This is a genomic window from Jiangella ureilytica (assembly GCF_004348545.1).
Taxonomy (GTDB): Bacteria; Actinomycetota; Actinomycetes; order Jiangellales; family Jiangellaceae; genus Jiangella; species Jiangella ureilytica.
Map to the genome: position 1 here is coordinate 56,164 of NZ_SMKL01000008.1, position 55,947 is coordinate 112,110.

Here is a 55,947-nt window from a genome sequence, read left to right on the forward strand (position 1 = left end):
GCCAGGAGCCGGTGACGAGCACGGCGGGCTGCCGCTCCAGCAGGTCGTCGCCGGACCGGTGGACCCGGCCGGCCAGCAGCGCGCCGTTGCTCTCGAACACGACGGGGAACGTGGTCATGGGCCGACGGTGGCACGCCGGCCCACGACCACGGAGGGTCGAAACCTGCTGACCTACGAGTCGGCTACGGGCGGGCCCGGTGGAACTCGCGGCGGCACTCCTTGAGGTCGACGGTCGCGGTCTCGCCGAGGTCCACATCGACCGGGACGGTCTGCAGCACGGTGCCGTCGGGCAGCTCGCAGGTGAGGATCCACGGCTCCTCGTAGAACCCGGTCTGGAACCCGCGGACGCCGTCCTCCTGATACGCGGGGATCGGCCGGTACGACGGGTTCACGGCCCACTCGAACTTGCCGTTGCGGTTGTCGATCGTCAGGTCCGACTCGAGCGTGGTGGTGAACGACGTCGGCCGCGTGCCGCCGTCGGGCTGGAGGTGGGGACTGGTGTACATGTCGAACGACTTGGTGATGCGCAGGACGGCGCCCTTGGGCCCCTTGCCGTCGATGACGGCGTACTGCTCCGGATCGGCGGCCGTCTCGAGTGCGGTGAACATCGCCTCGCGGTGCTCGTCGTACACGTCCAGTACCTGGGTCTGGTAGGTCCGCGCGACGCCGGAGTCGGGGCAGGTCTCCGTCGTGATCGACAGGCCGCGGGTCGCGTAGTACGCCCAGTCGATCGCCTCGCCGGTGGTCTCGTAGTCCTCGGCCGACGGCAGGGCGTCGTAGCCGGGCCCGTAGATCGCCGCGATCTCCGACGCCAGCGTGTGCAGCCGCGCGACGTCCTGGGCGGGGCCGGCCTCGAGCTGCAGCGGCGGGTACAGCACCACTTGGATGCAGGTGTGCTGGGTGTTGAACACGACCGCCTGGCGGGTCGACAGCAGCCACTCCATGTTGCGGGTCTCCGGCTCCGACCACGGGGCCGCGCCGCCGGTCGGGATGGGCAGCCAGCCGAGGCCGTAGTTGCGGTTCATGTCGGTGTTGGTGTCGGTCTGACGGCGGCCGCGCACGAACCCGTCGACGTTGACGACCGGCACGACGACGACGCGCGCGCGGTCGAGCAGGTTCGTGACGTACGGGTCGCCGGCGGCCGCGCGCTCGACCAGGTCGATGGCGAACTCCATGGTCAGCTCGCCGCTGGGGAACTCGTTGCCGTGGTGCATGCCGACGTCGACGAAGACCGGCTTGCCGTCGTTCGCCTGCACGTTCGTCGTGATCTCGATGCCGCGGACGGTGCGGCCGGACGTCGTCGGGTAGGGCAGCGTGATCGGCTCGACCAGGTCGGGGTGGTCCGCGACCAGCGCGGCCATGTCGGCCTCGTAGTCGGCCAGCGTCCGGTACGCGGTGTTGCCGCTCGGGAGATCGGCCGCCTCGGTCGACGAGGCCGACGACGACGACGGCTCGGCCGCGACGGCGGCGGGGACGGCGACCGCGGGGACCGCCAGGACGGCGGCAGCGGCCAGCATCAGGGTGCGACGCCTCGGACGGGAGTGATCAGTACGCCTCATGAACGCGTTCCTCTCCGCAGAACCGACGGGGGCAGAGCGGTGCCGGCCACGATCGTCCGGCTGACCCAGAGGTTATCGGTTTGTCACGTTTCTCACGAGAGGTATGGCATGTCACGTTGCGCTGCTTCGTGTCCGGCCGCTGCGGTAGCTTCCGCTCATGTCCGAGCCCGGCGCTCCGCCGCCAACGCCCGAACCGTACGCGCAGCCGTCGCCGCGGCAGCCCGGCCCGTACCAGCCGCAGCAGCCCGGGCCATACGAGCAGTACCCGCAGGCCAGCGGCCCGTACCTGCCCTATCCGCCGTACCCGGGCGGCACCGGGCCCTACCCGCTGTACGGCCCGTACCCGTGGTCCGCCGCGCCGGCGCCGCGCAAGCCGGGCACCAACGGCCTCGCCGTCGCGGCCCTGGTCCTGGGCATCGTCGCGATCTTCCCGCTGGCCATCGTGTTCGGCATCATCGCGCTGGTCCAGACGTCGCGGACCGGTCAGAGCGGCCGCGGGCTCGCCGTCGGCGGCCTGGTCGCCGCCGGGTTCTGGCTGGTCGTCATCGTCGGCTCGGTCGTCTACGTGGTCGTCACCTCCGCCGAGCGGAACGCCGACGGCGAGATCACGGAGGAGGGCACCGTGTCGACGATGGACATCGAGGTCGGCGACTGCCTGAACGGGCTGCGCGGCATCGAGGACGACACGCTCACCACGCTGCCGGCGGTGCCGTGCGACCAGCCGCACGAGGGCGAGGTGTACGCGACGTTCGAGCTCGAGGACGGCGACTACCCCGGGGTCGACGGCATCGCGGCCGTCGCTGACGAGCGCTGCGCGAACGAGCTGGCGGCGTTGTCGCAGGAGGCGTGGAACGACCCCGACATCGGCCTGTTCTATTTCTATCCCGACGAGCTGTACTGGCCGAATGACCGCGAGGTGGTCTGCATCGCCCACGCGATCGAGGGAAACCTCACAGTGAGACTGTTGAGCCGGCCGGGCGTCTGACGAGGTGGCTTGCGGTCTGAGTTAGGTTAGGCAAACCTAGTTGACTGCAGATCATTCTCCGCGAAAGGACCGCGCCCGTGGCGTACCACGAGGGTGTCAGGGTCGCCGAACCGCCGGCAACCGGAACCGCCGAACCCGCCGACGACCTGCTCGAACGCCAGCGCCAACGAGAATCGTCCGCCCGCTCCTACCCGCGCCGCCTGCCGATCGCCCTGGTCGAGGCCAGCGGGTCGACGGTGCGCGACCGCCAGGGCCGCACGTACATCGACTGCCTGGCCGGCGCCGGCACGCTGGCTCTCGGCCACCACCACCCCGTCGTGGTCCAGGCGCTGCGCGACGTGCTCGACGACGGCACTCCGCTGACGACCCTGGACCTGCCCACGCCGGTCCGCGACCGCTTCGTCACGCAGCTGTTCGAGGTACTGCCCCAGCCGCTACGCGACGGCCGCATCCTGTTCTGCGGGCCCACCGGCGCCGACGCCGTCGAGGCCGCGGTCAAGCTGGCCCGCACCGTCACCGGCCGCTCCGGGGTGGTCGCGTTCGGCGGCGCGTACCACGGCATGACCCAGGGCACGCTGGCGCTGACCGGCCGCAAGGCGGTCAAGGAGCCACTCGGCTCGCTGCTGCCCGACGTGCACCACCTCCCGTTCCCGACGGCGTTCCGTTCCCCGTTCGGTCTCGACAACGGAAGCGTTGACGGCGCCGCCATGGCCGGCCGCCTGGTCGAGTGGGCGCTGACCGACGACCTCAGCGGCATCACGACGCCGGCCGCCCTCGTCGCCGAGCCGGTGCAGGGCGAGGGCGGCGTCCAGCCCATGCCGGCGGCGTTCGCCGCCACGGTCCGCCGCGCCACGAGGGCCGCCGGCACCGTCCTCGTCGCCGACGAGGTGCAGACCGGCCTCGGCCGCACGGGTGATCTGTGGGCGAGCCAGGCGATCGGACTCGACCCGGACGTGCTGGTGCTGTCGAAGGCGATCGGCGGCGGGCTGCCGCTGGCGGTGGTCGTGTACCGGGGCGAGCTCGACGGCTGGCAGCCCGGCTCGCACGCGGGCACCTTCCGCGGCCAGACGCTGGCGTTGGCGGCGGGTGCGGCGACCATCCGCGAGGTGGTCCGCGCCGGGCTGGCGCAGCGGGCTCGCGAGGCCGGCCGCCGGCTCACCGAGGGCCTGGCGACGGTGGCGGCGGACGACCCGCGGGTCGGGCAGGTCCGCGGCCGCGGCCTCATGGCCGGTGCCGAGCTGGTCGATCCCGGCGTGGTCGACGCCGACGGTGTGCCGGTGCCGGACGGCTGGCTGGCCGGCAAGGTGCAGGGCGAGATGCTGCGCCGCGGCGTCATCGTCGAGGTCGGAGGCACCCACGACGCCGTCGTCCGGTTCCTGCCGCCGCTGGTCATCACCGACGAGGAGATCGACCAGGTGGTCGACGCGTTCGGTGCGGCCCTGCACGCCGTTCATGCGGAGCGCGACGAGGAGGGCGCCCGATGACCCCGTCGCCCGGGCCGCTCTTCCTCGACGGCAGCCCGGCCTCGCACGAGGCGCTGCGGGCGGCGGTCGCGCAGGTGCTGGATGTCCTGACCGCGACCTACGGTCCGGCCGGCGACCACCGTCCGTTCCCCACTGTCGGACCGGCCCGGCTGCGCGAGACGGCGGCCGCCATCGAGCCGCTGCCCGACGATCCCGAGCCGCTCGGCGAGGTGCTCGCCGACGTCGGCCGGACGGTGCTGGCGCACGGCGCGCGGGTCACCGACCCGTGGTGTGCGGCCCACCTGCACCCGCCGACGCTGCTCACCGCGGCCGCCACGGAGCTGGCCATCGCCGCGACGAACCAGTCCATGGACTCCTACGACCAGGCGCCCATGGCGACCTACGTCGAGGACCGGCTGGTCACTCGGGTGGCCGAGCTGATCGGACTGCCGGCGACGGCGTCGGGCGTGCTGACCTCCGGCGGGACGGCGTCCAACCTGCTCGGGCTGCTGCTCGCCCGCGATCACGCCGCAGGCGGGGCCAACCTCAGCGGGCTGCCGGCCGGCGCCGGACGGTGGCGCATCCTGGCCTCGGCGGGTGCGCACGTCAGCGTGCGGCAGGCCGCCGCCGTGCTCGGGCTGGGCCGCGACGCCGTCGTCGCCGTCCCCACCGACGACGACGGCCGCATGGACCTCTCCGCGCTGGACCGGACCCTGGACCAGCTGCGGCAGACCCGAGCCGTGCCGATCGCCGTCGTGGGGACCGCCGGCACGACCGACACCGGCGCCGTCGACCCGCTCGCCGCCCTGGCCGACCGGGCTGCGGCCATCGGTGCCTGGTTCCACGTCGACGCCGCCGTCGGGTCGGCGCTGGTGCTCAGCGACCGGCTGCGCCCGCTGGTGGCCGGGCTGGAACGGGCCGACTCCATCACCGCCGACCTGCACAAGCTCTGGTGGCAGCCCATCGGGGCCAGCGCGCTGCTGGTTCGCGACGCCGCCATGCTGGGCAGCGTCCGCGAGCCGGCCGACTACCTCAACCGCACCGAGGACGACGACGTCCTCAATCTGGTCGACCGGTCGCTGGACACCTCGCGCCGGTTCGACGCGCTGAAGATCCTGGTCTCGCTGCGCGCCACCGGCCGTCGGCGGCTGGCCGGGCTGGTCGAGCACCTGGTCGACCTCGCCGCCAAGGCCGGCGAGGCGGTCCGCCGCCACCCCGGCCTCGAACTGGTCGCGCCGCCGCAGACGGTGACGGTGCTCTTCCGCTGCCGGCCCGACGGCGTCGACGACTCGCTGCTGGACCGGCTGAACGTCGAGGTCCAGCGCCTGTTGCTGGCGTCGGGACGGGCCGTTGTCGGACGCACGCGCTACCGTGGCTCCGTCGTTCTCAAGATCACTTTCACCAACCCACTGACCAGCCACGACGACGTCGCCGGCCTGCTCGCCGCCATCGCGGCCGAAGCGTCCGCCGGGTTCGAGGAGGCCGCCGAGGCGGCTCGTGCGGCACCGGCGGCGACGGCAGGCCGAAGGTCACGCCGAGTCGTCGGTCGAGACCGAACGCCGACATGATGCGAGGGAGGCTTCGCCGCATGAGCCGATCGACTGATGTCATGACCGATGTACCGGAGGCGACGGCCCCGTCGCCCACCCGGGCCGCCGACGACGCGACGGCGCACGCCCTGCTGTCGTGCTGGTTGCGCGAGGTGCCCGGCTGGCGGCTCGAGGCCGACCTGAGCGCGCGCGACGGCGCCGGGCGCATCGTCATCGCGCTGCCGCACTGGAACGCGCGGCTCTTCGTCGGCGTGCGCCGGGTCTCGGCGACGTTCCGGCACCAGCTGCGGCTGCCGGCGCTGGTCCAGATCGCCGACGGCGAGCCGCGGCCGGTCGGGCTGGCGCAGCTCGCCGTGCTGCTGGCCGACGCGCTGCCCGGCACCGGCCTGCGCACGGAACCGCTGCTCACCCGGGTCCTCGACAGCGCCGCCGCCGTCGCCGGCTACCTCGAGGGGCGGGCGCCCGAGATCGAGCGGCTCTGGTCCGCCGTGCCGCTGACGTTCCCCGAGACCGAGCAGGCGCTGCTGCTGGGACACCTGGTGCACCCGACACCGAAGAGCCGGGGCGAGCTCGGTGCCGTCGAGCGGCAGCGGTTCTCGCCCGAGACCGGCGGCCGGTTCGCGCTGCGCTGGCTGGCCGTCGACCGCGAGCTGGTGCGGCATGCCAGCGCCCTCGACGCGTCCGCGCCGGACCTGGCCGAGGCGCTGCTGCGTGACGATCCCGCCGTCGACCACACGTCCTTGCGGGCCGCCCTCGACGCCGTCCGCGGCCACCGCCTCCTGCTGCCGGCCCACCCGTACGAGGCCGACCGGCTGGCGGCCGACCCGCACACCGCCGGCCTGTTCGACACCGGCGCCGTCGTCGACCTCGGGGCGTGGGGGTCGCCGTTCCTGCCGACCACGTCCGTGCGGACGGTGTACCGCGCCGACGCGCCCTGGCAGCTGAAGTTCTCGCTGCACGTGCGGGTGACCAACTCCATGCGGGTGACGCTGCCGAAGGAGCTCGACCGCGCGGTCGAGTCCGCGGCGCTCGAGCGCACCGTCGTCGGCGCACGGACGCGCGCGGCCGCGCCGCACTTCGCCCTGGTCCAGGACCCCGCCTACCTGACGGTGGCCCACGACGGCGAGGTGCTGAACGGGTTCTCCGTGCTGCTGCGCTCGAACCGCTGGGGTCCCGGCGGACCGCGCGACGTCAGCGCGCTCACCACCCTCTGCCAGGACCACCCCTACGGCGGGCGCAGCCGGCTCGGCGCCATCGTGGCCGAGCTGGCCGCGCGGCACGGCCGCGCCGAGGACGCCGTCGCCCGCGAGTGGTTCGGCCGGTTCTGCGACGTCGTGGTGCGCTCGCTGGTCCGGCTGTACCTCGACGTCGGCCTGTGCTTCGAGGCGCACCAGCAGAACACGCTGGTCGAGCTCGAGGACGGCTGGCCGGTCCGCGGCGTCTACCGCGACAGCCAGGGCTACTTCCACCGCGAGGCCGCCCATGGCGACCTCGTCGCCGTCGTGCCCGGGCTCGGCGAGGCCACCGAGTCGATCTTCCCCGAGGAGCTGGCCGACGAGCGACTGGTCTACTACCTGTTCGTCAACCTCACGCTGGGTGTCGTCAACGCGCTCGGCCCGTCCGTCGACGAGACCGTGCTGCTGGGCGACCTGCGCCGGGTGCTGGCCGATGAGCGCTCGCGCGGCGGGAGCTATCCGGCGACCCTGCTCGACCGGCTGCTCGACGACGACCGCTGGCCGTGCAAGGCGAACCTGCTGACGCGCGCGCACGACCTCGACGAGCTGGTCGGCGACATCGCGACGCAGTCGGTGTACGTCACGCTGCCGAACCCGCTGCTGGGGCTGGCGCCGTGAACGCGCGGCCGGTGGATGCGTGGGCGGTGACGTTGCCGGGAGCGACCGTCGAGCTGACGTTCGCGCCGGTCCGGGCGGGCGACGACGGCGAGCTGGTGCACGACTGGATGAATCGGTCGCACGTGGTGCCGTGGTGGCAGCTCGGCGTGCCGTTGGAAGAGATCCGCGGGTACCTGGCCGGGCTGACCCACCTGCGGCCGTGGCTGGTGTCGGCGCACGGCACGCCGTTCGGCTACGTCGAGACGTACGAGGTCGCGGCCGATCCGCTGGCGGCGTACTACCCCGCGCAGGCGGGGGACCAGGGCTTCCACCTGCTGGTCGGGCCGCTGTCGATGATCGGGACGGGGGTGCCGCGGCTCATGGGCCGGGCCGTTCTCGCCTGGCTGCTCAACCGCGGTGAGCGCGCCGTCTGCGAGCCCGACGTGCGCAACGGCCGCATGCTGGCCTACTGCGACCGGCTCGGGCTGTCGTCTCTGGGCGAGGTCGACCTGCCGGAGAAGCGGGCGGCGGTGCTCGCCTGCACACGGGCGGAGTTCGACGCGCGCTGGCCGGGCGACCGTGCGGCGGTTTCTGCCGTCGCCTCGGCGGGGGGCGCCTCATGAGCGAGTTCGACGTCGTCGGGGTCGGCCTGGGGCCGTTCAACCTGGGCCTGGCCGCGCTGCTCGAGCCGGTGACCGACGTGAACGCGGTGTTCTTCGAGGCGTCGCCGCGGTTTGCCTGGCACCCCGGCCTCATGCTGCCCGGCACCACGCTCCAGGTGCCGTTCCTGGCCGATCTGGTGACGCTGGCCGACCCGACCAGCCGCTGGTCGTTCCTCAACTACCTGCACCAGCGCGGCCGGCTGTACCGGTTCTACTTCTACGAGCGGTTCCACGTGCCCAGGGCCGAGTTCGACGCGTACGCCCGCTGGGTCGCCGAGTCGCTGCCCTCGTGCCGGTTCGGCGCCCGGGTGTCGTCGGTCTCCCCGCTCGGCGGACCCGGCGGCGGCTGGCGCGTCGTCGTCGAGACCGCGGACGGCGCGGTCCACGAGCACACCGCGCGATCGGTCGTGTTCGGCGTCGGCACCCGCCCGGCCGTTCCCGCCGTCGTCCGCGAGCTCCTGGGCGACGACGTGTTCCACACCGAGGACTACCTCACCTACCGCGAGAAGGCGGTCACCGCGGCCGCTGTCACCGTCGTCGGGTCCGGGCAGAGCGCCGGCGAGGTGGTCGCCGACCTCCTCGAGGCCGGACTGCCGAGCGGGCTGACGCTCGACTGGTTCACGCGGTCGCGCGGCTTCCTGCCCATGGAGTACTCCAAGCTCGGGCTCGAGCACTTCACGCCCGAGTACACCGCGTACTTCCACGGGCTGCCGCCGGCCCGGCGCGACGAGATCCGGGCCGGCCAGGACCTGCTGTACAAGGGCCTGTCCGCCGAGACCAGCGAGCGCATCTACGACCTGCTGTACGAGGCGACGGTCGACCGCGACGACCCGCCGGTGGCGTACGCGGGCGGGTGCGAGCTGGTCGGCGTCTCGCCGTCGCCGGTGCCGGGCCGGCGGTGGCGGCTCACGTGGCGGCAGCGCGACCAGGACCGCACGTTCACCCGCGACACCGACGTCGTGGTGCTGGGGACGGGGCACGAGCCGTCACCGTTGCCGGTGGCGCCAGGGGTGGTCGCGGCCGACGCCCTGGGCCGGCCCGAGGTGGCCCTGGATTACCGGCTGGCGCTGGCGTCCGGTGCGCCGTCGACGCTGTTCGCCCAGAACGCCGAACTGCACACCCACGGCGTCGGCGCCCCTGACCTCGGGCTCGGCGCTCACCGCAACGCCGTCATCGTCAACCAGCTGGCCGGTCGTCAGGTCTACGCCGTCCGCGACCGCACCGTCTACCAGAGCTTCGGCGTCCCCGAGGAGGCCCGTCCGCATGACCACGCCTGACCTGGAGCAGTGGGAGCGGGCCAACCGCGAGCTGATCGCCAAGCTGCTCACCGAGTTCCGGTACGAAGAGATCATCGCGCTGTCCGTCTCCGAGACGGGGGCGCTGTCGCTGGCGCTGCCGGGCGGGACGCTGACCGGTCGGGCCGTGCGGCGGGCGCTGGACTGGTGGCGGGTCGACCCGTCGTCGCTGGCGTGGTCCAGTGAGACCGGTGCGCCCGGGCCGCTGCCCGACGCCGCCGACGTCTTCACCGCGGTGCTGAGCCGGGCCGGAGCCGAGCCGTCCACCGTCGCCGGCGCCGTGTCCGAGCTGTCGTCGACGCTGCTCACCGACGCGCGGCAGCTGGCGACGGCGCGACCGGCGGCCGAGCTCGTCGACCTCGAGCCGGTCCTCGCCGAGGCCGAGCTCACCGGGCATCCGTGGATCGTCGCCAACAAGGGCCGGGTCGGCTTCGGCGCCGACGACCTGCTGACGTATCCGCCCGAGGCGCGCGCTGACGTCCGGCTGCTCTGGCTGGCCGCGTCGCCGGCGGTCGCCGACGCCGTCGGCCTGGACCACCACGCGGTGGTGCGCGACCAGGTGGGGCCCGAGGCGTTCGAGGCGATGCGAGCGCAGGCGCAGCTCGGCGGGCTCGACCCCGACACCTGTGTGTTCGTCCCGGTGCACCCGTGGCAGTGGGCGCACCGGATCCTGCCCCTGCACGCCGCGCAGCTGGCCCGGGGCGAACTGGTGTTCCTCGGCGAAGGGCAGGCGCGGTACCGGCCACAGCTGGCGATCCGCACCATGACCGACCTCGACGACCCGTCGCGGCGCTACCTCAAGCTGCCGCTGTCGATCCTCAACACGTCGGTCTACCGCGGGCTGCCGCGCGAGCGGACGCTGGCCGCGCCCGCTCTGACGTCCTGGCTGTCGTTGCTGGTCTCGTCCGACCCCTACCTGCAGGAGACCGGGCTGATCCTGCTCGGCGAGGTGGCCGGGGTCAGCGTCGCGCACCCGGTGTACTCCACCCTGGCGGGGGCGCCTTACCAGTACACCGAGCTGCTGGGGGCGATCTGGCGCGAGTCGGTGCGGCCGTACCTGCGCGACGGCGAGCAGGCGGTCTCGCTGGCCGCCCTGCTGCACGTCGACCCGTCCGGCGGCACGTTCGCCGAGGCGCTGGTGGCGCGGAGCGGGCTGACGGCGGCCGAGTGGGTCGCGCGGCTGCACGAGGCGATCCTGCCGCCGCTGCTGCACGTGCTGTACAAGTACGGCGCCATGTTCTCGCCGCACGGGCAGAACTGCATGATCGTCCACCGCGGCGGCGTGCCCACGCGGCTGGTCGTCAAGGACTTCGTCGACGACCTCGCGATCTGCTCCGAGTCGATTCCCGAGCATGCGGGCCTGACTCCCGAGGTGCGGGCGGCGCTGGCCGACGTGATCCTCGACGGCAAGACGCTGCGGAAGTACCTGCAGAACGGGCTGCTGATCTGCGTGTACCGGTACCTGGCCGAGATCTGCGCCGACCGCCTCGAGGTGCCGGAGGCGGCATTCTGGGGGTCGGCGCGAAAGGTGCTGGCGGCCTATCAGGACCGCTTCCGCAACGACCTCGCCGACCGGTTCGGCATGTTCGACCTCGAGTCGCCGACCTTCCCGAAGCTCTGCCTCAACCGCCTACGACTCTTCGAACGCGGCTACGCCGACGACCCCGAACGCCCCGTCATCTCCGCCCTCGGCACCGTCCCCAACCCCCTCTCCCCGACGTTCAGCCCGGAATGACCACGTTCACCACGAAATCACGTGCTCCAACACGATTGCAGGCGTAGTACGACACGGGACTTCCTCGTGAACGTGATCATTCCGGGGCGGGGGCCGGCGTCCCCACCTGGACCGTGACCAGTCCGGGGAGCGGCACCCGCCCGGGGAGCGGCACCCGCCCGGGGAGCGGCACCCGCCCGCGGAGCGGCGCAGCGGATGCTAGTGCAGCTCGTTGCGGCGCCAGAGAGCCGCCGCGCGCTCGAGTTCTTCCGCCATGCGGAGGTTTCCCCTGGCCAGGCGGGTCTGCCGCTCGCCCTCGTCCTCGGGGAGGTCGTCGGCGGAGTGCGCGCGGCCGGCGGCGACCACGCGGCAGAAGGCGCCCGCCCGCTCGAGGGCGACCGCGAAGTCGCCGGTGAAGGCGCTGGTGAGGACGGCGTCACCGAGGGCGGCGACCTCGTCCGGGCCGGGCGGGTGCGCAACCCCGGCGACCGCCGTCGACACCTCGGCCACCCGCTCGCCGACGGCGAAGACGCGCGCGGCCTCGGTGCCGTTGCGGTGTACCCAGCTGCGCAGCAGGTACAGCGACCAGAGCGTGCCGGGCAGGGTGTCGGAGCCGGAGCCGCGCCAGAGCTCGGCGATCTCGTCGAGGCCGATGCGGTCGGCCAGTTCGAGGAGGCGGGGCGTGGTGCCGGGCTCGGCCCGGGCGGCCTGCAGAACGGCGGCGGCCGTGGCGTGGGCGACGGCGGTGCGGTCGGCGGGATCGGGGTCGCCGAGCAGATCGGGCATGTCGGGGCGCAGCTGCGGTCGCCGGTGGTGGCGCTCGGATCTGCCTTCGGTCACGTCTCCATTGTCCCTTGTGTGCGGAGTGGCCGGCGACTCAGGCCTCGAACGTGTCGCCCGGTGTCACGATCCGAAGGTCCGTCTCGTCCGGAGCCAGGCGGTCGTACAGCCCGAAATAGACGTCGGGAACGGCCAGCAGGGCCTCGTGGATGGGGATCGCGACGTGCGGCGTGAGAGCGCGGACGTAGTCGACGACCTCGCTGGCCTTCGACCACGGCGCGCTGGTGGGCATCCCGAGGATCTCGACGTCGACGTCGGGGATCGTGTAGGAGTCGCCGGGGTGCAGGAACCGGCCGCCGACCAGGTAGGCGACGTTCGGGATGACCGGCACGTCGGGATGGATCACGGCGTGGTGCCCGCCGAACACGTCGACCGTGGTGCCGACGTCGAGCCGCTCGCCCGGCTGGGCGCCCGTGGCGGCGATGCCGGACTCGGCCAGGACGGCCGCACTGCCGGCGTCGGTGTACAGCACGGCCTCGGGGTTGCGCTCGAGCAGCGCCCGCACCCGCTCGACGTCGAGGTGGTCGGCGTGCTGATGGGTGACGAGCACGGCGGTCAGCCCGGCGAGCGTCTCGAAGCCGTGCGAGAAGCCGCCCGGGTCGATGAGGACCCGCGCGTCGCCGTCTTCGACGAGGACACAGGAGTGCTCGTACTTCGTCAGCCTCATGATCCCGAGGCTAGCGTCCCGGCGGCGGTTCCGCGCGGCCGCCGCCGGGCTGCCACAGGATGTCGCCGGCGGCGCGGTTGGCGTAGCGGGACAGGATGAACAGCAGGTCCGACAGCCGGTTGAGGTAGGTCGCGGTCAGCGGGTTGACGCCGCCGTCGTCGCCGGTGCCGTACTCCTCGACCGCCCGCCAGGCCGACCGCTCCGCCCGTCGCACGACGGTGGTGGCGACGTGCAGCTGGGCCGCGGTGACCGTGCCGCCGGGCAGGATGAACGACGTCAGCTTCGGGACCTCGGCGTTGTAGCGGTCGCAGTCGGCCTCGAGCTCCTCGATCCAGGCGGCCTGGACCCGCAGCGGCGGGTACTCGTACTCGGGCTTCAGCGGCACACAGAGGTCGGCGCCCACATCGAAGAGGTCGTTCTGGACCCGTTGCAGGACGGCCAGGGCATCGGGCCCGAGGCCGCCGCTGCCGCCGTCGCCGCCGCTGCCGGAGCGTTCCAGCGCGACGGCGACCCCGATGGCGGCGTTGGCCTCGTTGGCGTCGGCGTAGGCGGCGAGCCGCGGGTCGGTCTTGCGCGTGCGGCTGAAGTCGCCCAGCCCGGTGGTGCCGTCGTCGCCGGTGCGCGTGTAGATCCTCGTCAGCCTGACCACTCCTCCACCCTACGGGGGTGCGATGCTCGGCGGGATGTCGTCGACGCTGCTGCCGGTCGGGCCGGCCATGGGTGTCGCGATGGCGGTCCTAGTGGTGGTCGCCGTCGCGGTGAGCGCCGTCGCCCGGCTCGGGCACGGCCGCGGCGTCGTCACGGCCGCGCTGCGGGCGGTGGCACAGCTCGCCGCCGTCGCGCTGGTGCTCGCCGCCGTCGTCGAGGTCGAGCCGCTGACGGCTGCGTTCGTGCTGGTCATGACGGCGACGGCGACGGTGACGGCCGGGCGGCGGATGACCCGCGACGGATCCTGGCGCTGGGCGGTCGTGCCGGTGGCGTCCGGACCGGTGCTCGTCGTGACGGTGCTGCTGGCGGTGGGCGTGCTGCCCCCGACGCCGCTGGCCGTCATCGCCGTCGCCGGGATCCTCATCGGCGGCGCCATGACGTCGTCGGCGCTGGCCGGGCGGCGGGCGCTGGACGAGCTGGCGGCGCGGCGGGGTGAGGTGGAGGCCGCGCTGTCGATCGGCCTGCTGCCCCGCGATGCCGCGCTGGAGATCGCCCGCCCGCAGGCCACGACCGCGCTGATCCCGGTCCTGGACCAGACCCGCACCGTCGGGCTGGTGGTGCTGCCGGGCGCGTTCGTGGGCATGCTCATCGGCGGCGCCGAACCGATCCAGGCGGGCGCCGTGCAGCTGTTCGTGCTGGTCGCGCTGCTGGCTGTCGAGGCGATCGCCGTGGCGCTGACCATCGAGCTCGTGGCTCGCGGCGTGATCGTCAGACCATGATCGCTGACGGTCAAGGTGATCCTTCCCACGCCGGAAGGCTGGGAACAACACCGGACATCAGGTAGTTTCAGGTACTGGCGACAGCCCTTCGGGGCTCTCGCTGGGCGGCGGGCCGTGGTAACCCCGGGTCCCACCTATAGCCGCTACGAGCGGCCGTTGCGCCGAGAGGCGTTCCCGGCCCGGCGCCCGAACCATCACCAGCCTCGTCCATCGGACGAGCGCGTCACGACCAGCCCAGCTCGTGCAGCCGGTCGTCGTCGATGCCGAAGTGGTGCGCCACCTCGTGCACGACCGTGATCAGTACCTCCTCGACGGCGTCGTCGGGGGTGTCGCAGATGCGCAGGATCGGCAGCCGGAACAGCCTGATGGTGTCCGGCAGCACGCCGGTGTACCACTCGCCGCGCTCGGTCAGCGGGGTGCCCTCGTACAGGCCGAGCACCTCGGGCGCGTCGTCCGGAGCCTCGTCCTCGATCAGGATCACCACGTTGTCCATCATCTCGGCCAGCTCCGGCGGGATCTCGTCGATCGCCTCGGACACCAGGGCCTCGAACTCCGTCTCGGTCAGCTCCAGCACGGGTCAAGTCTCGCCTGCCGAATCCGGACGGACCGATTGAGGGTCCCGGAAATGTGTTACGAACGTGGCGTGGACGTGGCGACGGAGACGAGCCCGCCGGGAGATCCGGTGCGGCGGCACACGTGGCGGGACCTGACGCGTCCCGCCACGTGGCCGTCGTGGCTCCGCAGGGTCTTCACGGTGGCCAGCCCGGTCGCACTGGCGCTGGCGGGTGCCTGGCTCGGGCTTGCCGTCGCGGGCACGACCCAGGCGTACGTCGGGCCGCTGGCCATCGACGTCGAGTTCCGGCCGGCGTTCACCGGCGAGTCGGTCATCCACCTCGACCCCGTCGGCGCCGTCGTGCTCGACACCCACTCCGGGCCGGTGACGCTCGACATCTCCGTCCGCCAGGTCGATCTCGACGGCCTCAGCGGCTACGTCGCCGACCCGTCCTCGATCGCCGGCCTCGACGAGCAGATCACCACCGGCATCCAGGACGTGCTGGTCGACGCCGCGGTGCGGGCCGCGCTCACCGCCGTCATCGGGGGCACGCTGGCGGCCGCGCTGGTGCTGCGGTCGGTGCGGCAAACGCTGCTGGCCGCCGGGGTCGCGACCGCCGCCGTCGTCGGCAGCTACGGGCTGTCGGCGCTCACGTACGACCCCGAGTCGGTGCGCGAGCCGGCCTACACCGGGCCGCTGGCGGCGGCGCCGCAGCTGATCGGCAACGCCGAGGACATCGCCACCAACTTCGACGCCTACGCCGACCAGCTGGCCGGCTTCGTCGCCAACGTCGCCGCCGTCTACGACACCACGCTCAACCTGCAGACCTTCCAGCCCAACGACGACACCATCCGCGTCCTGCACGTGTCGGACCTGCATCTCAACCCGGCCGCCTGGGACGTCATCGACTCCGTCGCCGAGCAGTACGACGTCGACGTCATCGTCGACAGCGGCGACATCGTCGACCAGGGCACGCCGCTGGAGAACTCCTACGTGCGGCCCATCGCCGACCTCGGCCGCCCCTACGTCTTCGTCAAGGGCAACCACGACTCCGTCGCCACCGCCGCCGCCGTCGCCGCCGCACCCAACGCCGTCGTCCTGGACGGCGAGCCGGCCGAGGTGGGCGGGCTGCGGTTCATGGGGGCGCCCGACCCCCGGTTCACGCCGGACAAGTCCGTCCGCGGCGTCTTCGACGAGCAGCTCCAGGAGGGCACCGAGGAGTTCGCCGAGGCGGCCGGCGACCTCGACCCGCCGCCGGACGTCATCGTCTACCACGACCCCAGCAACGCCGAGCTGTTCGACGGCATCGCGCCCTTGGTGCTGTCGGGGCACGCACACAAGCGCGACACCTACGTCCTCGACGAGGGCACCCGGGTCATGGTCCAGGGCTCCACCGGCGGCGCCGGGCTGCGCGGCCTACGTGACGAAGATCCCACTCCGGTCGATCTCTCCGTCCTGTACTTCGATCCGGAGACGAAATCCCTGGTGGCCTGGGACGATCTCACCCTCGGCGGCCTCGGCCAGACCAGCGCAGAGATCGACCGCCACCAGGCCGGCGAGGACGACGGCGCCGCTCAGGGCCCCGAGAACCCGTCGCCAGCTCCCGATTTGGAGAACTGAGCGCGTCACCCTATGCTTTCAACGTCCCGAACGGCGACGAGCCATGGGCCCATGTCGTCACTCGATCTGGTCCCCATCGTCTAGCGGCCTAGGACTCCGCCCTTTCAAGGCGGCAACGCGGGTTCGAATCCCGTTGGGGATGCGGTGCCCTGCTTCGGCAGGAAACCGGGCAAGGAAATGCAGTACAGCAAGGTCCTGTGGAGCAGCTCGGAGTGCTCGCCGCCCTGTCAAGGCGGAGGTCGCGGGTTCAAGTCCCGTCAGGACCGCCAGCAATACCCACAGCTCAGAGGCCATCCTCTGAGCTGTTTTCATGTCCGGACCCGGTCTCGTCGGCGGGCCGAGGCAGCGAAAAGGCATCGAACAGTCCCCTCACTCTGGTGCGGGCGCTTCCGGAGTCGTGCGTATAGAGGTTGAGCGTCGTCGTCGCCTGCTCGTGCCCCATGACCCGCTGGACGTCGTTGACCGGGACGCCGTCGGAGACGAGCCAGGTCGCGTACGAGTGGCGCAGGTCGTGGAAGCGCAGCCCACCTGAGGCCCGGCGAGCGACCTCCTTGACGGCGGCGGCCTCGGTCTCGAAGGTCTCCGTCGCTTCTCGTCCGGCCTCGTCCTGCCACGTGCCCCGATAGGCGCTCTCGTCCTCCTGGACCACCTTGCCCAGCAGGCCGGCCCGGACGAGCGCGGGGCGCCACACCCGGACGCGGAAGAGCGTGCGGCGGACCGGTCCGCCTGCCTGGTTCGTGAAGACCTCGCCCGCGTCGCCCTGGCCGTAGCGGCGACGGTGATCGCGCAGCGCTGTGACGACGAGCGGCGGGAGCGGGACGACGCGGCGGCCGGCGCGCGACTTCGGGAACGGCTTCGTCGTGACGGCCCCGGCGACCTCGACCGCGACCCGCACGACCTGGACCTCCTCGGCGTCCAGGTCGACGGCGTCCCAGCGGAGGCCGGCGCACTCGCCCCAGCGCAGCCCGGTTCCGCCGGCCAGAGCGACCAGGGCGCGGTGACGCTCGGGGACGGCGGGCAGGAGCTGGCTCACGAACGCCTCGCGGCTGATCGTGCGCTCGTCAGTGTCCGAACGACGGATCGCCGGGAGCTGGACGCCCTCGCACGGGTTGAAGGCAAGCAGCCGGTCACGGACGGCGAGCCGCATGATGCCCGCCAGCACGTGGAAGCACTTCCGCACGGTGGCCGGCGAGCGCGTGGTGTTCAGCTCCGAGACCCAGCGCTGGACCGACGAGTGGTCGATCTTGTCCAGCGGCACCGAGCCCCAGCGCGGCAGCACGTGGGTCCGGAGGACCGAGTCCGTGCGCACGGTGGTCGTCGTGGCGCTCGCCCGCCCAGCGACCCATGTCGCCGCGTAGTCGCTCAGACGGACGCGTCCGGCGCGAGGATCGACGTAGAGCCCGTGGTTCTTGGTCGACTCGACCTCGGCGAGGAACCTCGACGCGTCGCGCTTGGTCGGGAACGACTTGGACCGCTGCGCCCCGGACGGATCACGCCACACCGCGCGATAGGTCCCGGCGGGCGTCTTGCGTACGAAGCCCATCAGAACAGCCCGTCCTGGCCGGGGAGCAGCGGTCCGGGCTCCGGGTCGGGCTCGAGGGTGACGTTCTCCAGCCAGTCGTGGAACGCCTGTTTGGGGATCACCCAGCGCCCGCCGAGCTTGCGCGCCGGGATGTCGCCGGACCGCACCAGGGCGTAGGTGCCGCCGAGGGCGAGGTTCAGCAGCTCGGCGACCTCGGCGACGGAGTAGACGAGGGCGTCGATGCGGGGCTGTTGTCCTGGCGGTCGGTGTGCGTCGAGGCGGATCACGTTGTCGGGCATGGCGGGGTTCCTTCCGGGGAGGACGGGTCGGTTGCCGAAACATCACCGGACGGCGGTCCGGTGGCCTGTTTGGCGGCGTCGTACTGCTCGCGCCAGCGGCGGCGTTGCTCGATCGACTTGGCGACGGCCCACACGTAGGAGGGCGCGTCGGGGTCGCCGGGTCGGACCGGCGTCCAGAGGTAGCGGGGCTTGCCGTCGGGTGCGGTGGCGGTGGCCGAGAGCTGGTCGTGGTCGTCTATCTCGATGCCGGCTTCGGCGAGGACTGCGCGTACGACGGCGGCTCGGTCGGCGCGGTGCTCGGTGAGCGTCTTGCCGGTCCACTTGCGTGAGACGAGGACACGGCGGCCGCCGAGCCCGAGGTGGTCGCGGTCGTGGGCCTTGGACGGGCAGCGGCCAGGTTCCATGCCCGGCTTGGCGTTCTTCGGCTGGGTGCCGTAGCGCAGCCAGTTCGCGCAGGTCGGCGAGCACGGGAGCCAGCGGACCTCTTCGGCGAGGCGGTCAATGTGGGCGCGGCGAGCGGCCGAGATGCGGTTCGGGTCATCGATGTCGAGCGGTTCGGCGATGGACTTGGTCAGGTACTTCGTCAGGTAGCCGACGCGTCGGTCAGCGGCCGGGGTCCCGGCGAGGATGCCTTGCAGGTCGACCTGGACGCCGAAGCGCAGCACGTGGACCGGCTCGGGCTCCTCGCCGAGGTCGAGGCCGTCGCCGTTGTCGACGTAGTCCATGGCTTCGTCCCAGGTCGGCAGCATCCAGCCGCCGTCGTCGACGTAGCCGCCCTGTTCGTCGGCCCAGGCGGGCCTGCCGTCGCGGTAGTGGTGGACGTGGTCGATGTCTGGCCACCAGACCTGGTGGTACGTGGCCGCTGCGACCTGCTTGATGAGCTTGCGCGGGATCGCACCGCGGATGGCGGCGTGCAGGTGCGGCGCGAGGCGGCGTTGCGGTTCGACGGTGGCGAAGTACTGCACGTTGTAGCCGGTGGCGCGGCGCAGGTTCTGCCAGAACCGGTCGACGAGCTTCGGGAAGTGCATCGCGTCCAGCGCGGCGCGCCGGTAGTCGTAGCGGTCCGGGTCGACGGGGACGCCCTCGTCGGTGACGCGACCGTAGGACGGCATCGTGAGGGTGAGGAACATCGACGGCCGGTAGGTCTTGCCATCCGGTGCCTCGAAGGTCCGCCCGACGGTATGGCCCGAGACCGGCAGCCGGGGCAGGTCGGGCACGTCCTCACGCCGCCTGGTGGACCGTACGCGCCGTTCCGTCGCATCATGCTCGCCATCGGCCGTGCGCGTCTCGTCGTTGCCTTCTGAGGCGTCGGGGTCGTCGAGCTCGGGTTCGGTATCGAGGTGCCAGCCCTCGCGGCACTGCTGCATCCGCAACCGGCGAGCCCGCTCCGCACAGGACGGGCAGACCGCGTCACGGGTCGCGCCACACGCGATCGTCACGGTCCGCACGTCGCCGGTCGCCGTGTCGGTCACCCGCGACAGCACCGGACGTACACAGGCACCGACGAGCACGGCGGCGCTGCGGACCAGCTCGTCGGAGAGCGCCGGGCCGAGCACCATCACGGCCGCCCCGCCGGTCGCGGCGTGACCATGAACTCCGGCTCGTCGTCCTCCGGCCGGTACACAGGCAGCGGCCGACACAGCTCGGCAGCATCGACGGCCGGCGTGGCCTCCATCAGGCCGTGCACGCAGTGGCACGCGTCCAGCGGGCCGAGTACGCCGAAGCCGTCGCAGTCGATGCACACGATCCACACTGACCGCTCGTGCTTGCCGACGCAGCGCGGTGACGCGCACCACCGGTAGCCGCACCAGATGCACACCTGGGCGAAGTTCAGCCGCAACGGCCGTAGCGTCGCCGCCATGGCCGAGGCGAGTGTCTGGGTCGTCATCGTGACCTCCGGGGATAGGGGATGACGCCATCCGACACTCAACACGTTATAATAAGTAGGACGACTGGACAAGGCAGTATCCGACACGCCACGCTGACCGCCACAGTTACGCGGGCGACCGCCCAGGTGGAAGACTTGTTCTGTCGAGTAGAGGGGAGGGCCTGTGGCGGACTTCAGGGGTCGCCCTGCCTACCTGCAGATCGCTGACGACATCCGCAGCCAGATCCTCGACGGCACGTTGCAGGCCGAAGACCGGTTGCCCAGCGAAGCCGACCTCATGGCCGACTACGGCGTCTCACGCATCGTCGTGCGCAACGCCGTCGAAGTCCTCCGCTCCGAAGGACTCGTGGTCAAGCAGCAGGGACGCGGAAGCTTCGTCCGAGCCCAGCGGCCACAGCGCACCCGCGTCGTCGGCGACCTGTATAGCGAGCGTCCCGAGGGCTCACCGTTCGCCGCGTCCGCCCGAGCGTCCGGCCAGGTCCCCGAGTGGGAGTACCAGACCCGCCGCACCACCGCCTCCAAGACCATCGCCGACCGGCTCGGCATCCAGGCAGGCGACCCGGTCATGCGCACCAGCTACCGCTTCTTCGCCGACGGCGAGCCCGCGATGCTCTCAACCTCGTTCGAGCCGCTCGCCATCACCGAAGGCACGCCCGTCGAGCAACCCGAAGGCGGCCCCGTCACCGGCGTCGTGCCCCGCATGGACGCCATCGGCATCCACATCACCCACGTCGTCGAGGACGTCACCGGACGATCCGCCCGCCCCTACGAGGCCGAGACTCTAAAGGTCCCGGTCGGCGTGCCCATTCTCGCGATCGAACGCACCTACTACGCCAAGAGCCGGCCCATCGAAACCGCCGACATCGTCGTCTCCTCCGACCGCTACGTCCTGTCCTACCGGCTCCCCGTACCACCCCGGACGGATCAGCCGACGCCGCTATGAAGCCCCAGGACGCGCACGACGACGTTGCCAGGCTGGCGGATCTGCTGGGTGAGGCTGTCACCCTGCTGGAACGCTACGGCGAGACCCGTTGGGCGAGCGTGCTCTCGGCTTCGAAGCGCGAACTCATGGATGGTGATGCTCACGGGCTGCTCCGCCTGCAGAGCGCGTTCGGAGGCATGGGCAGTCTCAACGACCTGCTGATCATGGAAGCGAACGGCCACCCTGTCCAGCGCAACGACGAGCGACACATCAACGAACGGCTGACCGCACTCCGCTCCGAGATCTCGCAGCTGGCGCGCGACCTCCGCAACACGGCCTGACTCCGCCTCATCGCGGGTGCGCATCGTTCACCGGTTGTCGACGTCCGCGCCGCTGTCTTGTCTTGCGCCTGTTGGTCTGCCACCGATCTGCGTCGCCCGATGTCTGGCACGCTGCTTCGAACACCGAGCTTGCCCCGCAGACCAATGACCGATCGGTCACGAGAGTGCGACGACGGCTGGTGCGATGTAACCAAACACTTCACAAAGTTGCGTCAATCTGCCCGGATTCACGTGGCCGGATGCGGTGAAGCTGCGGCGCCGAGCGCCGGCCTGATCCGGTACGCCATGGTGGACGGCCTGCAGAATGAGCGAGCGAGACGTTCACGAGCGTGCTCGATTGGCGACAGGACCCGCCGCAGCGACTATGATCGCAAATCGTGACCGAGCTGGAGTTCCTTAGCGCGACGATCGGGCAGTTGATCTGGCCCCTACTCATCATCGTCGTTGTGCTGTTGCTCAAAGAGCCCATCAAGACGATGGCCAACTCTCCGCGCTTGAAACGGCTCAAGGTTGGGCCGAGTGGCCTTGAAGCAGATTTCAACGAAGAGTTGGCGCAGGTCGAGAAGGAGCTCGAAGCCGAGCAGTCCCCCGCGGAACTCGAGTCGCCCGCCGAACTCGAGTCCCCGAGACGGGTCGAGGCCGTAGCCGCAGACTTCCGACTGGAGATGGAGCGGCTCGCCGAGGTCGCGCCGCGGGCGGTCGTAATGGAGAGCTTCGTGCGACTTGAGAGCTTGCTTCGCAACAGTATTGATGCTCCCGACGGTCAGCGCGGGCCGAGGTTCGTTCCGATGAGAACGCTGGGCCGACTCGCCGTTGACCAACAGATCTTGACAAAACGCGAGGCTTCTGTGCTCGATGAGTTGACCTATCTCCGTAACCGAGTCGCGCATGAGCCCGAGGAGCAGATCTCCCAGGAGGCTGCGATCCGCTACGCGGACGCTGTCTCGGATATTGCAGTCGCGGTCAACTTGGCATTGGGTCGTACGCACCTTGATGGTCCAGCGCTCTAGGTGCCTGCAGATTCGTTAGAGACCAGCGTCCGGCATTGCGAGTTCGTTCTGGGGTCGGACCTACTGCGCTTGCTCGTGGGGAGCGTCCGGATCTGCCGGGTGTATGTGATCGAAGTGCACGCTATTCGCCGCGACCGACGCGGTGTTCGGGCCAGGATCTCGGCCGCGGTGAGCAATACCGCGCGCAGTCTGTTGCTACGATTTTAACGTTGACGCGTCGAAGGTCAGAGCATCGGGAGACACGAACCAGTCGAGCACCATCCGCGGCCGCGACCCGACTTCCGCGGTTGTCTTGACGCAGTTGATGCTTGACGAATCTGTGTCGGTTGATCCTTGACGTGCCGCCCGAGCCGGACGGCATGGGACGCTTCTAAGGTGGAGGAGCAGTTGAGCGAAGATCCTGTGCGAGCACCGGACGTCGCTGCTGCTCGTGTCGCCTCGATCGTGAAACATCGCGACGAGCCGGCCTTCGGCCTCCTGCTGCAGCTCGCTGACCAACTCTTCGCTGACATAGAATTCGAGCGCCACCTCGCGGAAGGCCTCCGCGGCGAGCCAGCGCTAATCGAACTGTGGGACCTCTGGAGCGGTGACCAGCGATGGACGCCCTCCGTCTACATCGAAGGCACCGAGGTCGGATGGTTCGACGGGGAACGGCGTCACGTCAAGGTCCATCCGGATCGAGCAGGGGCCGTTGCAGATTTCGTCCACCGCCTATCTGCCTGGATGTCTAGGCGGGCTGTTCTGAGACCACGCTGACGAGGACGCCGACTGCGCGCCTAGATGCTGGAAGCCGGACCTTGCGCCTTCCTAGGCATCGCCGTGTCAAGCATCAGGTGATACGCGACTGTCAAGCATCGCCCGCGACAGGACACCCGACTTCCGCGGTGCATTGCTGGATTGAGCTATTGAGGATCAAGCGGCGCGCTGCGCGCGCCGTGCCCGCCCGGCCGACTGGCCGGGCGTGCGGCCTGGCGGCCGTTCCGGGCCTTGCCGGCCGTCGGGCACACGGGCGGACAACGCTGAATCGACTATGCACAGTCACGGTTGGAGGCGTCGTCCCCATAGCGGCCATCCTTTGGTCTCCACTCCACGCGTCAAGGGCGCCTCTGGCGTCACTGCGTGATCGGCTACGCCGACCCTTGACCCGCTCCGCTCCAACCAACGACCGGCAGCTATGGGGCGACGCCTCAGAATGAGACGGCGCCCGGGAGAATCACCCACGCACGCAGCCACCAGCGGGCTAGCCAAGCATTTCCGCAAACAATTCGGAGGCCCCTTGTTGAGCCTGCGCCAATCGGACGGCCGTAGTCGCTGTGAGCATTAGCGGATCTTTGTGCTCCGTAACACTCGCATGGACGATTCGATCGATGCCGGCGCCAACCAGCGGCGCAACGGTCCTAAGGGTTCCCGACATCGCTACCGAGGAGGTTCGGCCGGCGTGGACGATGAGGTTTCTCTGCCTATACAGACGGCGGAACGCGTCCTCCAGTTGCTGCACGATTCGCGGCAGTATCTTTGCTGGATCTGCGATCAATTCCTTCATTCTTTCCAATGCTGCCATGTGTCGCAAAGCCGGCATATTCAGCGTGGCGTCGTTCCGAAGTGCCGTCTCAAAGGCGGAAGCCCGAAGCTTGCCATCTCGCATGGCACGAAGTTGGCGGGCGAGATCGTCAGTCATGGACGACGCATAAGCATCAGATAGGGCGAGCAGTTCTGATCCCACGTAACTGCACCCAACGATCTGAGCCATCCTCGTGGCGGCTACAACTCGATTGTCAGCATCGCCTGGACCCACCAGGAGAGACTCAATAGCTGCCCAGCTCCCAGCTAAGGCCGGCACCGCGGGGCCACGGTCCAGTGGCTCCAAGATCTCAAGTGCAGCGTCGATCTGAGGTGCGAGCCGCAGCCGAAATATCTCAGCGGTCTTCTCAAGGGAGAGCACCTGCACACGCCTCGGCCCTGGAAGGTAGGATACCGGCTCAGGTTCTCCCAACATGAAGAATTGTGAATGGAACTCAAGACGCTCGCGCGTGCCGACTCTAAAGCGCGAACTGAGCCGTTCCAGCCACGTCTTGACATCGGCCTGCAGCGAATAAACATCTCGCGATTGGATATCGAGCAAGAGGCCGCCGGACTGGCGGGGATGCTGCACCAAGGGAAACCATTCGTCAAGCCACTGCGCCGTCTCAGTGGGCGACAACCAGCAGCTTTCCCTTTCGGCGGGCAGCGCTGGCATGGCATCCACCGGAACGAGGACCTGATAGTTTACTTTGGGGCGGAGTGAGAGCGAATGGGCTTCGTCGAAAAGATCGGAAAGTGACAATTGATCAGCACGGTATCTAATATGATATGTAAGCCACTTATGTATGAACTGAGAGCTGTAGCCTTGATCAAGAAGATGGCTGGTGGCCGCGCGGGCGACTACCTCAGGCGGAACATCTTCGCCGGCAACCGCACCAGCCCAGTTGGCCAGGTAGGCCTGACGGGATTCCGAGTTGAGAAGAGTCAAGGCCTCTGAATCGTGGCTCTTTGGAACAAAGGCGCGGTTCACGTAAGTGATGATCTGCCCGCGACGAGCCTCCGAGCCAAGCCCAAGGTCTCTTCGCACGCGCGGTGCCAGCGACTGTCGGAAGTACTTGAGCGAACCTTCGGACAGGGCGCTCTCATGCCTCGCCTGTGCAGCCTCGATGAGCTCGTCGATCTCCAACAGCGCGCCGAGCCGCCAGAGTCGGCGAGACCACGGCGTGGCGGCAGCACAGAAGTCCAGCATGCGCTTCGACACATGTTGTGCGTACGGCTTGTTCTCCAGCACCTCGAGGGGCTACTCTCTTATCTGACGGGAGGAAGTCGCCTCAGGGCCGCTTCCTCCCTTTCATTTTGGCGTAGCTGTTCGCCCGCCCAGCGAGAAAGCCCTGGTGAGGGGCCTGCAGCGGGTCTAAGCGGCAGAGTTCGCGCATCCACCAGTACGCTCGGCCCGACTAGCGCGAAGCGTCGCCGTAGGCGATCGGGCCGAGCGTACTGGTGGATGCAAATCGGCGCAAATTCGATCAAGTTACATGGTACCTGACCTGGGCCGATCTACGGCTGACCGTCCATCGTTTACGCATGGATCCCACTGCGACCCCCGTGCGACGGGACCAGCCGGCGCCTCGTTAGACGTCGTCGCGGCCAGCTCGTCGCTGGATGCGTTCGACGGCCTCGCGGATGGCCTCATGCAGTAGATCGGCCTCATGAGTCCCGAGGCGAACCACAGTGCTGCGACCATGACGCGGCACGGTCGCCAGCTCGACCCCGGTCGTCGAGCTGTGCGGGCGCACGACGTTGACGCCGAGCACCCAGCGTCCCGAGTCGGCCGGGATCGACTCCACATAGTGCCGGTGGACGGTGTGGACCCCGGACTCATCGCACCACTTCACCGAGCAGTCCTCCCGGTCAGCGGCGGTCACGAGGGATCCTCGGTCTCGGCGCGCTGGATCTTGCGCAGATCACGGACGACGGACTCCAGCTCGCCCAGCGTCACACCCGTCTCGGCCAGCACACCGGCGACGCGGTCGAACACTTGGCGGTGGGCCTGGCGGGTGAGTTCGTAGCCGTCCTGCGGGTAGAGCACCCCCGGCTTCATCAGCTCCAGGCCGCCGACACGCTCGACCATGCGATTGAGCTGTTCGACGATCTCGACATCGGTCGCGCCGGGTAGGTATCGCTCCCGCACGTTGGCAAGCAGCTTCGGCGTCCACATCGCCTGCTGCGCGACGTCGGCGATGCGCACCAGGTCGGCGGCGAGCCGGCGGGCCTCCTTCGGGAGCAGATCGAACTGCGCGTACATGTCGGTATCGAACGGCTTGATCTCCACATCGATATGGGCATCGCCGTGCAGGATGTGCGCGACCATCTCGCCGACGCCCTCTTCGACGAAGGGTGCGCGGGTGATGATCTCTCGGGGATCGGGTTCGGGTAGCTTGACCACGGGTCTCTCCCTGCTAGTTCAGGTTGGGATCAAGTCCCCGGACCGGTGTTGGCGCACCGGCCGGGGGCGACTAACTGATGAGGACACGCAGGCACCGGGCGGGCCACGTGGCCGCGCAGCGACGAGGCAGCCAAGAGGCATCAGAACCCGCACCACCCGCGGACACGGGCCGGTATCAGCCGCCATGCTGACCTGCGCAGATGAACCACCAACGGCAACGGACGACAGCGGACGGGAAGCCCGATCCGCACTGTCAAGGCGGAGGTCGCGGGTTCAAGTCCCGTCAGGACCGCCAGCAACACCAGCAGCTCAGAGGTCATCCTCTGAGCTGTTCTCGTTTCCGGGGACGGATGAATCCCGCGGCGATGCCGCGGACCGGCGAGTCTGCGCTCAGGGACGGAAGGTCGCGCGATAGGCGGTCGGGCTGACGCCGACGGCGGCGTGGAAGTGCCGGCGCAGGGTCGTCGCCGTTCCCATGCCACAGCGGACGGCGATCTGTTCGACCGAGGCGTCGGTGCGTTCGAGCAGCTCCTGGGCGCGGGCGATCCGCTGCTGCTGGAGCCAGGTCAGCGGTGCGACCCGGAGCTCGGCCCGCATGCGCCGGGCCAGCTGACGGCTGCTCAGCCCGGCCTCGCGGGCGAGGTCCTGGACGGTCAGCGGCTGGTCGAGCCGGCGCCGGGCCCACTCGAGGGCGGGCGCGATGCCGCCGGCGGCACGGGGAACCGCCGGAGGGGCGATGAACTGCGCCTGGCCCCCCGGCCGGTGCGCCGGGACCACGAGCCGCCGGGCGAGCCCGTTGGCCGCCGCGGCACCGAAGTCGCGGCGGACGACGTGCAGGCAGAGGTCCAGCGCCGCCGTCTTGCCCGCCGAGGTGAGCACGTCGCCGTCGTCGATGTAGAGGACGTCGGCGCGCACGTCGATGCGCGGGTAGCGGCGGGCGAGGTCGTCGGCGTGCATCCAGTGCGTGGCCGCGGGCCGCCCGTCGAGCAGGCCGGCGGCGGCGAGCACGAACGCGCCAGTGCAGAGCGAGGCGATCCGGACGCCGCCGTCGTGCGCGGCACGCAGGGCGGCGAGGAGGTGCGGGTCCGGCTCCGCGCCCGGGTCGGTGGTCGACGGGACGACGACGGTGTCGGCCTCGGCGAGCGCGGCGAAGCCGGTGCTGCGCGCCGCCGGGAACCACGGGCTCGGCGCGGCGTCGGGCGTGCAGACCACGAAGTCGTACCAGTCCCCCGACGGCGACAGGTCCGACCGGTCGACACCGAAGATCTCCGCGGCGATGGCGGCCTCGTAGAGCATCGTGGTCCGGTGGGCCGTGAGCGCGATCCGGTGCATGTCCGAAACTGTACGACCGACGTCAGATCGGACGCTCACTCTCGACCGGGAAAGCCGCCGACGATAGGCGGCATGGACACCTCCGCGCGGGTGCTGGTCTACGGCGCCTACGGCCACACCGGCCGCTTCGTGGTCGACGAGCTCCTGCGCCGCGGGCTGACGCCGGTGCTGTCGGGCCGGAGCGCGGCCGGCCTCGACCTCGTGGCCGGCCGCTGGCCGGGCGTCGAGCAGCGGCCCGCGGCGGTCGACGACCCCGTCGCGCTGCGCCGGGCGCTCGCCGGCACCGCCGCCGTCGTCAACTGCGCGGGCCCGTTCGCCGACACCGCACTGCCAGTGGCGACGGCGGCCGTGGCGGCCGGCGTGCACTACCTCGACCTGACCGCCGAGCAGGCCGCCGTGCAGGCCCTCCACACCGCGCTGGGCGACGCCGCACGGGCCGCGGGTGTCGCCGTCGTGCCGGCGATGGCGTTCTACGGCGGGCTCGCCGATCTGCTGGCGACGGCGGCACTGTCCGGCCCGGACGACTCGGACGGCGAAGGCGGCGGCGACGGCCGCTGCGGCGGCGAGGCCGACGAGATCACCGTCGTCATCGCACTGGACCGCTGGTGGCCGACCGCCGGCACCCGCATCACCGGCCGCCGCAACACGGTGCCTCGGCTGATCGTGACCGGCGGCACGCTGGCGTCGCTGCCGGACCAGGCCCCCACCACGACCTGGATCTTCCCAGCGCCGTTCGGGCCGCAGCCGGTGGTCGCGATGCCGTTCTCCGAGGTCATCACGATCGCGCGGCACGTGCGGGTGGGTGAGCTGCGCACGTACCTCAGCGCGGCGCCGCTGGCCGACCTGCGCGACCCGGACACGCCGCCGCCGTCGCCCGCGGACGAGTCCGGCCGCTCCGCCCAGCGCTTCGTCGTCGACGTCGTCGTCCGCCGGGACGGCCGCGACCGCATGGTGTCGGCGTCGGGCCGCGACATCTACGCCGTCAGCGCCCCGATCGTCGCCGAGGGCGTGGAGCGACTCCTCAGCGGCCGGGCCTTGACGACCGGCGTCGCCTCGCCCGGCGAGATCTTCGCCGCCGGCGACGTCCTGGCCGCCCTGTCCGCGCCCGGCAGCGAGTACCTCAGCCTCTCGAGCGCTGGGCCGCAGGTCCCTCGGGCGACGCCGTGAGCTGGCGCATCAGGCCGGCGTCGTCGCGGACGGCCCAGTGTTCGACGCCCTTGCCGCCGGCGAAGCGGATGAGGTGCATCTGGCGGTAGCTGAACGACCGGCCGGTGGGCGCGATGCCGAAGTAGTCGCCGACGTGGCGGCCGCTGTGGGTGCAGTGGATCGCGACGGTGTCGCCCTCGGCCAGCGCCTGGTGCACGGTCCATTTCTGGTCGGCGAAGGCGCCCGCGAGCAGGTGCATGTAGAACGCGACGCTGCCGAGGCCCGGCGGTGTGCCGGGCGGTGCCTCGTGGTTGACGAACTCGTCGCTGATGAGCTCGGCCAGGGCCGTCTCGTCGTTCGCCGGGAAGATCTCCTCCAGCACGCGGCAGGCGCTCTCTTTGATGTCCGTGGTCATGACGGCCCCCCGTCCCTCCACCGGCGTGTCGGCCGGTTCAGCATGAATTCGTGACAGTATCATTCTCCTCAATGTCGGAGATGGCAAGACCCAAGCGTCGCTACGACTCGACCAGCCGCCGCGCCCGCGCCGCCGAGACCCGGACCCGCATCGTCGAGGCGGCCGGCCGCGTCTTCGTCGAGCTGGGCTATGCGCGGGCGACGATCCCGCGCATCGCCGCCGAGGCGGGCGTCGCGGTCGAGACGGTCTACCGCTCGGCGACGGGCAAGGCCGGCCTGCTCGAGGCGGCCGTCCTGGCGGCCGTCGCGGGCGGGGTGGAACGCGCGGACGTGCCGGTCGAGGAACGGCCCGCGATCCGGCGGATCATCGACGAGCCCGACCCGCGGCGGCAGCTGCGGATGTACGCGGCGACGCAGCCGGGCATCTGGAGCCGGGTCGGGCCGCTGCTGCGGGTCCTCGACGCGGCCGCCGCGACCGACGAGGTGCTGGAGGCGCTGCGCACCCAGCAGGCGGAGTTCCGGCACGCGGGGCTGCGCCGGTTCGCCGGCCTGCTGGAGTCGCGCGGGGCGCTGCGGCCGGACGTGCCCGCCGACCGCGCGGCCGACATCATCTGGACCGTCTGCGCGCAGGCCGGCTACGACGCGTTCGTCCTGGCCCGAGGCTGGACACACGACGAGTACGAGCGCTGGATCGGCGACACCCTCATCCACGCCCTGCTCCCGCAGAACGACGCCGACTGACAGCTGGGGTCACCCGAGTGAGCAGGACGGGCTGGGACAACGAGGCCTGGGAGCGGATCGCCGACCCCGACCGAATCTGGTCGGCGTTCGACCGGCAGTACCGATGCCGCCCGGATAAATCCGGTGACCCGGCCGGCCGTCGTGGATCCGGCGGCCTCGGCGACCGTCGCCCGGTCACCGGTCTTCGCCCTGTCACCGGTCATCGCGCGCGACGCCCGCGGCTTCGACCTGGAGAAGACCGCCGCCGGCGGCTGGTCCTCGACGCGTTCACGGAGGCGTTCGCCGAGGGGACCCGGCTGGACGTCCTCGACAGGCAGCACGTGGCTCGTTGGTTCTGGCCGCACCGGCAGGAGCGGCTCGGGGAGCCCTGGCGCGTCGAGCCGTTCCCCGGCGGCGACCGTGAACTCTGTGGATACCCGTGATCATCGGCGATCCACCCCGTCCTGACGTGGCCGATCGCCGATGATCATGGGCGCGAGCCCAGCTGTCAGGCGGGGTCGACGACGGGGTCGAGACGCTCGGCGGCCGGGCCGAGCGGCTCGTCCGGGTCGACCGCCGCCGCCACCGGGCCGCCGTCGCCGTCACCACCGCCGGGACCGGGGCCGGGCTCGTCGTCGCGCAGCGGGTGGGCGAGCTCGTCGGCCGGGAGCTTGGCCCAGATGATCGCCACGACGGCGACGATGACCGGGACCACGCCGGCGATGATGAACGTGGCCCGGAGGCCGATCGCCTGCGACACCGGGCCGGCGACGGCCATGGAGATCGGCATCAGCGAGATGGAGACGAAGAAGTCGAGGCTGGCGACCCGGCCGAGCAGGGCCGGCGGGACGCGGCGCTGCAGCAGCGTGCCCCAGATGACCATGGGCGCGGAGAACAGCACGCCGAGCACGAACGCCGACGCGATGACCACCGACACGGACCCGGCGAACCCGATGGCGATCATCGGCAGGCAGCCGACGCCCCACATGAGGTTCATCCAGGTGAGGTAGCGCCTCGGCATCTTCATGGAGGCCATGACCAGCGAGCCGACCGCGCCGCCGATGCCGAACGCGCCGAGCACCCAGGCGTGGTCGCCGGGACCGCCGCCCAGGCGGTCCTTGATGATGAACGGCGTCAGCACCTCGAGCGGGCCCATGAGCACGAGGATCATGGCGCTGGCGAACAGCAGCGTGGCGAGCAGCCACGGCGTGCGCCACATGTAGGCGAAGCCCTCGCGCATGTCGGCGAACGCGGTGCGGACGGGGTGCGCAACGGCCTCGGCGGGGAGCTCGCGGCGGACCGGCGTCTTCGGCACCGCCGTCAGCGCCAGCAACCCGAGTGCCGCCGCGCTCGCGGCGACCAGGACGGCCGAGCCCGGGCTGGCCGCGCCGACGACCGCGCCGGCGACCGCGGGGCCGAGCGCCTGGCCGATGGTGGGCCGGACCATGCCCTCGAAGCCGTTGACCGCCATGAGGTCGGACTCGGGGACCAGCGCCGGCAGCCACGCGGAGTAGGCCGGGTAGTAGAACGCCATGCCGACGCCGGTGATGAACGCCACCACGGCCAGGTGCCACAGCCGGGTGACGTCCATGAGCGAGAGCGTGGCGACCAGCGCCATGCCGCCGAGCTCGACCGCGGCGACGCACAGCAGGATGGTCTTCTGCGGGACGCGGTCGGCGACGACGCCGGCCAGCAGCGCCGGCAGCAGCACGCCGATCGCGGACGCCGTGGAGACGACCGAGAGCTGGGCCGGACCACCGCCGATGCGGATGACCTCCCACACCTGCGCGACGATCCAGACGCCGGAGGCGAACGTGGACAGCACGAGCGCCATGGCCAGCCGGCGGTAGGCCGGCGTACGGAACGGGGTCAGCGCGCGCGGCACCGGGCGACCGGTGGCTGCGGCCTGCGTGTCACTCATCGTGGGTCCTCCGAGAACGATTGTGCCGGTACGGACTGACAAAGTCGCCTGAATTCATCGCCACCCGAAACGGCCGACATGGCCGTCCGCCGGGTGCGCACCGCCCCGGACGGCGCGCACCCGGGGGTCCGGCGTCAGGAGAAGTCGGCGTTCGGGTCCATCCAGACCAGCTCCCAGTGGTTGGCGTCGGGGTCGAGGAAGCCGCGGCCGTACATGAAGCCCTCGTCGAAGGGATCCTTGGCCTTCCCGCCACCGGCGGCCAGCGCCTTGTCGGCCAGCTCGTCGACCTCCTCGCGGGTCTCGACGTTGAGTGCCAGCACCGTCTGCGTCCCCGAGGTCGAGACGCCGTTGACGACGGACTCGGCGAAGAAGTCCTCGACCAGGACCATGACGTAGATCGTGTCGCTGACCACGAAGCACGCGGCCCGCTCGTTGGAGAAGTCCTCCTGGAGCGTGAACCCCAGCGACGTGTAGAAGTCCGTCGCCCGGCGGAGGTCCGTGGTGCGCACGTTGACGAAGAGCTTGCGGGACATGGGGGTCACTCGCCTTCCGGGATCTGTGTCCGCCGGTCAACTGTTTCCGGCTGAAGCCAACTGTGTCCTATAGATACTGTTTCCGCAAGACTCAATTTTGATAGGGTTCAGGCACTGTGGAGGTGAGGGCACGTGGTGACCGATTCCGAAGTGCCGGCTGACGGCACGATTCAGCTGCTCTGGGGGCTGCGCGACGGCCCGACACGAGGACCCAAGCCGGTGCTCAGCCTGGAGCGGATCGCGCAGGCGGCGGTCGACATCGCCGACGCGGAAGGCCTCGCGGCCGTCTCGATGCAGCGGGTCGCGGCCGACCTCGACTTCACGAAGATGTCGTTGTACCGCTACGTCACGGGCAAGGACGAGCTGGTCGCGGCCATGATCGACCTCGCCGCGGGCGACCCGCCGGTGGTCGCGGAGCTGCCCGGCCGGACGTGGCGCCCGCGCATCGAGGCCTGGGTCCGGCTGCTCGGCGAGGCCTGGGACGCCCATCCGTGGCTGCCGTGGGTGACCATGGGCGACCGCGTCATGGGCCCCAACGAGACCGGCTGGACGGAGGCGTCGGCCGCCATCCTCGCCGAGACCGGGCTGAGCGTGCCCGAGCGCATGGCCCTGGCCCGCATGCTCGGCGGGCACGTGCGGGCCACCATGTCCGTGTCGACGGCGGGCACCCAGCCGTGGGTCAGCCGCCGGCAGGCCGCCCTGCTCGAGGAGCACGCGGACCGGTTCCCGGTGCTGGTCACCATGCTGCGCGACGGCGAGCCGGACCCGCCGGACAACGGCCGCGAGTTCGGGCTGCGGCTCATCCTCGACGGCGTCGAGCGGCTGATCGCCGAGCGGACGAGCTGACGGGGCCGACGGCGTCGGCCTGCGGCGCCGCCGGACACGTCGGGCACGCCGTCGATCACGGCGGGCCCGGAGAGTGGCGGTTCTCGTTCTCGGCAGTGACACTAGAGGGGTGAGTGTCCACGTCAGCGCCCATAGCGGCCACGCGCACGACGACGAGGCCGCCGTCGAGCGCGCGCTGGACCGCCTCCGCGCACGCGGGCACCGCATCACCGGTGCCCGGCACGCGGTCATCGAGGCCCTGGCGACCATCGAGGGCCATCCCAGCGCCGATCAGCTCTCCGAGCAGGTCCGCGAGCTGCACCCGACGGTGCACCGTGCCACGGTCTATCGCACCCTCGAGACGCTGGCCACGCTCGGCGTCGTCACCCAGGTGCACGTGGGCGGCAGCGCCACCACCTACCACCTGGCCGCCGACGCGACCGGCCACGAGGACCACCTGCACGCCAGCTGCCGGGTCTGCGGCCGCATCATCGACCTGCCCAGCGACCTGCTCGACCCGATCAAGCGGCGCATCGCCGACGAGAGCGACTTCCGGCTCGACCCGCCGCACATCGCGCTCTCGGGCACCTGCCGCACCTGCCAGTAGCGGAGCTCAGAGCCGCAGCGTCGCCCGCACCGGCCAGTGGTCCGAGGGCAGCTTCCCGTCCGGGCGGCCGCGCTCGACGCCGGCCTCCTCGATGGTCCACTGCGGCCCGGCGAGGATGTGGTCGATGCGCCGTCCGGTCGCCGTCCCGGTGAAGCGGTGCACCGTCCCGCCGGTCACCGGGGCCGGCCGGAACCCGGCCTCGAGCAGCGGTCCCATCACGTCGCCGTCGTCCGGGACGGCGTTGAAGTCGCCCATGACGACGGCCGGGACGGCCGGGTCGAGCCAGCCCACGAGCTGGCGGACGGAGGCGGCGCGGTTGGCGGGGTGCCGCTCGTCGAGGTGCGTGTTGACGACGGCGAACTCCCGGGTCGTGCGCTGGTCGCGCAGGCGGAGCAGCGTCGCGACGCGCGGGAACGAGGCGTCCGGCAGCCGGGTGCCGGGGACGTCCGGGGTCTCGCCGTACCAGCGGGTGCGGTGCTCGAGGACCGTGAGGAAGCCGCCGCTGACGGCGACCGGGCACTGCTCACCCGACCTGCCGCCGCCGCGTCCCTGGCCGTGCCAGCGCAGGCCGGGCAGCTTCCGCACGAGGTAGCCGCGCTGGAACTCGTAGACCTCCTGCAGGCCCAGGACGTCGGCGCCGAGAGAGCGGATCGCCGTCACCGCCGCGCCGCGCCGGAACCACCACGAGTTCAGCCAGTCGAGGGCCAGGCCGTTGCGGATGTTGAACGTCGCGACCCGCAGCACCAGACCCTGCTCCACGGCGGCAGCGTAGCGGTCAGGGGAGGACGATGTCCGCGTCCGACGGCGTGCGCGTGGTGGTGCGGCCGCCCCGGCGGACCGCGGCGGCGAACCGGTCGGCGTCGCGCAGCGCAGCCCCGCCGGGGTCGTTGTTGAAGTAGACGTAGACGTCCTGGCCGTCGCTCCAGGTGTCGGCCAGCCGGTCGGCCCACGTGTGCAGCGCCTGGCCGCCGTACTTCGGCCACGGGTGGGCCGCTCCCTCGTGGAACCGCACATACCCCCATGACGCCGTCCGCCACAGCGGTGTGACCGGCCGTCCCAGCCGGTCGGCCCAGCACAGCGCCGCCTCGTGCCGCTCGAGCAGCGCGCGGACCTCGTCGGTCCACCACGACTCGTGCCGCGGCTCGACGGCGACCCGGACGTCGCGCGGGAAGCAGGACAGACAGCGGTCCAGCAGCCCCGGCTCGGCCCGCAGGGTCGGCGGCAGCTGGATCAACACCGGCCCGAGCTGCAGGCCCAGCCCGGCAGCGACCCCGAGGAACCGCTGCACGGGCTCCTCGGGGTCGCGCAGCCGCTTGATGTGCGTGAGGTACCGGCTCGCCTTGACCGCCATGACGACGTCGTCGGGCAGCCTCTCGCGCCAGGACTCGAACGTCTCGCGCTTCGGCAGCCGGTAGAAGGCGCTGTTGTTCTCGACCGTGGCGAAGCCCTCGACGTAGCGCTCCAGCCAGCGCCGCTGCGCCAGCCCACGCGGATAGAGCACGCCGCGCCAGGAGTCGTACTGCCAGCCCGACGTCCCCACGTGCACCACCATGGTCGGATCAGTGCCCATTCGTGCGCGGCTCGAACACCTGCGGCATACCGTGGACCCCCATGACCCCCAGCTTCGACGCGATGTGGGCGGACCTCGAGCCGGTCGGGCGCGACCCGCGCGGCGGCTACCGGCGCTTCGCCTGGACCGACACCGACGCCGATCTGCGCGCCTGGTTCGACGCCGAGGCGGCCCGTCGTGGCCTCTCCACCACCGTCGACCGCGCCGGCAACCAGTGGGCCTGGTGGGGCTCGCCCGGCCGCACCCACCAGGGCGTCGTCGCCGGCAGCCACCTCGACTCCGTGCCCAGCGGCGGCGCGTTCGACGGCCCGCTCGGCGTGGTGTCGGCCTTCGCCGCCGTCGACCTGCTGCACGAGCGCGGGCACACGCCGTCACGCCCCATCGGGATCGCCCACTTCGGCGACGAGGAGGGCGCCCGGTTCGGCGTCGCCTGCGCGGGGTCGCGGCTGCTCACCGGCGCGCTTCCCGTCGACCGCGCGCTCGCCCTCACCGACGCCGGCGGTGTCAGCCTCGGTGCCGCGCTGGCGCACCAGGGCCGCCCGGTCCCCGCACCGGACCCGGACGCCCTGGAACGCGTCGGCACGTTCGTCGAGCTGCACGTCGAGCAGGGCCGCGCCCTCGTCCACGACGACGCACCCATCGGCGTCGCCACCGAGATCTGGCCGCACGGGCGTTGGCGGGTGACCCTCGCGGGCGAGGCCAACCACGCCGGCACCACGCCGCTGGCCGACCGCCACGACCCCATGCTCGAGCTCGCCGCGCTGGTCGCCGACGCCCGCGCCGCCGCCGCCCGCCATGGCGTGCTGGCCACCGTCGGCAAGGTCGAGGTCGACCCCAACGGCGTCAACGCGATCCCGTCCGAGGTCAGGGCCTGGCTGGACTGCCGCGGCGCCGATCCTGACGCCGTCGCCGCCGTCCTCGCCGACCTCGCCCGCTTCGCCCCGGTCGGTGAGTCGTGGACCGCCGCGACGGTGTTCGACCCGGCCCTCGCCGCGCGGCTGAGCGGCGTGCTCGGGAACGCGCCGCTGCTGCCCACGGGCGCCGGGCACGACGCCGGCATCCTCAGCGCCGCCGGCATCCCGACCGCCATGCTGTTCGTCCGCAACCGCACCGGCGTCTCGCACTCCCCGGCCGAGCACGCCGACACCGCCGACTGCCACGCCGGCGTCGTCGCGCTGGCCGACGTCCTCGCGGAGCTGACCCGGTGACGGCATTCTGGGCGGCGCACGCGTGGCTCCCCGCCGGCGTGCGGCCGGAGGTGCGCATCGAGGTCGCCGACGGCGTCATCGTGGCGGTGTCGCCGGGGTCGGCCCCGCAGGCCGACGACACCCGGCTGCCCGGTGTGGTGTTCCCCGGGTTCGCCAACGCCCACTCGCACGCGTTCCACCGGGCGCTGCGCGGGCGCACGCACGACGGCCGCGGCTCGTTCTGGACCTGGCGCGAGGCGATGTACAGCCTCGCCGGCCGGCTCACTCCGGACACGTACTACGAGCTCGCGCTGGCCACGTACGCCGAGATGGCGCTGGCCGGGGTCAGCGTGGTCGGTGAGTTCCACTACCTGCACCACGGCCCCGGCGGCATCCCGTACGCCGACCCGAACGCCATGGCCGCGGTGCTGCAACAGGCCGCCCGCGACGCCGGCGTCCGGCTCACGCTGCTCGACACCTGCTACCTCGAGGGCGGCATCGGGCGCCCGCTCGACGGCGTCCAGCTGCGCTTCGGCGACCCGACGGCCGACGCCTGGGCCGAGCGGGCGGCCCGGTTGGCAGCGGACGAGAACACCCGGGTCGGGGCCGCGATCCACTCCGTGCGCGCCGTGCCGCCGGCCGCGCTCGGCACCGTCGCCGCCTGGGCGCACGAGCGTGACGCGCCGCTGCACGTGCACCTGTCCGAGCAGCCGGCCGAGAACCAGGCCGCCGTCACCGCCTATGGCCGCACACCGGCGCGGCTGCTGGCCGACCACGGCGCGCTCACCGCCCGCACCACGGCGGTGCACGCCAACCACGTCACCGCGGGCGACGTCGCGCTGCTCGGTGCCGCGGGGGCGTCGGTCTGCGCCTGCCCGACCACCGAGCAGGACCTCGCCGACGGCCTGGCGCCCACCGGCCCGCTGCGCGCCGCCGGGTCGCCGCTGTGCGTCGGCAGCGACCAGCACGCCGTCGTCGACCTGCTGCTGGAGGCCCGGCTGCTCGAGCACCACGAACGGCTGCGCACCGGCGAACGCGGCGCATTCGCTCCGTCGACCCTGGTCACCGCGCTGACCGAGGCCGGGCACGCCGCGCTCGGCTGGCCCGGCAACGGCCGCCTCGCGCCGGGAGCGGCGGCCGACCTGGTCGCCGTCCGCACCGACACGGTCCGCACCGCCGGCGCCGACCCCGCCCAGGTGGTCCTGGCCGCCGGCGGCGCCGACGTCGACACCGTCGTCACCGGCGGCCGGGTCGTGGTCCAGGACGGAACACACGAACGAGGCGACGTAGCGAGCCTGCTGGCACGCGCCGTCGCCCCGCTCTGGCGGTGAACTGTCACCGGAGTTCGAGGAACGTGCCGGCCCGGATCCCGTGGAACCAGCTGCATCCGGCGACTGTGCCGGCGACGGCCACGGCGACGGCCCGGCGCCCGAGGGACGGATCGCGCCGGTAGCCGGCGACACCGCGCTGACGGCGAGCAGGCCTGTGAGCACCGGCGCGACGAACCCGGCCGGAACTCCCAGCACCATGGCGAAGACACGCCGTCCCGCGGCCGGACGACTGCGCGGACGGCGCAGCTCGCTCTGGTCCTTGCGCCCTGACCGACTCCTCTTCGGCGAGTGGACCCGACCGCGTGGCCGTCCGCCTATCCGCCCGCCCGGCCGGCACACTCCGATGCCCAACGCCTGGACTCACACGGCGACCGCCTGCACCGCGGGCACCCGGATCGCCTTGCGGGCCGCGCCGAGGCACGACGCCAGCGTCAGCGTCGCGGCGACCGAGACGATGCCGAGATAGATGGCCAGGGTGGTGTCCGGCAGCAGCTCGCCGGTGCGTGCCAGGCTGTACGGGAACACCGTCACGATCGAGCCGATCGACCCGAACAGCACGCCCGCGGCGGCCAGAACGACGCCCTCCATGCCGACCATGCCCAGCACCTGGGGCGGCGTGGAGCCGACCAGCCGCTGCTGGCCGAACTCGCGACGCCGGTAGGTGGTGGCCGCGACCAGCGTGTTGATCACCATGATGGCGGCGAACACCGACAGCATCCCGACCACCACGAAGTTCAGCGTCTCGATGGCCTGCGCCTCGTCCGGCGGGATGGACGAGCCGGCCGCCGGGGGCGCGCCGTTCTCGATGCTCTGCATGTACAGCGTGCCGGTCGCGATGCCGGTGAACAGGATGATCGGCATCAGGGCGCCGGCCATCTGCTGCGTCCGGCGGCGCACGTTCTCGACCGCCAGGTAGCCGCCGGCGCCGCCGACCAGCCGCAGCGGGCCGGCCAGCGCTGCCGTCACCGGGCGCACCAGGACCGGCCCGAGTAGCGCCAGCCCGATCGAGAACCAGATCGACGCCTGCCCCGCCGTCTGCATTGCGTCGATGCCCTTGCCGTCGAAGAGCGTCGCGGTCAGGATGCCGCAGTTGAGGCCGGCCGCGAGGAACACGATCGCCGCGATGACGCGCTTGCGGCTCATGCGGCCGGTCTCGATCGAGGCCGCCGTCATGGCCTCGGTCGCCCGCATGCGCACCGCCCGGCGGGCGGCCACGGCCGCGCCGCCGACCGACGCGAGCAACGTCACGCCGATGCCGATCGACAGGGCCGCCGAGCCGAACGCGTAGCCGACGCCGTCGGCGACCTGGCCGGTCTCCTGCAGCATCTCGAGCAGGAACCAGCCGCCGCCCGCGGCGAGCGGGAGCGCCAGCAGCGACGCGGCGACGGCGACGACCAGGGTCTCGCCGACGATCATCCGGCCGACCTGGAAGGGGGTCGCCCCGACGCTCTTCAGCAGCGCCATCTCACCGGCCCGCTGCCGCACCGACAGCGTCATCGTCGAGATCACCGCGAACAGCACGATCACCAGACCCCAGCCGCCCACTACCGAGGCCATGGTGATCAGCGTCTCCTCGCTCACGGCGTCGACGCCCGCGCCGCCCGCCGTGTCGAACATCGCCGCGAACGACATGATCACGATGGCGCCGAGGAACATCGACAGGAAGCTGGCGACGAAGCCGCCGGTGCGATGCCGCAGCGAACGCAGTGCGAGGTCGAACACCGTCATTCACCCACAGCCGCATAGGGGGCGACCTGGTCGCCGAGGTGGGTCATGCGCTCCGCGACGGCCTCCGCGGTCGGCCGGTCCAGCGAGCCGGCGAGCCGGCCGTCGGCCAGGAAGATCACCGAGTCGGCGTACGAGGCCGCCACCGGGTCGTGCGTCACCATGACCACCGTCTGGCCGAACTCGTGCACCGCCTCGGCCAGCAGTGCCAGCACGTTCCGCGCACTTCGGCTGTCGAGTGCGCCGGTCGGCTCGTCGGCGAAGATCACGCTCGGGTTCGTGACCAGAGCGCGGGCGATGGCGACCCGTTGCTGCTGGCCGCCGGAGAGCTCCGCCGGACGGTGGTCGATGCGCTCGCGCAGCCCCACCCGGCCCAGGATCTCGATCGCCCGCTTCCGGTCCGCCTTCTTGCCGGCCAGCCGCAGCGGCAGGGTCACGTTCTGCAGGACCGTCAGCGTCGGCAGCAGGTTGAACTGCTGGAAGATGAAGCCGATGCGCTGACGGCGGAACTTCGTCACCTTGGTCTCGCTCCCGCCCGTCAGCTCCGCGCCGTCGATGAACACCCTGCCCTCGGTGGGCTGGTCGAGCCCGGCCGCGCACTGCAGGAACGTGCTCTTCCCGGAGCCCGAGGGCCCCATGATCGCGGTGAAGGTGCCGGCGGCCAGACTGACGGACACGTCGTCCAGCGCCCGGACCGGATGATCGCCGCTGCCGTAGGTCTTGCTGACCTGGACCAGCCGCAGGGCCTCGCCGGCCCGGGTGATGTCTTGCCCAGCCATGTCTGTCTCCTGTGTCTCGTGGAGCGTCGTTCGCGCCTACGAGAACGCTAGGAATCAGGTGCGGCCCGGCACGATGGAGCAGACTCCCCAGCTGGGGTGGGGGTAACCCCAGGGCGACCGCGAGGTCCAGGCAGCGTCGAGTCCCACGAGGGAAGGGAATCGCCCCACGTCTTGACCTCCTCGATACAGTGACGGCGTGTCGGGACTCGGTCGTGGACGGGCGCGCGTGGCGCGCGGCCTGGTCATGTCCGTGGCCTGCCTGCTGCTCCCGACGGTGGCCCATGCGGCCGCCGGGGGCGACGTCACGACGGAGCCCGGCTTCCTCGCCGTCGCTCTGCTGCTCTGCGTCGCCTGCGTGGCGCTGGCCGATCGGCGGCGCTCGGTCGCCGAGATCGCGGCCATGCTGGTCTTCACCCAGCCGGTGCTGCATGTCCTGCTGACGTTCCACGGCCACCACGAGGCGCCGATGTCCGCCGTCCCGTCGCCGGGCATGGTGCTCGCGCACGTGCTGTCGGCGGCGGCGATGACGCTGCTGCTGGCCGGGGCCGAGAACGTCGCGTGGTCGCTGGCCGCGCTGTCGGCGACGGTGCTGCTCACGCGGGTGCGCGAACTGCTCGCGTCGCCGGTGCTGGTCGCGGGGCCCGTGCGGGTTCCCGACGGCGCCCGGGTCACGTCGACGCCGCACGGCGTCCTGCTCGTCCGCTCGACACCGTGGAGGGGCCCGCCGGCGCTGCCGGTTCTGGGCTGATCGACCACACGGGGGACGCGGTGCCGGTTGCGGCGCCGCGTGGCTTCCGTGTACCTCCACGAACTGAGACGAAGGACGCACCTCATGATCACACGCACCCTCGCCCGGGCGGGGCTCGCCGCCGGCGGCGCCCTCGCGCTGAAGCTGGTCCTCTCCGGACCGGCGTCGGCGCACGTCACCATCCGGCCCGACGTCGACACCGCCGGCTCCTACGCCAAGATCACCGTCCGGGTGCCGAACGAGTCCGACACGGCCGGGACGGTGCGGGTCGAGCTCGACCTCCCCGTCGACACCCCGATCCCTTCGGTCCGGGTGCAGCCGCACGCCGGCTGGACCGCCGAGGTCACGCGCACCCGGTTCCCCGAGCCGGTGCAGGTCGGCGACCGCACGCTCGAGGAGGCGGTCACGTCCATCACCTGGACCGCCGAGCCCGGCGTGCGCATCGGGCCGGACGAGTTCGACGAGTTCGCCGTCTCCGTCGGCCCGCTCCCCGAGGCCGGCACCTACCTCTTCCCCGCCACCCAGACCTACGACGACGGCGAGGTCGTCGCCTGGGCCGAGGAGCCGGTAGAGGGCGGAAAGGAGCCGGAGCGCCCGGCGCCCGTGCTCGAGGTCGTCGCGGCGCCGGCCGAGGACGAGGTCGAGACCGTCGCCGACGAGCAGACCGCCGCCTCCGAGGACGACGACGCGGCCGCCTCGGCGGCGTCCGGCGGTGACGACTCCGACGACCTCGCGCGCGGGATCGGCATCGGCGGCCTGGTCGTCGGCGCGGCCGGCCTGGGCGTCGGCGCCGCGGCGCTGCGGCGGCGCAATGCGTAGGGCGTTTCGCCTGATCGGGGCCGTGGCGCTGGCCGCGGCCCCGGTCGCCGGGCTGTCCCTGGTGGCCGCTCCGCCGGCGCTCGCACACGACCAGCTGGTCGGCAGCACGCCCGAGGACGGCGGCACCGTCAGCACCCCGCTCACGTCGGTCGAGCTGGTCTTCAGCGCCGCCATCCCCGGCGAGTTCGTTCAGGTCGCGGTCACCGACGCGGCCGGCGGCAGTTTCGCCGACGGCGCCCCGCAGACCGTCGGTGACACCGTCAGCCAGGCCGTCACCCAGCTGCCCGACGGCGAGTACACGATCGCCTACCGGGTCGTGTCGTCGGACGGTCACCCGATCGACGGCACGGTCGCGTTCACCGTGGCCGGCGTCGGCCCGGCCGAACCGGCCGGCACCCCGTCGTCGCCCGCCGAGCAGCCGCCGTCGACACCGTCGTCGGCACCGTCGTCGGCACCGTCGGAGACCCAGCCGCCGGAGAGCGAGGAGCCGGCCGACGCCACGACACCGGCGGCCGGCGCGGGCGACTCCTCCGACGACGGCGGGCTCGGGACGACGGCGATCGTCCTGCTGGTCGCCGGTGGTGCCCTCGTCGTCGCCCTGCTCGCCTACTGGGCGGCCGGTGGCCGGCGCCGCGGGGGCGCGGAGGACACTGACAGGTGATGACCACCTCGACACCGGCCACCGACATCGTCCCGCCCACCCGCCAATGGGGGACGGCGGCGGTCGGCGTCGCCTTGGTCACGCTGATCGTCGCGCTCGTGCTCGGCGGTGGCGGCGCGACGGCGGGCATCCCCGGGCTCGGCGACCCCGGCGAGGTCACGAAATGGGGCCTGCCGATCGCCAAGGGCGTGCTCGACGGGGCCGGTGCGGTCACGATCGGGCTGCTGGGCCTGGCGGTGGTGCTGCCGGTGCGCAAGGGCGAACTGCAGGGCGACGCGCTGCGCGCGCTGCGCGGAGCCTCGATCTCGGCCCTGGTCCTGGCCGCAGCCGCCGCCGTCGTCCACCTGCTGACGCTGTCGGACCTGGTCGGGCGGCCGCTGCCGGACGCGCTGGCGGGCGACTCGTTCGTCTCGTACACGTCGACGGTCGAGCAGGGCCGGGCGTATGCGGCGGTGTTCGTGCTGGCGCTGGCGATCGTGCCGGCGGCGCGGCTGACCATCGGGCAGGGCGGGGCGCTCGCGCTGTTCTGCCTCGGGGTGGCGTCGCTGGTGCCGCTCAGCCTCATCGGGCACTCGTCGTCGGGCGACTACCACCACTCGGCGCGGGTGTCACTGCTGGTGCACCTGGTCGCGATGGCGATCTGGGTGGGCGGGCTGGTGGCGCTGTCGTGGTACGCGGGCCGGCGCGGGCCGGAGCTGCCACGGGCGGCGCGGGCCTTCTCGGCCGCGGCGCTGGGCTGCTTCGTCATGGTGACGGCGAGCGGCGTGCTCAACGCGTGGGTACGGCTCGAGACGCTCGGCGAGGTGTTCACGTCGGCGTACGGGCTCATCCTGTTCGGGAAGGTGCTCGCGCTGGTCGGGCTGGGTGTGCTGGGCTACCGGCACCGGACCCGGACGCTGCCACTGCTCGAGGCGGGTAGGCCGGGCGCGTTCCGGCGGCTGGCGGTCGGCGAGATCATCATCATGGCGGTCGCCCTCGGCCTGGCCGTCGCCCTGAGCCGCACCGAGCCGCCCGGCCCGGAGATCCCCGAGGTGCGCACCGCCGTCCGCGCCCTCATCGGCTTCCCCATCCCGCCCGAGCTGAGCTTCGGGCGCGTCTTCACCGAGACCTACCCGGACGCGCTGTTCGCGCTCGGGGTGCTGGCCGGGCTCCTGCTCTACCTCGGCGGCGTGTGGCGGCTGCACCGCCGCGGCGACCGCTGGCCCGTCGGCCGGACGATCGCGTGGCTGGCCGGGTTGGCGACGGTGGCGTTCGTGGGTCTGTCGGGGCTGCAGACCTACGGCATGGTGATGCTGTCGGTGCACATGGTCCAGCACATGGTGCTGATGATGATCAGCCCGATCCTGCTGGTCCTGGGCGGGCCTCTGACGTTGGCCCTGCGTGCGTTGAAGCCGGCCCGACGGGGTCAGCTCGGCCCCCGCGAGCTCATCGTCTCCGCCGTCAACAGCCCGGTCGCCCAGGTGCTCACCCACCCGCTGGTCGCGCTGGCACTGTTCGTCTCCGGCGCCTACACGGTCTACTTCACCGGCCTGTTCGAGTCGGCGATGCGCTCGCACACCGGCCACATGCTGATGAGCGTCCACTTCCTCGTCGTCGGCTACATCTTCTTCGAGATGCTCATCGGCATCGACCCCCTCCCCAAGCGGCCGCCGTTCCCGGCCCGGGTGGTGCTCCTGCTGCTGGCGATGGCCTTCCACGCGGTGTTCGGGCTGGCCCTCATGGAGTCATCGCGCCTCATCGCCGGCGACTACTACCGCGAGATCGCGGTGGAGATGCCGTGGCTGCCCGATCCGCTGGACGATCAGATCCTGGCCGGGCAGATCACCTGGGGATTCGGTGAAGTGCCCGGCCTGCTGGTGATCGGCGTGCTGTTCGTCCAGTGGTACCGCTCGGACGAACGCGAGGCGAGGCGCTTCGACCGGCGCGAGGGTTCGGAGGAATCGGAGCGCGAGGCCTACAACGCCTACCTCGCCAAGCTCGACGAGCGCTCCCGCCGCGAGAAGTGACCTTCGGGGTTCTGATGCTCGCGTCCTCGCCCGGCTCGGTGCACCTCACCCGCCGGAGGACCGTCCGGGCGGCGATTCCGGGCCCGGTGCGGTCTTGTCGCGGGTGAGGGGCCCTGTCGGCGGACGAGGGCGCCGCCCGTAGGCGGGCGATTTCACCGCAGCGGCGGCGTCGGTTAAACTCGTCCCGCCAACGCAAGGACAGGTAGCTCAGTTGGAAGAGCGTCCGCCTGAAAAGCGGAAGGTCGGCGGATCGAACCCGCCCCTGTCCACCCCTTCACCAAGGCGATCATCGATCGCTCGCCGGCTCTGAGCCCGTCCATCTCGCCCGAGCGGTCCAGACACGACTCTGCGCCCGCCGGCCGGGAGGGACCAGCGGGCGCAGAGCCCGATCGATCAGCCGTCAGGCGGTCTCGGAGCGACGACGGCGCACCGCGATCGCCGCGCCGCCGGCGGCCGCCATGGCCAGCCCGCCGAGGGTGATCAGCGTCGCGTCGGAGCCGGTGTCGGGAAGCTCGTCACCGTTCTCGTCGCCCGCAGCGTCGTCCGTGCCGGTGCCGTCGTCGTCGCCACCGTTCTCGGCGCCCGCGTCGTCGCCGTTCGCAGCACCGGCGTCGTCACCGTTCGCGGCACCGGTGTCGGCGCCGACGTCCGAACCGTTGTCGTCGCCGCCGTCGTCTGCGCCGGACTCGTCCGCACCGTCGTCGCCCGTGTCCGCACCGACGTCCGAACCGTTCTCGTCGGCACCGTTGTCGTCGCCACCATCGTCGGCACCGTTGTCGTCGCCACCATCGTCGGCACCGTTGTCGTCGCCACCATCGTCGGCACCGTTATCGTCGCCACCATCGTCGGCACCGTTATCGTCGCCACCATCGTCGGCACCGTTATCGTCGGCACCGTTATCGTCGCCACCATCGTCGGCACCGTTATCGTCCGCACCGTTGTCGTCGCCGCCGTCGTCGTGACCGTCGTCGCCGCCGTCGTCGTGACCGTCGTCGCCGCCGTCGTCGTGACCGTCGTCGCCACCGTCGTCGTGACCGTCGTCGCCACCATCATCGTGACCGTCGTCGCCGCCGTCGTCGTGACCGCCGTCGTCGTCACCGTCGTCGTGACCGCCGTCGCCGCCCTTGTCGTCACCGAAGGCGGCGATGGCGCTCACCGTGTCCGGCTCGTCTGCCAGCGCCGGCGCCGCTCCCGCGACCGTGAGTGCCAGCGCTCCGAATCCACCGATAATGGTCTTACGCACGATTCAACCTCGTATGGTCGTAGAAGGGGACATAGCGCACATCGCGCCGGACCATACCGCAGGCAGAGATCGACTATCCGCTTCGCATCATGAGAATCCCGTCATGATGGTGCGGCCGCGCCAGCGGGCCCGCCAGTCGGCGCATCCCAGGGTGTCCCGCCGTAGATCGTCTCGCGGCTCACCCTGCCGCCGCGGAGCCGCCGTCGCTCATCGTGACTCGCCGGCGCCATCGGCGGTCAGGAAGCCGAGCAACTGGCGGGCCAGATCCCGCGGCGCCTCCTCGGCCACGTGGTGGCCGGAGTCGATGGTCGCCGCGCGGAGGTCGTCGGCCCAGGGGCGCCAGACCGACAGGGCGTCGCCGTACAGCCGGGGCATGTCGTCGCGCGCGGACCACAGCACGAGCACCGGACAGGAGATGCGCCGGCCGGCCGCGCGGTCGGCCTCGTCGGCGGCGCGGTCGACGGACAACCCCGCGCGGTAGTCCTCGAGCATGGCGCGCACCGTGGCCGGATCGTGGATCGCGCGCAGGAAGTCGGCGAAGTTCTCCGTGCCCATCCGCTCGGGCGTGTTCGCGGACCCGTCGGCCCCGACGTCATACCAGGCGTCCGGGTCGGCGCCGATCACCCGTTCCGGCCGGTCCGGCTGGGCGAAGAAGAACCAGTGGTACCAATCCTCGGCGAATCGCGCGTCGCAGCGGGCGAGGGCCTCGCCGATCGGGACGCAGTCGAGTACCGCCAGGGCGGTGACCACCGACGGATGGTCGAGCGCGAGCCGGTAGGCGACATAACTGCCGCGGTCGTGCCCGACGACGGCGAACCGGTCGTGCCCGAGCGCCCGCATGAGCTCGACACCGTCGGCCGCGAGGGCCCGCTTCGAGTGGGCCGAGTGGTCCGGCGCCGGAGCCGGGCCGGTCGACTCGCCGTAACCACGCAGGTCGGGGCAGACGACGGTGTGCCGCTCGGCCAGCAGCGGCGCGACGCGGTGCCAGGTCGTGTGCGTGCGCGGATGGCCGTGCAGCAGCAGGACCGGCGGGCCGCTGCCGCCGTACCGGACCCGGAGGTCCGACTCGCTCGTGCGCACCCGCTCCAGCCGGAATCCGTCGAACATGACCCTGATGTAGCCGCCATGCGGCCGGGCAAACCACCGTGACCTCGAATGCGCTTGAAGCGTGGCGTCGCCACATGCGCTCTCGACCCCTCGTCCGGCATCCGCGTCAGTCTCGACTGCCCCGGCACGATGATGCTCGGCGCGACCGGCAACCCCGACCACGAGGACGGCGCCCGCCATCATCGACACCCCCTCGACCGCGGGATCAATGTCGTCGACACCGCGGCAGCGAGACGTCGGTGCTGCCGACGTGCCGGCGCTACGGCATGGGCGCCCTGACGTGGAGCCCGCTCGCCTCCGGCTTCCTGTCCGGCAGGAATCGCAAGGGCACGCCCATCGACCTCACCGCCGGTCGCGCGAAGCTCACACCCGGGCCGCTTCGACCCGGCCCTGCCGCAGAACCTGGCCACGCTCGAGCCGGTCGAGCAGCTGGAGTCCCTGCTCGACGGTGCTGCCGTCGCCCTGGACGACGCGACACCGGACCGCATCGACGCCATCGTGCCGCCGGGCGGCAATGCCCATCATCCTGACGGGGCGTGGACGCCGGTATCGCTCTCCCGATCCGGCCCGGCGGCGCCGTAGGCTCCGATCGCGCCGCTAGTGGAGTGTGACAACACTCGAACACGATGGTCCGCAGAACGTCACAATGAGGCGCGCGACGATCGAACAGTGAAACTCTTCGCCGGACGTGAACACGGCAATCGAGAAACGCGGGTATCCGACGGGCCGAATGGCCGATAAGAAAGTGGATGTGCGAGAAAAGAAAATGATCGTTGAAAGTAGCGGACACGGGCGGCGAACCTGCTGACCGCCCGTGTCGACGCCTGGCGGCTGGTGCGGTGCGACCATGAGAGGTTCCCGCCCCACCCGGAGCGGACCCTCATCGCACGCGCGACGCCGACCTCTGCTCGTGTGATCCTGCCCCACAGGTCACACGACTCCTAGTTACGCGTTCCCGCGCAGCCCCCGCCGCAAGCCTGGCCCGCCGCCTACGGGCCCAGCCTTGACTTCCCCGTGCACCGTCCCCGCTCGGCATGGTCGAGCGTATGCTGGGACGATTCTCACCCCTTAGAGCTCGCCGACCTCGACGCGCTCCACTGCGGACCCTTGCCCGTTGAGCAGCGCACGCACCTCGGACTCGCGGTACCGCCGGTGGCCACCGAGCGTCCGGATCGACGTGAGCTTGCCGGCCTTGGCCCACCGGGTCACCGTCTTCGGATCCACCCGGAACATGGCCGCCACCTCGGCAGGAGTGAGGAGGGGCTCGGCGTCTTGTGTCCTGGTCGCCATCGTCACCTCCTTAGATCCCATAGCGGGAGGATTCCCGCCACACCGGATATTCCACCTTGTCACGCCCCTGAAGGACACCGCCCGTACGGCTCGACCGAAGCCATCCATTCGGATGATGTCCACCCAGGGTGTCTCTAGCCTACGTAAGGTCCACGTAAGCCGCGAACCGACCCAAGTCGTGCCGGGTCGGGCTCAGCCGGCATCGGAGGTCGTCCGCGTGCCGGCACCCTGAGCCTCCTCTTCTCGGCCCGTTCGCCCCCGCATGACTGCAAGACACAGGAGCGCCCCACATGCCACGGCGGCGACCGGAACGATCAGCGTCGGCTTCATTGCATCAACATAGCCCTGTATGAACACATCGTGTGCCATTTCGGCGATCTTTCTTGCGACTCCCTCAGAAACTCCGGGTGGTAGAGCGATGTCAATTCCGTCTTCCGCGGCGCTGACCTGCAGCCCTCCTTGCGCGGCGCCTGCGAAGCCGTCGATGAACGGCTGCCGGACGTCCGCGGGCAATGAGGGCGCCGCCGCAACCGCCTCCGAATGCAGCCGGCCCACCAGGAGGCCCTGCAGGACCGCTCCGACCGCCGCGCTGCCGATCACCTGACCCAGTTGCCGGGTGGTGTTCAGCACCCCGGAGGCCGCACCCGCCACTCGCCCGGACACGTCGCGCATCGCCACCGCGTTCATCGGAGCGAAGACGGCCCCCAGCCCGAGCCCCGCCACCAGCAGCGACGGCAGGAAGTGCCACCACTGCGCGTCGTCCGCCGCCACGAGAGCAAAGGACAGGATGCCGGCACCGTAGAGCAGCAGCCCGGCCATCAGTATGTACTTGCCACCGACGCGGTCGGTGTACCGGCCCGCCAGCGGGGCCACGACCATGGACACCGCCGACATCGGCGCCAGCGTCAGCCCGGCCGCCAGCGCGGTGTGCCCGAGCACGGACTGCAGATAGATGGTGATCGGCAGGAACGTGCTCACCATGGCCACGGAGACCAGTGCCGCCACACCGTTCATCACCGCATAGTTGCGGTCGGAGAACAGGCTGAACGGAATGAGCGGCTCGTCATCCTGCCGCCGCGCCTGCAGCACCAGGAAGACCGCCAGCAGGACGGCCCCGGCGATCAGCAGCGCGGGAATCGACACGAACTCCCACACCTGCCCCCAGCCGAACCGCTCGCCCTCGACCACGCCGAACGTCAGGCACACCAGCGCCACGCTGGCCAGCGCCACACCGGGCAGGTCCAGCGCATGCCGCTCGCGGCGCGGCGACTCCGGGATGATCGACCACGCCATCGCCAGGACGACGATGCCCACCGGCACGTTGACGAAGAAGATCCACCGCCAGTCGAACACCGTCACCAGCAGCCCGCCCAGCGTCGGCCCGGCCACCGTCGCCACGCCGGCCACGGCGCCCCAGATGCCGAATGCCGTCCCGCGCTTCTCCGGCGGGAACGTCGTGATCAGCAGCGCCGACGTCTGCGGCATGAGGATCGCCGCGCCGATGCCCTGCACCACCCGGAAGGCGATCAGCAGGGCCGGCCCCTGCGCCAGCCCGCAGGCCAGCGACGCCATTGTGAACACGGCGACGCCGATGATGAACATCGAGCGCTGCCCGCGCAGGTCGCCCAGCCGCCCGGCGGTGATGACCAGCACCGCCAGCATGATCACATAGGCGTTGATGACCCACAGGATCTCGTCGAGCGACGCGCCGAGGTCCTCCATCATGCTGGGGATCGCGATGTTGACGATGGTGACGTCGAGCAGGGTCATGAAGAACCCGAGGCACAGCGTGAGCAGGATCGCCCAGGGGTTGCCGCGCCATCGCCTCACCGTGTGACCTCCTCGTCCCCGCGTCGAGCACCCCGCGCCGAGCGGCCCGCACCCGCCGTGTACCCCACCCGGCTGACCATGAGGCCGTCGGACCGGGCAAGCACCTGAACAGCCGCCCGTTCCCGCATCTCGCACCGACGACTCGGGGAGCCTGCGGCCCCGGCTCGTCGCCGGTCCGGCCCGATCCCTCCTAGAGTGAGCGTGACACACCAGCCCGCACACCCCGCGGGCCCTGACGTGAAGGGGTCACCACCATGACCAAGGCGTCGCCTTTGGTGTTCGGTCGACACACCGGACACGAGCAGGTCGTCTTCTGCCACGATGCCGGCAGCGGCCTGAAGGCCATCATCGCTCTGCACTCCACCGCGCTGGGACCCGGCCTCGGCGGAACGCGCTTCTACCCCTATGAGTCCGAGGACGCCGCGCTCGAGGACGTGCTCCACCTGTCCCGCGGCATGACCTACAAGAACGCCCTCGCCGGCCTCGACCACGGCGGCGGCAAGGCCGTCATCATCGGCGATCCCGACCTCGACAAGACCGAGACGCTGCTGCGCGCCTACGGCCGGTTCGTCGCCTCGCTCGGCGGACGCTACATCACCGCGTGCGACGTCGGCACCTACGTCGCCGACATGGACATGGTGGCCCGCGAGAGCCGCTGGGTCACCGGCCGCTCGCCGGCCGAGGGCGGCGCCGGCGACTCCAGCGTGCTCACCGCGTTCGGCGTCTTCCAGGGCATGCGCGCCGTCGCCGAACGGATCTGGGGCGGCACCAGCCTGTCGGGACGGCGGGTCGGCATCGCCGGCGTCGGCAAGGTCGGCTCGAAGCTCACCGGCCTGCTGCTCGACGAGGGCGCGTCGGTCGTCGTCACCGATGTCTCCGAGCACGCGGTCGAGCACCTGCGCGCCACCTACCCGCAGATCGGCGTCGTCGACGGCGCCGGCGAGCTGCTCCGCGCGGGCATCGACGTGTACGCGCCGTGTGCCCTGGGCGGAGCGCTCGACGACGACACCGTCACACTGCTCACCGAGGGCCGGGTGTCCGCCGTCTGCGGCGGGGCGAACAACCAGCTCGCGCACACCGGCATCGAGAAGAGCCTCGACGACGCCGGCGTCCTCTACGCCCCCGATTACGTCGTGAACTCCGGCGGCGTCATCCAGGTGGCCGATGAGCTGCACGGATTCTCCTTCGACCGGGCCAAGGCGAAGGCCACGAAGATCTACGACACCACGCGCGAGATCTTCCAGCTGGCCGCCGACGACGGTGTCCCGCCCGCGGTGGCCGCCGATCGGCTCGCCGAGCGCCGCATCGCCGCCGTCAGCCGGTTGCGAGACATCTACCTCGGACGATGACGCGTCACAGGGTCCGAGTTGGACCGGATGAGGCGGAACAGCCTCGGACCCTGTACCGTTATCCCTACGAGTAGATGTCATTCGAACGGAAACGAGGGCGTCCAGTGAACTGGTCGCCCCGGTTTGTGCGAGGGGGTCGACCCTATGGGGCGCGGCCGGGCCAAGGCCAAGCAGACAAAGGTCGCCCGTCGGTTGAAGTACCAGCAGCTGGACACCGACTTCGGCGCTTTGCAGCGTGAGTTGGGCACCGACGGCAATGGCAGCAGTGACACGGACCTCGACGAGGAGAGCAACCAGGAGTACGACGAGTACTCCCGCTACCTCGCCGACGATGACGACGACGAATCCCGTCGTCACGCGGGTTGACCCGGTCCTCTAGCGTGACAGCATCGTCTGGACGGTCTGTTGGCTTCGGATGTCCGGGGCCAACAGTCCGCCCGAGCCGATCACGGGCACACCCTCAGTCGCGATGGGCACCGTGCAGGGTTGCGGTCCCGTCGCCGGCCAGCACCTCGCCGGCGATCCATGCCGGCACACCACGGTCCGACAGCACGCGCACGGCCTGGTCGGCCGCGTCCGCGGCCACCACGGCCACCATGCCGACCCCCATGTTGAGGGTCTTCTCCAGCTCCGGCCCGGCCACCCCGCCCAGCTCGCCGACCAACCCGAACACCGGCTGCGGCGTCCAGGTGGATCGATCGAGCCGCGCCGTCACCGTCGGCGGCAGCACCCGGGCCAGGTTGGCCGCCAGCCCGCCACCGGTCACGTGCGACATCGCATGCACCTCGACGGCGGCCGCCAGCGCCAGGCAGTCGCGGGCGTAGATGCGGGTCGGCTCGAGCAGCTCCTCGCCCAGTGTGCGGCCGAGCTCCGGCACGTCGCGGTCCAGCGCCCAGCCGGCCAGCTCGAGGAAGACGTGGCGCACCAGCGAGTAGCCGTTGGAATGCAGCCCCGACGACGCCATGGCGACGACGGCGTCACCGGGCCGGACGCGGTCCGGCCCGAGCAGCGCGTCGGCCTCGACGACGCCCGTGACGGCGCCGGCGACGTCGTACTCATCGGGACCGAGCAGGCCCGGGTGCTCGGCGGTCTCGCCGCCGCTGAGGGCGCAACCGGCCGTCACGCACGCCTGGGCGATGCCCTTGACGACGGCGGCCGTGCGCTCCGGGACCACCCGCCCGCACGCGATGTAGTCGGTCATGAACAGCGGCTCGGCGCCGCACACGACGATGTCGTCGACGACCATGCCGACGAGGTCGAAGCCGATGGTGTCGTGGACGTCCATGCGCTGCGCCACCGCGACCTTGGTGCCGACACCGTCGGTGCTGGTGGCCAGCAGCGGGCGCCGGTACGCCTTGAGCGCGCTGGCGTCGAACAGCCCGGCGAAGCCGCCGAGGCCGCCGATGACCTCGGGGCGGCGGGTCTTGGCGACCCACTCCTTCATCAGCTCGACGGCGCGGTCACCGGCCTCGATGTCGACCCCGGCACTGGCATACGTGGCACCCGCGGGCGCGTTCTCGCTGCTCGACACGAGTAGAAGGGTATCCGGTAGGCTCCCGTGCAGCGTCCGGACCGGTCAGGGTCCGGCCCGGCAGGAGAGGAGGTCGCGATGTACCGCCAGGTCCCCCGCGCCGCCCTCCGCCACGGAGACGGCGGCTGACTCTCGAGGAGAGAGCCGTGCAGTCGAGCATCACCCGTCCCACCACGCCCGAGCAGGCGCTCGCCCTGTTGCGCGGCGCCCGGTCCGAGCTGGGCACCCCCATCTCCGACCTCGTCGTCACCGACGACCACCTGACCACCGCCTTCGCCAGTCGCAACCGCCGGCCCGAGTGGACCTGGGTCGCCGAGCGTGACGGCGCCACCGTCGGCCGGGTCGCCGGCTGGGGTGCACCCGCCAACGACCAGCCGTGGATCCTCGACTTCTTCGACCTCGGCGCCGAGCCGGACCGGCTCGAGATCATGGCCGCGCTGCTGCGCCGAGCCGCCGCCGACCTGCACGCCGGCGGCCTCGAGCAGGTCGAGCTGAACCTGTTCCCGCCGGCCTGCTGGCGCGACGACCCGCCGCCGGCGCTGGAGGACCTGCTGGCGGGCGCGAAGGCGGCCGGCTTCGAGATCCTGGTGACCCGGCGCCGGTTCCGCTGGACACCTGCCGCCGGCCTGCCGTTGCTGAGCGACGACGGCGGCAGCCTGCGGTTCGAGCCGGTCACCGGACCGGACGACCCGGTTCTGGCCGACGCGTATCGGCGCACGTTCGAGGGCAGCCTCGACGCCCACACCCGGCGGTCGCTGCGCACGCGCGATGCGGCCGGCCTCGCCGCCGAGGAGCTCGCCGACATGGTGAACTACGCCGGACCCGTCGACGGCTGGCGGGTCGCCTACGACGCCTCGGGCGCGCTGGTCGGGCTCGTCACCGGCAATCCCGGCACCAAGGTGTTCACCGGCTACGTCGGCGTCGTGCCGGAGCAGCGCGGCCAGGGGTACGCCCGCGAACTGCTGGCGTGGATGACGCGCTGGCAGGCCGAGCAGGGGGCGGAGAAGGTCGTCGGCGAGACCGACGACGAGAACGTCCCCATGGCGAAGGCGTTCGAGGCCGCCGGGTTCGTCCAGGAGAGCGCCCGCATCGACCTCGTCGCCTGAGCAGGCACGGCACCGGTAGCGGTTGCCGGCACGGACCCTGCCGGCAACCCCTGCCGCATGACGGCTACCGCCCGTGCCCCACGTCCAGCCGGACTGATCCTGGCCGGTCGGCTAAGCACGAGACCCCGGCGGCGAGGCTCTGTGCCTCGCCACCGGGGTCTCCGGTCGCCTCGGGTCAGCTCGAGGTCAGGAGCTGCCCTCGTTGCCGTAGACCGTCACGTGGACGTGGTCGTAGTGGTTCGCGGTGTCGTCGCCGCGGTCCTCCATCCAGCGCCAGCCGTCAGAGGCTCGCTCGACCGTCCAGATGCGCTGCTCCCAGATGACCTCGCTGACGCCCAGCTCGCGGTAGTTGTCGCGAACGTACGCGGCGATCTGGTCGCCGACCGAGCCGCGGATCATGATGTCGAGCGCCCGGCCGCTGCCGTGCTCGCCGCCGTCGCCGGGCCGGAGGCCGCCGTACGAGGTCACCTGCGGGAAGGCCGCGCAGACCGCGCGGTGCACCCGGATGGCGTCCTGGGTGAGACCGTCCTCGACGCTGGACCCGGACTCGCACTCGGCGGCCGAGATGCCACCGGACGGCTGCTCTTCGGGCTTCTCCTCCGACAGGTACTCGGTGGCGACCCAGTACGGCTCGCCGTCGAGGAGGATCTGCGACCAGGTGCCCTCGGTGGCGCCGGTGATGTCGACCTCGGTACCGGTGCCGAGCACCGTCACGACCTCGGCGTTGAGGTCAGGGCTGGTGCGCACGTTCAGGCCCGACGTCACGAACAGCTGCCCCGCCACCGTCGGCTCCGGGGTGGGTGTCGGTGTGGTCGTCTCGCTCGGGCCCGCGTTCGGGGTCACCGGCGGCAGCGGCGGACGCTCCTCGCCGCGGCTGGCGTCCTGCTCGCGCTCCGGGATGCCCAGAGTGGTCGTCGTGCTGGCGGCGACCTCGGACCCGCCGTCGGGCCACAGCGTGACACCGGCGACGACGGCGCCGGCCAGCGCCACCGGCGCGGCCAGCAGGGCGACGCGGCGACGGCCCATAGCGGTCAGGCGGGTCAGCGAGAGCACTCGGGTGCGTCGATGACGAGACCGTCCATGACGGGACCGCGGCACTACGTTCCTCCCCTACTCAGCTCGATACCGTTTCGTAACCGAGGAGCAGGCAACCACATTTCGGGCGTTTTGTCACAACCCGACCTCATGGCCGCCGTAGCGCATCGGCGGCTCCACCCGCGCTGAGCAGGGTGTTCAGGCCGTCGGACGGATCTCCGAGTGACGAGGCTCGCTCGAGGCCGTCGCGGTCGGGCGTCTCGCAGCCGGGGATGGTCTCTTGCTCGAGGACGTCCTTGCCCGCCCGGGCCGGCGGCTCGATGGGGTAGACGCCGTCGAAGCAGGCCCGGCAGAGGTCGTTCTTCGGCACCGTCGACGACTCGATCAGCGCGTCGAGGGACACGTAGCCGAGGGAGTCGGCGCCGATGGAGCGGCAGATCTCGTCGGTGGACAGGCCCGTCGCGATGAGCTCCGCACGCGAGGCGAAGTCGATGCCGTAGAAGCACGGCCAGCTGACCGGCGGGCTGGAGATGCGCACGTGCACCGCGGCGGCGCCGGCCTCGCGCAGCATGCGCACCAGCGCCCGCTGGGTGTTGCCGCGCACGATGGAGTCGTCGACCACGACCAGCCGCTTCCCGGCCACGATCTCGCGCAGCGGGTTCAGCTTCAGCCGGATGCCCAGCTGGCGCAACGTCTGCGACGGCTGGATGAACGTGCGGCCGACGTAGGCGTTCTTGACCAGGCCGATGCCGTAGGGGATGCCGGACTCCTCGGCATAGCCGACGGCCGCTGGGGTGCCGGACTCGGGCACCGGGATGACGAGGTCGGCGTCGACGGGGTGCTCGCGGGCGAGACGGCGGCCCACCTCGACGCGGGTCGCGTGCACCGAGCGGCCGGAGATATGGGTGTCGGGCCGGGCGAGGTAGACGAACTCGAACAGGCAGCCCTTGGGCTCGGGCGTCGCGAAATGGTGCGAGCGCAGGCCGTCGGCGTCGATGACCACCAGCTCGCCGGGC

General features: G+C 71.5%; 56 protein-coding genes and 3 tRNA genes (2 of these 59 cut by a window edge). 30 read left to right on the forward strand and 29 right to left on the reverse strand.

The features are described 5' to 3' along the window. Window positions 1-118 carry the 5' end (the start) of an alpha/beta hydrolase gene (locus tag E1212_RS05220; protein ID WP_131980047.1) on the reverse strand. Its footprint begins 791 nt before the window's first position, so only the first 118 of its 909 coding nucleotides appear in the window; it begins with the start codon at window positions 116-118; its stop codon lies beyond the left edge, outside the window. 64 nt (window positions 119-182) lie between these two features. Continuing rightward, window positions 183-1,559 (reverse strand): M14 family zinc carboxypeptidase, encoded by a 1,377-nt coding sequence (locus tag E1212_RS05225; protein ID WP_131980049.1) that lies wholly within the window; start codon window positions 1,557-1,559, stop codon window positions 183-185. A gap of 157 nt (window positions 1,560-1,716) precedes the next feature. Between E1212_RS05225 and E1212_RS05230 the strand changes: the two genes are divergently transcribed. The 7 genes from E1212_RS05230 to E1212_RS05260 all read left to right on the forward strand — a co-directional run bounded on the left by E1212_RS05230 (window position 1,717) and on the right by E1212_RS05260 (window position 11,081). After that, window positions 1,717-2,544, forward strand: a complete 828-nt coding sequence (locus E1212_RS05230) for a DUF4190 domain-containing protein (RefSeq protein ID WP_131980051.1) — start codon at window positions 1,717-1,719, stop codon at window positions 2,542-2,544. 77 nt (window positions 2,545-2,621) lie between these two features. Further along, window positions 2,622-4,028: a diaminobutyrate--2-oxoglutarate transaminase family protein gene (locus tag E1212_RS05235; RefSeq protein ID WP_238992249.1), complete on the forward strand. Its 1,407-nt coding sequence runs from the start codon at window positions 2,622-2,624 to the stop codon at window positions 4,026-4,028. Next, entirely contained in the window at window positions 4,025-5,575 is a 1,551-nt protein-coding gene (locus tag E1212_RS05240; RefSeq protein ID WP_131980055.1) for a pyridoxal phosphate-dependent decarboxylase family protein, read from the forward strand. Before E1212_RS05235 ends, E1212_RS05240 begins: the two co-directional genes overlap by 4 nt. A gap of 41 nt (window positions 5,576-5,616) precedes the next feature. Next, window positions 5,617-7,410: an IucA/IucC family protein gene (locus E1212_RS05245; RefSeq protein ID WP_162605324.1), complete on the forward strand. Its 1,794-nt coding sequence runs from the start codon at window positions 5,617-5,619 to the stop codon at window positions 7,408-7,410. 26 nt (window positions 7,411-7,436) lie between these two features. Further along, complete coding sequence (locus E1212_RS05250; protein WP_131980059.1) at window positions 7,437-8,012, forward strand: GNAT family N-acetyltransferase; 576 nt, start codon at window positions 7,437-7,439, stop codon at window positions 8,010-8,012. Then, window positions 8,009-9,328, forward strand: a complete 1,320-nt coding sequence (locus E1212_RS05255) for a lysine N(6)-hydroxylase/L-ornithine N(5)-oxygenase family protein (RefSeq protein WP_131980061.1) — start codon at window positions 8,009-8,011, stop codon at window positions 9,326-9,328. The genes E1212_RS05250 and E1212_RS05255 overlap by 4 nt, the downstream gene beginning before the upstream one ends. Then, window positions 9,315-11,081, forward strand: a complete 1,767-nt coding sequence (locus E1212_RS05260; RefSeq protein ID WP_131980063.1) for an IucA/IucC family protein — start codon at window positions 9,315-9,317, stop codon at window positions 11,079-11,081. Before E1212_RS05255 ends, E1212_RS05260 begins: the two co-directional genes overlap by 14 nt. 198 nt (window positions 11,082-11,279) lie before the next feature. Here the strand turns inward: E1212_RS05260 and E1212_RS05265 are convergent, their stop codons facing one another. From E1212_RS05265 to E1212_RS05275, 3 genes are read right to left on the reverse strand one after another with little or no spacing between them, the layout of a single operon-like run. Then, entirely contained in the window at window positions 11,280-11,900 is a 621-nt protein-coding gene (locus E1212_RS05265) for a hypothetical protein (RefSeq protein ID WP_131980065.1), read from the reverse strand. 37 nt (window positions 11,901-11,937) lie between these two features. Beyond that, window positions 11,938-12,567, reverse strand: a complete 630-nt coding sequence (locus E1212_RS05270; RefSeq protein ID WP_131980067.1) for an MBL fold metallo-hydrolase — start codon at window positions 12,565-12,567, stop codon at window positions 11,938-11,940. Between the two features lie 10 nt (window positions 12,568-12,577). Further along, entirely contained in the window at window positions 12,578-13,216 is a 639-nt protein-coding gene (locus E1212_RS05275; protein WP_131980069.1) for a cob(I)yrinic acid a,c-diamide adenosyltransferase, read from the reverse strand. 34 nt (window positions 13,217-13,250) lie between these two features. Between E1212_RS05275 and E1212_RS05280 the strand changes: the two genes are divergently transcribed. Beyond that, a complete protein-coding gene (locus E1212_RS05280; protein ID WP_131980071.1) occupies window positions 13,251-13,994 on the forward strand; it encodes an ABC transporter permease in 744 nt (247 codons plus the stop codon). Window positions 13,995-14,217: 223 nt separating this feature from the next. Here the strand turns inward: E1212_RS05280 and E1212_RS05285 are convergent, their stop codons facing one another. Then, complete coding sequence (locus E1212_RS05285; protein ID WP_131980073.1) at window positions 14,218-14,568, reverse strand: metallopeptidase family protein; 351 nt, start codon at window positions 14,566-14,568, stop codon at window positions 14,218-14,220. A 180-nt stretch (window positions 14,569-14,748) separates the two neighbouring features. Between E1212_RS05285 and E1212_RS05290 the strand changes: the two genes are divergently transcribed. The 3 genes from E1212_RS05290 to E1212_RS05300 all read left to right on the forward strand — a co-directional run bounded on the left by E1212_RS05290 (window position 14,749) and on the right by E1212_RS05300 (window position 16,436). Next, complete coding sequence (locus tag E1212_RS05290; RefSeq protein ID WP_162605325.1) at window positions 14,749-16,167, forward strand: metallophosphoesterase family protein; 1,419 nt, start codon at window positions 14,749-14,751, stop codon at window positions 16,165-16,167. 69 nt (window positions 16,168-16,236) lie between these two features. Next, window positions 16,237-16,309, forward strand: a tRNA-Glu gene (locus E1212_RS05295). A 49-nt stretch (window positions 16,310-16,358) separates the two neighbouring features. After that, window positions 16,359-16,436: transfer RNA gene (locus E1212_RS05300), tRNA-Asp, on the forward strand. Window positions 16,437-16,450: 14 nt separating this feature from the next. Here E1212_RS05300 and E1212_RS05305 read toward each other — a convergent pair. The 4 genes from E1212_RS05305 to E1212_RS05320 are packed head-to-tail and all read right to left on the reverse strand — an operon-like array spanning window position 16,451 to window position 19,876. Then, window positions 16,451-17,710 (reverse strand): tyrosine-type recombinase/integrase, encoded by a 1,260-nt coding sequence (locus tag E1212_RS05305; RefSeq protein WP_131980077.1) that lies wholly within the window; start codon window positions 17,708-17,710, stop codon window positions 16,451-16,453. Beyond that, window positions 17,710-17,988 (reverse strand): helix-turn-helix domain-containing protein, encoded by a 279-nt coding sequence (locus tag E1212_RS05310; protein WP_131980079.1) that lies wholly within the window; start codon window positions 17,986-17,988, stop codon window positions 17,710-17,712. Before E1212_RS05310 ends, E1212_RS05305 begins: the two co-directional genes overlap by 1 nt. Further along, window positions 17,973-19,547, reverse strand: a complete 1,575-nt coding sequence (locus E1212_RS05315) for a replication initiator (protein ID WP_131980174.1) — start codon at window positions 19,545-19,547, stop codon at window positions 17,973-17,975. Before E1212_RS05315 ends, E1212_RS05310 begins: the two co-directional genes overlap by 16 nt. Continuing rightward, the gene (locus E1212_RS05320) at window positions 19,547-19,876 is read right to left on the reverse strand and encodes a hypothetical protein (protein ID WP_131980081.1); all 330 of its coding nucleotides are present in this window, start codon (window positions 19,874-19,876) and stop codon (window positions 19,547-19,549) included. The genes E1212_RS05315 and E1212_RS05320 overlap by 1 nt, the downstream gene beginning before the upstream one ends. A gap of 163 nt (window positions 19,877-20,039) precedes the next feature. Between E1212_RS05320 and E1212_RS05325 the strand changes: the two genes are divergently transcribed. From E1212_RS05325 to E1212_RS05340, 4 genes are all read left to right on the forward strand, one after another. Beyond that, window positions 20,040-20,819: a GntR family transcriptional regulator gene (locus E1212_RS05325; RefSeq protein ID WP_131980083.1), complete on the forward strand. Its 780-nt coding sequence runs from the start codon at window positions 20,040-20,042 to the stop codon at window positions 20,817-20,819. Beyond that, window positions 20,816-21,139 (forward strand): DUF6966 domain-containing protein, encoded by a 324-nt coding sequence (locus E1212_RS05330; protein ID WP_131980085.1) that lies wholly within the window; start codon window positions 20,816-20,818, stop codon window positions 21,137-21,139. Before E1212_RS05325 ends, E1212_RS05330 begins: the two co-directional genes overlap by 4 nt. A gap of 377 nt (window positions 21,140-21,516) precedes the next feature. After that, a complete protein-coding gene (locus E1212_RS05335; protein WP_131980087.1) occupies window positions 21,517-22,149 on the forward strand; it encodes a hypothetical protein in 633 nt (210 codons plus the stop codon). Window positions 22,150-22,524: 375 nt separating this feature from the next. Continuing rightward, window positions 22,525-22,905, forward strand: coding sequence for a hypothetical protein (locus E1212_RS05340; protein ID WP_131980089.1), 381 nt, complete (start codon window positions 22,525-22,527; stop codon window positions 22,903-22,905). A 484-nt stretch (window positions 22,906-23,389) separates the two neighbouring features. Here E1212_RS05340 and E1212_RS05345 read toward each other — a convergent pair whose 3' ends face one another. The 4 genes from E1212_RS05345 to E1212_RS05360 all read right to left on the reverse strand — a co-directional run bounded on the left by E1212_RS05345 (window position 23,390) and on the right by E1212_RS05360 (window position 27,448). After that, on the reverse strand, window positions 23,390-24,961 hold the full coding sequence (locus E1212_RS05345) for a hypothetical protein (protein ID WP_131980091.1): 1,572 nt from the start codon (window positions 24,959-24,961) through the stop codon (window positions 23,390-23,392). Window positions 24,962-25,301: 340 nt separating this feature from the next. Continuing rightward, the gene (locus tag E1212_RS05350; protein ID WP_131980093.1) at window positions 25,302-25,595 is read right to left on the reverse strand and encodes a hypothetical protein; all 294 of its coding nucleotides are present in this window, start codon (window positions 25,593-25,595) and stop codon (window positions 25,302-25,304) included. After that, window positions 25,592-26,116, reverse strand: coding sequence for a hypothetical protein (locus tag E1212_RS05355; RefSeq protein WP_131980095.1), 525 nt, complete (start codon window positions 26,114-26,116; stop codon window positions 25,592-25,594). Before E1212_RS05355 ends, E1212_RS05350 begins: the two co-directional genes overlap by 4 nt. A 390-nt stretch (window positions 26,117-26,506) precedes the next feature. Next, window positions 26,507-27,448 carry a GlxA family transcriptional regulator gene (locus tag E1212_RS05360; protein ID WP_131980097.1) on the reverse strand — a complete coding sequence of 314 codons (942 nt, stop codon included), beginning with the start codon at window positions 27,446-27,448 and terminating at the stop codon, window positions 26,507-26,509. A gap of 72 nt (window positions 27,449-27,520) precedes the next feature. On the opposite strand from E1212_RS05360, the gene E1212_RS05365 reads away from it, so the two are divergent. Next, window positions 27,521-28,615 (forward strand): saccharopine dehydrogenase NADP-binding domain-containing protein, encoded by a 1,095-nt coding sequence (locus tag E1212_RS05365; RefSeq protein ID WP_131980099.1) that lies wholly within the window; start codon window positions 27,521-27,523, stop codon window positions 28,613-28,615. On the opposite strand, the gene E1212_RS05370 is transcribed toward E1212_RS05365, so the two are convergent. After that, window positions 28,569-29,009, reverse strand: coding sequence for an ester cyclase (locus E1212_RS05370; protein WP_162605326.1), 441 nt, complete (start codon window positions 29,007-29,009; stop codon window positions 28,569-28,571). The genes E1212_RS05365 and E1212_RS05370 overlap by 47 nt on opposite strands. An 80-nt stretch (window positions 29,010-29,089) precedes the next feature. Here E1212_RS05370 and E1212_RS05375 point away from each other — a divergent pair, with 80 nt between their 5' ends. Next, window positions 29,090-29,749: a TetR/AcrR family transcriptional regulator gene (locus E1212_RS05375; protein ID WP_162605327.1), complete on the forward strand. Its 660-nt coding sequence runs from the start codon at window positions 29,090-29,092 to the stop codon at window positions 29,747-29,749. A gap of 17 nt (window positions 29,750-29,766) precedes the next feature. Then, entirely contained in the window at window positions 29,767-30,171 is a 405-nt protein-coding gene (locus tag E1212_RS31270; protein WP_162605328.1) for a DUF2716 domain-containing protein, read from the forward strand. Between the two features lie 65 nt (window positions 30,172-30,236). On the opposite strand, the gene E1212_RS05385 is transcribed toward E1212_RS31270, so the two are convergent. Then, complete coding sequence (locus tag E1212_RS05385) at window positions 30,237-31,649, reverse strand: MFS transporter (RefSeq protein ID WP_131980107.1); 1,413 nt, start codon at window positions 31,647-31,649, stop codon at window positions 30,237-30,239. 134 nt (window positions 31,650-31,783) lie between these two features. Continuing rightward, a complete protein-coding gene (locus E1212_RS05390; protein WP_131980109.1) occupies window positions 31,784-32,182 on the reverse strand; it encodes a VOC family protein in 399 nt (132 codons plus the stop codon). A 135-nt stretch (window positions 32,183-32,317) separates the two neighbouring features. Between E1212_RS05390 and E1212_RS05395 the strand changes: the two genes are divergently transcribed. Both E1212_RS05395 and E1212_RS05400 read left to right on the forward strand, forming a co-directional pair. Then, complete coding sequence (locus tag E1212_RS05395; RefSeq protein WP_203416432.1) at window positions 32,318-33,028, forward strand: TetR/AcrR family transcriptional regulator; 711 nt, start codon at window positions 32,318-32,320, stop codon at window positions 33,026-33,028. A gap of 109 nt (window positions 33,029-33,137) precedes the next feature. Further along, on the forward strand, window positions 33,138-33,614 hold the full coding sequence (locus tag E1212_RS05400) for a Fur family transcriptional regulator (RefSeq protein ID WP_131980111.1): 477 nt from the start codon (window positions 33,138-33,140) through the stop codon (window positions 33,612-33,614). A 6-nt stretch (window positions 33,615-33,620) separates the two neighbouring features. Here the strand turns inward: E1212_RS05400 and E1212_RS05405 are convergent, their stop codons facing one another. Then, the gene (locus tag E1212_RS05405) at window positions 33,621-34,373 is read right to left on the reverse strand and encodes an endonuclease/exonuclease/phosphatase family protein (protein WP_162605329.1); all 753 of its coding nucleotides are present in this window, start codon (window positions 34,371-34,373) and stop codon (window positions 33,621-33,623) included. A gap of 16 nt (window positions 34,374-34,389) precedes the next feature. After that, a complete protein-coding gene (locus E1212_RS05410) occupies window positions 34,390-35,166 on the reverse strand; it encodes a DUF72 domain-containing protein (RefSeq protein WP_131980178.1) in 777 nt (258 codons plus the stop codon). A gap of 59 nt (window positions 35,167-35,225) precedes the next feature. Between E1212_RS05410 and E1212_RS05415 the strand changes: the two genes are divergently transcribed. After that, window positions 35,226-36,392: an allantoate amidohydrolase gene (locus tag E1212_RS05415; RefSeq protein ID WP_203416436.1), complete on the forward strand. Its 1,167-nt coding sequence runs from the start codon at window positions 35,226-35,228 to the stop codon at window positions 36,390-36,392. Next, a complete protein-coding gene (locus E1212_RS05420) occupies window positions 36,389-37,702 on the forward strand; it encodes a formimidoylglutamate deiminase (protein WP_131980115.1) in 1,314 nt (437 codons plus the stop codon). The genes E1212_RS05415 and E1212_RS05420 overlap by 4 nt, the downstream gene beginning before the upstream one ends. 360 nt (window positions 37,703-38,062) lie before the next feature. Here the strand turns inward: E1212_RS05420 and E1212_RS05425 are convergent, their stop codons facing one another. Next, window positions 38,063-39,430: an FtsX-like permease family protein gene (locus E1212_RS05425; protein ID WP_131980117.1), complete on the reverse strand. Its 1,368-nt coding sequence runs from the start codon at window positions 39,428-39,430 to the stop codon at window positions 38,063-38,065. Then, entirely contained in the window at window positions 39,427-40,206 is a 780-nt protein-coding gene (locus tag E1212_RS05430; RefSeq protein WP_131980119.1) for an ABC transporter ATP-binding protein, read from the reverse strand. Before E1212_RS05430 ends, E1212_RS05425 begins: the two co-directional genes overlap by 4 nt. Before the next feature lie 196 nt (window positions 40,207-40,402). Here E1212_RS05430 and E1212_RS05435 point away from each other — a divergent pair, with 196 nt between their 5' ends. The 5 genes from E1212_RS05435 to E1212_RS05455 all read left to right on the forward strand — a co-directional run bounded on the left by E1212_RS05435 (window position 40,403) and on the right by E1212_RS05455 (window position 44,709). Beyond that, window positions 40,403-40,954, forward strand: a complete 552-nt coding sequence (locus E1212_RS05435) for a hypothetical protein (protein ID WP_131980121.1) — start codon at window positions 40,403-40,405, stop codon at window positions 40,952-40,954. Window positions 40,955-41,038: 84 nt separating this feature from the next. Then, window positions 41,039-41,773, forward strand: a complete 735-nt coding sequence (locus tag E1212_RS05440; protein WP_131980123.1) for a YcnI family copper-binding membrane protein — start codon at window positions 41,039-41,041, stop codon at window positions 41,771-41,773. A 22-nt stretch (window positions 41,774-41,795) separates the two neighbouring features. Next, on the forward strand, window positions 41,796-42,434 hold the full coding sequence (locus tag E1212_RS05445) for a copper resistance CopC family protein (RefSeq protein WP_162605330.1): 639 nt from the start codon (window positions 41,796-41,798) through the stop codon (window positions 42,432-42,434). Further along, on the forward strand, window positions 42,434-44,440 hold the full coding sequence (locus tag E1212_RS05450) for a bifunctional copper resistance protein CopD/cytochrome c oxidase assembly protein (protein WP_131980127.1): 2,007 nt from the start codon (window positions 42,434-42,436) through the stop codon (window positions 44,438-44,440). The genes E1212_RS05445 and E1212_RS05450 overlap by 1 nt, the downstream gene beginning before the upstream one ends. Window positions 44,441-44,636: 196 nt before the next feature. Next, window positions 44,637-44,709: transfer RNA gene (locus E1212_RS05455), tRNA-Phe, on the forward strand. A 131-nt stretch (window positions 44,710-44,840) separates the two neighbouring features. On the opposite strand, the gene E1212_RS05460 is transcribed toward E1212_RS05455, so the two are convergent. The 5 genes from E1212_RS05460 to E1212_RS05480 all read right to left on the reverse strand — a co-directional run bounded on the left by E1212_RS05460 (window position 44,841) and on the right by E1212_RS05480 (window position 49,910). Continuing rightward, window positions 44,841-45,683, reverse strand: coding sequence for an LPXTG cell wall anchor domain-containing protein (locus E1212_RS05460; RefSeq protein WP_162605331.1), 843 nt, complete (start codon window positions 45,681-45,683; stop codon window positions 44,841-44,843). A 207-nt stretch (window positions 45,684-45,890) separates the two neighbouring features. Beyond that, the gene (locus tag E1212_RS05465; protein ID WP_131980131.1) at window positions 45,891-46,790 is read right to left on the reverse strand and encodes an alpha/beta fold hydrolase; all 900 of its coding nucleotides are present in this window, start codon (window positions 46,788-46,790) and stop codon (window positions 45,891-45,893) included. A gap of 363 nt (window positions 46,791-47,153) precedes the next feature. After that, window positions 47,154-47,315, reverse strand: a complete 162-nt coding sequence (locus E1212_RS29265) for a hypothetical protein (protein ID WP_162605332.1) — start codon at window positions 47,313-47,315, stop codon at window positions 47,154-47,156. Between the two features lie 543 nt (window positions 47,316-47,858). After that, window positions 47,859-48,080, reverse strand: coding sequence for a BldC family transcriptional regulator (locus tag E1212_RS05475; RefSeq protein ID WP_026874431.1), 222 nt, complete (start codon window positions 48,078-48,080; stop codon window positions 47,859-47,861). 192 nt (window positions 48,081-48,272) lie between these two features. After that, the gene (locus E1212_RS05480) at window positions 48,273-49,910 is read right to left on the reverse strand and encodes a DHA2 family efflux MFS transporter permease subunit (RefSeq protein WP_131980182.1); all 1,638 of its coding nucleotides are present in this window, start codon (window positions 49,908-49,910) and stop codon (window positions 48,273-48,275) included. A gap of 254 nt (window positions 49,911-50,164) precedes the next feature. Between E1212_RS05480 and E1212_RS05485 the strand changes: the two genes are divergently transcribed. Next, complete coding sequence (locus E1212_RS05485) at window positions 50,165-51,259, forward strand: Glu/Leu/Phe/Val dehydrogenase dimerization domain-containing protein (protein ID WP_131980133.1); 1,095 nt, start codon at window positions 50,165-50,167, stop codon at window positions 51,257-51,259. A gap of 144 nt (window positions 51,260-51,403) precedes the next feature. Further along, window positions 51,404-51,625, forward strand: coding sequence for a DUF3073 domain-containing protein (locus E1212_RS05490; protein ID WP_131980135.1), 222 nt, complete (start codon window positions 51,404-51,406; stop codon window positions 51,623-51,625). 94 nt (window positions 51,626-51,719) lie between these two features. On the opposite strand, the gene purM is transcribed toward E1212_RS05490, so the two are convergent. Continuing rightward, window positions 51,720-52,790: a phosphoribosylformylglycinamidine cyclo-ligase gene (gene purM, locus E1212_RS05495; protein ID WP_131980137.1), complete on the reverse strand. Its 1,071-nt coding sequence runs from the start codon at window positions 52,788-52,790 to the stop codon at window positions 51,720-51,722. A 146-nt stretch (window positions 52,791-52,936) separates the two neighbouring features. On the opposite strand from purM, the gene E1212_RS05500 reads away from it, so the two are divergent. Continuing rightward, window positions 52,937-53,896: a GNAT family N-acetyltransferase gene (locus E1212_RS05500; protein WP_131980139.1), complete on the forward strand. Its 960-nt coding sequence runs from the start codon at window positions 52,937-52,939 to the stop codon at window positions 53,894-53,896. A gap of 186 nt (window positions 53,897-54,082) precedes the next feature. On the opposite strand, the gene E1212_RS05505 is transcribed toward E1212_RS05500, so the two are convergent. Beyond that, a complete protein-coding gene (locus tag E1212_RS05505; protein WP_131980141.1) occupies window positions 54,083-54,922 on the reverse strand; it encodes an SH3 domain-containing protein in 840 nt (279 codons plus the stop codon). Between the two features lie 157 nt (window positions 54,923-55,079). Next, on the reverse strand, window positions 55,080-55,947 hold the 3' portion of the coding sequence (purF, locus tag E1212_RS05510; RefSeq protein WP_131980143.1) for an amidophosphoribosyltransferase. It continues 713 nt past the right edge of the window; 868 of the gene's 1,581 nt are visible here — the last part of the coding sequence; its start codon lies beyond the right edge, outside the window; it ends in the stop codon at window positions 55,080-55,082.

What these genes read in the sequence shown, in the direction of transcription:
- E1212_RS05225 (WP_131980049.1), bottom strand. Translation starts at nt 1,559, where the DNA reads ATGAGGCGTACTGATCACTCCCGTCCGAGGCGTCGCACCCTGATGCTG.
- E1212_RS05230 (WP_131980051.1), top strand. Translation starts at nt 1,717, where the DNA reads ATGTCCGAGCCCGGCGCTCCGCCGCCAACGCCCGAACCGTACGCGCAG.
- E1212_RS05240 (WP_131980055.1), top strand. Translation starts at nt 4,025, where the DNA reads ATGACCCCGTCGCCCGGGCCGCTCTTCCTCGACGGCAGCCCGGCCTCG.
- E1212_RS05245 (WP_162605324.1), top strand. Translation starts at nt 5,617, where the DNA reads ATGACCGATGTACCGGAGGCGACGGCCCCGTCGCCCACCCGGGCCGCC.
- E1212_RS05255 (WP_131980061.1), top strand. Translation starts at nt 8,009, where the DNA reads ATGAGCGAGTTCGACGTCGTCGGGGTCGGCCTGGGGCCGTTCAACCTG.
- E1212_RS05260 (WP_131980063.1), top strand. Translation starts at nt 9,315, where the DNA reads ATGACCACGCCTGACCTGGAGCAGTGGGAGCGGGCCAACCGCGAGCTG.
- E1212_RS05270 (WP_131980067.1), bottom strand. Translation starts at nt 12,567, where the DNA reads ATGAGGCTGACGAAGTACGAGCACTCCTGTGTCCTCGTCGAAGACGGC.
- E1212_RS05280 (WP_131980071.1), top strand. Translation starts at nt 13,251, where the DNA reads ATGTCGTCGACGCTGCTGCCGGTCGGGCCGGCCATGGGTGTCGCGATG.
- E1212_RS05305 (WP_131980077.1), bottom strand. Translation starts at nt 17,710, where the DNA reads ATGGGCTTCGTACGCAAGACGCCCGCCGGGACCTATCGCGCGGTGTGG.
- E1212_RS05310 (WP_131980079.1), bottom strand. Translation starts at nt 17,988, where the DNA reads ATGCCCGACAACGTGATCCGCCTCGACGCACACCGACCGCCAGGACAA.
- E1212_RS05315 (WP_131980174.1), bottom strand. Translation starts at nt 19,547, where the DNA reads ATGGTGCTCGGCCCGGCGCTCTCCGACGAGCTGGTCCGCAGCGCCGCC.
- E1212_RS05320 (WP_131980081.1), bottom strand. Translation starts at nt 19,876, where the DNA reads ATGACGACCCAGACACTCGCCTCGGCCATGGCGGCGACGCTACGGCCG.
- E1212_RS05330 (WP_131980085.1), top strand. Translation starts at nt 20,816, where the DNA reads ATGAAGCCCCAGGACGCGCACGACGACGTTGCCAGGCTGGCGGATCTG.
- E1212_RS05360 (WP_131980097.1), bottom strand. Translation starts at nt 27,448, where the DNA reads ATGCACCGGATCGCGCTCACGGCCCACCGGACCACGATGCTCTACGAG.
- E1212_RS05365 (WP_131980099.1), top strand. Translation starts at nt 27,521, where the DNA reads ATGGACACCTCCGCGCGGGTGCTGGTCTACGGCGCCTACGGCCACACC.
- E1212_RS05370 (WP_162605326.1), bottom strand. Translation starts at nt 29,009, where the DNA reads ATGACCACGGACATCAAAGAGAGCGCCTGCCGCGTGCTGGAGGAGATC.
- E1212_RS05375 (WP_162605327.1), top strand. Translation starts at nt 29,090, where the DNA reads ATGGCAAGACCCAAGCGTCGCTACGACTCGACCAGCCGCCGCGCCCGC.
- E1212_RS05385 (WP_131980107.1), bottom strand. Translation starts at nt 31,649, where the DNA reads ATGAGTGACACGCAGGCCGCAGCCACCGGTCGCCCGGTGCCGCGCGCG.
- E1212_RS05390 (WP_131980109.1), bottom strand. Translation starts at nt 32,182, where the DNA reads ATGTCCCGCAAGCTCTTCGTCAACGTGCGCACCACGGACCTCCGCCGG.
- E1212_RS05410 (WP_131980178.1), bottom strand. Translation starts at nt 35,166, where the DNA reads ATGGTGGTGCACGTGGGGACGTCGGGCTGGCAGTACGACTCCTGGCGC.
- E1212_RS05415 (WP_203416436.1), top strand. Translation starts at nt 35,226, where the DNA reads ATGACCCCCAGCTTCGACGCGATGTGGGCGGACCTCGAGCCGGTCGGG.
- E1212_RS05425 (WP_131980117.1), bottom strand. Translation starts at nt 39,430, where the DNA reads ATGACGGTGTTCGACCTCGCACTGCGTTCGCTGCGGCATCGCACCGGC.
- E1212_RS05430 (WP_131980119.1), bottom strand. Translation starts at nt 40,206, where the DNA reads ATGGCTGGGCAAGACATCACCCGGGCCGGCGAGGCCCTGCGGCTGGTC.
- E1212_RS05440 (WP_131980123.1), top strand. Translation starts at nt 41,039, where the DNA reads ATGATCACACGCACCCTCGCCCGGGCGGGGCTCGCCGCCGGCGGCGCC.
- E1212_RS05450 (WP_131980127.1), top strand. Translation starts at nt 42,434, where the DNA reads ATGACCACCTCGACACCGGCCACCGACATCGTCCCGCCCACCCGCCAA.
- E1212_RS05465 (WP_131980131.1), bottom strand. Translation starts at nt 46,790, where the DNA reads ATGTTCGACGGATTCCGGCTGGAGCGGGTGCGCACGAGCGAGTCGGAC.
- E1212_RS29265 (WP_162605332.1), bottom strand. Translation starts at nt 47,315, where the DNA reads ATGATGGGCATTGCCGCCCGGCGGCACGATGGCGTCGATGCGGTCCGG.
- E1212_RS05475 (WP_026874431.1), bottom strand. Translation starts at nt 48,080, where the DNA reads ATGGCGACCAGGACACAAGACGCCGAGCCCCTCCTCACTCCTGCCGAG.
- E1212_RS05485 (WP_131980133.1), top strand. Translation starts at nt 50,165, where the DNA reads ATGACCAAGGCGTCGCCTTTGGTGTTCGGTCGACACACCGGACACGAG.
- E1212_RS05490 (WP_131980135.1), top strand. Translation starts at nt 51,404, where the DNA reads ATGGGGCGCGGCCGGGCCAAGGCCAAGCAGACAAAGGTCGCCCGTCGG.
- E1212_RS05505 (WP_131980141.1), bottom strand. Translation starts at nt 54,922, where the DNA reads ATGGGCCGTCGCCGCGTCGCCCTGCTGGCCGCGCCGGTGGCGCTGGCC.